Genomic DNA, 57,671 nt, shown 5'->3' on the forward strand with positions numbered 1-57,671 from the left:
ATCATAATTAAAAGACGATTTCTGAAAGCGCTATTTGATTGTCATTTCATTATAGTTTTCTGTATAAAGTTTTATATTTATAATGTGATAAATTGTAATTTATAAAGTAATAAAACCTTTTATATTTAGTTGTATTTTTCTTATATATTTATATGATTGAGTATGTATTCTATGTCTTATGCCTTTTGTTTTGCAATATTTTTTTATCTTTTTTTTTGCTTAATATTTTTAAAATTTGCTTTATTGAGTATAGTGGTAGAATCAAAGTTTTCAGTTGAGATGCATCAATACCTTGGGTTTATATGAAAAAGATGGCCAGTTAAGCTCTGCTATAGCCTTAGCTTCATTGATCATAATCACGAGCAAAATCGGTGTATAAAGGACCCATAAAGGTCTTAAAGCCCGCTGAATAAATGCTGACATGAGTGTAACTGTTTAGAAAGAACAACAATCATAAGAATCAAAAAATAACCCCTCAGAAAACGGGGGGTTATCAGTAACCTGACTTAGTTAGTAGCTCGGCTTTATAGTTTTAATTTTCGAGTTTTTAATGAAGATAGAACATCGAAAATTTTTATCTTCACTTTCAGAATCAACTCAATAATAAATTCTTTATATTACTGCTGGTTAAATTCTGCAAGAATCTCATTATAACGGCCAGATATTTGAATTTCTATCAAGCCTTTGTTAAATGTATCACGCAGTTTTTCAGCTTCTGGAATAGATTTCGATATCAAAAGATATAGATCATTTTCTTCCAGTGGTGGAATCAAAATTTGCAGTTGAGATGCATCAATGCCTTGGGCTTTAGCCGCCTCCTTTGCAACAGCTAGATTGTCTGCATATAGTTGTATTTCACCAGAATTCAAAGCTTCAACCGCATCAGAAACTTCCTGATATTCTTTTAGATTAGAAAAAATAAAGTTATCAAAAGACTCACTTATCACAGAGCCTTTAAGCTTTCCTATGCTGTATTGGTCTATAGATTCAAATGAATTGTAATTTTCTAGAAAAAAGTCAGATTTTTTGATTAGACCCGTTAGTACTTTATAGATTGGAATAGAGTAGTAGTATTCTCTAGCACGATCTTCTGAGTAATAACCACCCATAATAGCATCTTTATCACCGCTTTTAACGGTGGATAGTGCGGTTTGCCATGCCGTAAACTCAATCGTGCTGTCATAGCCAGATTGAATAAAGGCTTCATTAACAATAGCCGTTATGAAGCCGCCTTTTTCTAGACTTTCTCCGTAGAATGGTGGCCAGTTCATTGTTGTAAGTTCAACTGTTTGAGCTTGAATTGTAATAGGAACAGCGATAACTAAAGCTGACAAAAAATGCCTAAATTTTTTCATATGGTTTTCCTTTTATCTTGATATATTTTATTTTTTTGCTTATTTCGGTAGCTTACATTGCAAAATTAATTTAAAAATTTATTAATTATTAGCCACACTCTATGGTTTAAAGAAAGATTATATAGCTAGGATGGAGCCGATTGTTTCAGTGATGTTTCGATTCGATCTAGCCAGTACTGACGTTCATCCCCTAATTCCTCAGATAGAACAAAGCCTTGTAATTGTTGATTATTATCAATGAACAGCGCACGAGTTCCTCTGTTTGACCTTTCAATCTGCCATTGTCCATGTGTGTGTTGAGCTGGTGGATACAAGGTTAATGGGTAGGACGTTGTTTTGATCGTGACAGGCATTAATGGATAATTCACCATCGTTGGACGACCTAATAAACAGTCGGCCAGTGCAGGTAATCCGGCATTGATCGGTGCTAAATAGGGCAATAACTGCCCGTTTATCTCTGCACAATCTCCAATTGCAAATACATCTGGTAGGTTAGTTCTCTGTCCACCGTTTATGATAATGCCACGATTCACATTGGCGCCAGCCGCACTTGCAAGTTCAGTATTAGCCTTGAGTCCTACTGCAGATAAGACTAAATCCGTTTCTATTTTATCCCCGTTTTGCAGTGTTAGTAGGTACCCTTCTTCTTTATGAATCACTGAGGTAACCGTTGTATTGAGATGCCAACGTACATCCTTTTCTTCTAATCGACTTTGCAATTCTTTACCAACCTCTTGTGGTAGAAGTCGATCTATTGGCCAAGCGGATAAACCAATGATGTCTACTTTGATATTGGCGTTAGCTAAGTCGTTGGCGAACTCGCAGCCAATTAATCCATTACCGATAATGCTGATGTGTTTTTTTCCTTCTAGCTTCTCACGAAAAATACGGTAGTCATGAAGGCTATTGATGCTGATAACATCATTACTGGCATCACCTTGAAAGGTTAGGCTGATTGGTGAAGCACCTTGAGCAAGCACAAGTTTGCTGTAGCTTTGTTCGCCAGAAGAAGTAACAAGCGTTTTGTTGTTTACATCGATACTCGTCACTTTACAATGGGTATAAATTCGAATTTTGTATCGTGCTTCTAAGGAAAGAGGTGTGTCGGAGATAAGTTCAGGCGCTTCTTTTTTACGGGTAAGCGCAGTCGACAGCCCAGGTTTTGAATAGTTATGACCATCGTCTGATGTAAAGAGGACGATAGGTGTTTGTATATCGCGTTGTCTTATTGCATCGACGAGATTGTAGCCAGCGTAACCAGCACCAATGATGACGATAGGTGCTTGCTGAGCAATGTTCGAACTGAAAGGTGTGTCAATTTTAGTGCTCTGACGAATCTCCATCATTTCGAAGTCAGCCTTACCTACTAAGCAGTCAGGGCATTTCCAATCATTTGGTACATCTTCCCAGCGAGTGCCGGGAGGAATACCATCTGCTGGCCAGCCTTTGGCTTCGTCATAAATTAGTCCACAAACGACACATAACCACTTTTTCATCATGCAGGCCTACCTTTTTTATTTTAAAGGGTTGCTACCTAGGCTGTAGCAACCTTTTGGTTAATATTATCGAGAAACACGAATAGCTACGTTTTTGGTACGTACGTAGCTGTAAAGGGCTTCCTGTCCTTTTTCACGTCCATATCCTGATAATCGGTTTCCACCAAATGGCGTTTCTACCCCTCCGGCAAACCATTCATTGATGAAAATTTGACCCGCATCCAATGCTTGAGATGCACGCATGGCACGACTTAAATCCTGAGTGAATACCCCCGCGACAAGGCCGTAATCCGTACTGTTTGCTAATTCAAAGGCTTCTTTTTCATTATCAAAAGGCGTAATAGCAATAACAGGACCAAATACTTCTTCATTAAAGAGTCGCATTTGAGGGGTAACATCTGCGAAAACAGTCGCCTCGACAAAGGCACCAGAAAGCCCGTCAACAGCGCGTCCACCACAGACAAGTCGTGCCCCATCTTCAACGGCTTGATGACAGATCGTTAGGATTGCATCTCGCTGTTGCATGGATACAACAGGTGTTAGATCTGGGTTTTCTTGACCAGAACCAATGCGCAGATTGGTGGCGAGTTCGGACACTCGTTTAACAACATCGTTGTAAATATCGCGATGCACTAATAAACGAGACATAGCAGAGCAAACTTGACCAGCATTGAAGAAAATCCCCCAGCGAACGCTGCTGAGTAATTGGTCTATATTTGCGTCTGAAAACGCGATAGCCGCCGATTTTCCGCCCAGTTCCATAATGCAGGGCACTGCATTTTCAGCAGCGTCACGCATAATAGTTCGTCCTGTTGGAACAGAACCTGTAAACACAATTTGGTTCGTTTCTTTATGAGCGACTAACGCCGCACCAATTGTTCGACCAGGGCCAGCTAATAGGCCCAATGCTCCTTTAGGTAAGCCTGCTCGTTCACAGGCTGTGGCTAATAGCGTTATGGCTAGTGGTGATATCTCTGGTGACTTGATGATAACGGTATTGCCTGCCGCTAAAGCAGGCGCGAGTGAGCGTGCGCAAATAGAAACAGGAAAGTTCCAAGGTACTATTTGCACGGATATTCCCTGAGGTTCATAAACAGTAAAGTCAATGTAGTCTTCTCCCAATGGAATAGACTTGCCTTCAATTTTATCTGTTATGCCTGCGTAATATTCGAAGTAACGTGCCGCTTCTTCGAATTCTGCTCGAGAGTCGTTTAAGGATTTGCCATTTTCGCGACATAATAAATCCGCCCCTTCATCAATAAGATTGCGAATTTCTTTACCTATACGGTACATCAATTCGGCTCGTTGAGCTGGACGTTGACGGGTCAAGAGTCCTTCTTGCACGCATTTTCTAGCAGCGTGTATTGCATCTTCTACGTCAGCTAGATTTGCACAAGCAATACTGGCAAAAACAGTATTGGTAGAAGGGTTACTGATCTCAATGCTGTCAGAGCTGTCACGCCATTCACCATCGATGAAGTTGAGCCAGTGATGGGAAGCTTTATTTGTCATAAATTTCTGTCCTTCGTCTGTCAGTGTTCAATTCAGCGTGAAGCTGTGTTGGTTTTTTAGATGGATCATTCTTTATTAATGGCGGCATATTTATCCGCAACCCAACTGTGGAAGTGATGTGTTGGGCCATCCAAAACAGGGGAGAATACACCTCCAGTGAACCCCGGTGACTGTCGACCTGCTTGCATGCCTTCAACAGCAAAAACATCTTCTCCAAATACCACTTTCCAAGCTTCAAGTTGAGAGTGACGACAAGCGGCATATTTGTCTCCGCAGGCTTCTTCTCCGACGTAGAACAAACGTAAGTTTTCAACAGTGAGGTCTTTCTTACGTGGTTCTAGAATGATGGTAAAGAAGTGATCGGCCTGAATACCTAACAATACATTAGGGTACAAAGACACGTACTCAGCATGGCGTAAGCGGTCTTTTGGCCAGCTTTCAAAACAAGGTAAATGAGTGCCAGCGACATCAGATAAATTATAGTTGTAGCTTCCTTGACCGGACATGTCGTCGTTGATAATAAGGTTGTAGTGTTGGTCTAGAGGAGAGTAGGAATTTAAACTTGGGTGAACCCAAGGAAGGTGATAGGCCTCACAGTAATTCTCTATCGCTAACTTGTAATTGCACTTCACTTCCAAAGACATTTGGCTTCCAGTGGGCGCAATGTACAAATTATCCCAGCCATCCTTACCACAAAAATCACTCCATCGATTAATGAGTGGCTCAATGTGTTCTTCAAAAGGTTTGGCATCACCCGATAGGTTGATGAAAATCATCCCCGCCCATACATGAGAGCGTACTTCACGTAGATTGTGTTTTTCACAAGAAAAACCTTCAACCTTATGGACACCAATCCCCCCAATGTGTGGAGTACCTTTGAGGTTTCCATTCAAATCGTACGTCCAAGAATGGTAAGGGCAGCGAACCATTCCTTCTACTTCTGTTTCTTCTGTTATTAGTTTTAAACCACGATGGCTGCAAACGTTGTGGAATACTTTAAAACCACCATCTCGGTTACGCATAATAGCCAAGGGAAGACCCATAAAATCAACGGGTTTAGTAAAGCCATTGCTAGGTAAGTCACTGCTGTAACCGATTGCAGCCCACGTTTTTCCGAGCACTTCATCACGCTCTTGAATGAAAAGCGCGTCATCTGTGTAAACGGCGTTGGGCATACCAACGGCCTCTGCCAAAGGTTTTCGAACATCGTCAAGAGTCGTCGTCGGGATGGTCTGAGATTTTATTATCATGTGTCTCTCTCCATGTTTTGCCCTTCTTTAAAGGCAGTCGGTTTTAAGCGTTAAGGACAGATAAATAAGGGGCTATTTATCTGTCTCGGTTTCAGTCGCTATAGTAGTGATTGGAGCAAAAAGGCAGCAAACGATATTTCGGACCGCATCTCATTACAAAAACTCATGACCTTTACTTGGAATGAATCATTACCAAATCTCATCACCTCATTCGGATAAATGATTTGATGCAGCCTATTTTTATCTAGATGATTTTCCTCCCATGCTTGTAGGCAACACTAGACTCCTGAATCTAGCTTGCGGCGTGTTATCTGTGTTTATGCATAGTTCCTAAAACAAAAATTAAATGGATACCGCACAATGAAAAATAACTCTGGTTTAAAGTGGGGAGTCGACCCTACGGTGACACTTATATCCAAAGTACTGATAATCGGCTTTGTGGTTTTTTGTGCCTTGCTAGCAAAAGAAGCAGGTGCATTTTTTCAGCAGATGTCGGACAGTATTCTTTATAACTTCAAGTGGTTTTATTTTGCGATAACGAGTGGCGTCCTGGGACTATTGATTTGGCTAATGTTGAGCCGATATGGAAATATCCGTCTTGGCCGAAATAATGAACGGCCAGAATTCAGTTATCTCTCTTGGTTATCGATGTTATTCAGCGGGGGAATGGGAATAGGTTTGATTTTCTGGTCAGTCGCTGAACCCATGTTTCACTATGCGAGTAATCCTTTTTCTGAATTAGGATTGAGTAATGAATCCGCGCAAACCGCCATGCGAATCACTTTGTTTCATTGGGGATTACACCCTTGGGCTCTGTTTATAATAGTGGCTTTGGTAATGTCCTACTTTTCATACCGTAAAGGCTTGCCATTAACGATGCGCTCGGTACTTTATCCGTTAATTGGTGACCGTATTTATGGCCCTATTGGACATTGTGTGGATATTCTAGCGGTTGTGATTACAGCTTTTGGCATTTCTACCTCCCTCGGTTTGGGGGCGGTTCAGATGAACACGGGATTGCACAGTGTGTTCGGTATTAATGTTGGAATCGTACCGCAATTATTGATAATTGCTTTGGTCAGTATTTTGGCCATTCTTTCTGTGTTATCTGGCGTTGGGCGCGGTATTCGAATGCTGTCAGAGTGGAACATGCTACTGTCCATTTTTCTGGTTGTAGTTTTGCTAGTTGTCGGTCCGACCCGATATATTTTGAATATTCTGTTGGAAAGTACAGGGGATTACTTAGGAAATATCATCGCTTTGAGCACATGGTCTGATACTCAGAATGATGGTGGTTGGCAAAATTGGTGGACTGCTTTCTATTGGCCGTGGTGGATGACTTGGTCTCCTTTCGTCGGCATGTTTATTGCCCGAATCTCTCGAGGACGCACTATTCGTGAAATGATTTTGGGCGGATTAATCGTACCGACTCTAGTGACCTGTGTTTGGATGTCTGTGTTTAGTGGTTCGGCATTGAAAATGGAACAACAGGATAGAGTAGCGCATCAAGCACAGGTTCAATCTGAACACTTAGTCGGTGATGCAGCTGAATTTAAAGGCGGGGATGTATTGTTGGCAACCAAGGCGTCGCCGGCTTCTGCGGTGTTTACTTTATTTAATAAAATGGATAAAGGTTTTACAGGTCAACTGCTGAGTATGTTAGTGGTGGTACTGCTGGCCACTTATTTTATTACATCTGCGGATTCAGGCACGCTTGTACTCTGTACTCTTACTTCGCAAGGTAGTACCGAACCTCCAATGCCGCTACGAGTTATATGGGGGGTAATGCTAGCGTTTATTGCGGGTGGTCTTCTTTATGCCGGCGGCCTTAAAGCGGTACAGACTGCTTCGATTGTGGCAGGTTTGCCAATTGCCGTTCTGATTTTAGTGATGAGTACTGGTCTTATGAAAACGCTCCGACAGGAAAAGATGTAATAGTTTAAGTGAAGAAAAGAAGGTGACATCCTAAGGTTAGTAGAGTAAAGGATCATTAACACAAAGTAGTTGGCTGATGTCTTTCTTCAGCTACCTACTAAATCCTTGCTAGACTGTCATGCAAGCAGGAGCATAAACTCCAGCTCTATATAATAAAAAGATAAGAGGTTGATGATTGAAAATTAAACCCTTACCCCCTCTCAATAGCTTAGTGGCTTTTGAATCTACTGCTCGCAATCTTAGTTTTACTAAGGCAGGGGGTGAACTCTTTGTCACTCAAGGAGCGATTAGTCGGCAGATTCGACACCTTGAAGAGTATCTTGGCCGTTCATTATTTGTCCGTTCTAAGCATGGGTTGTTGTTAACTGATGTTGGTGAAGACTATTTCTTCATCGTACAACAATCCTTGCAAATGTTGGCAAGCGCCACGGGTGAAGTCCTCCAATGTCAGGACAATAAACAGATTACCGTAGTCACCTCCAATGCTATGGCATCGCTTTGGTTATTACCTCGACTAGCCAGTTTTCAAGAAAAATATCCAGATATTGATGTTCGAATCTTTGCAAGCGACACCTTAAAAGGGCTGAGACCGTCCGAATTTGATTTGGCATTGTTTTATTGTCGTAAGCCACCAGCGGAAATGAACGCAACACCATTGTTCAGTGAACGTGTTTTTCCAGTTTGCAGTCCTCAGTTTCTTGCCAAACAAGCATTAAGTCAGCCGGAAGATATTTTTTCAAGCACGTTACTGTGGCTGGATTCGAGTAAGGACTGGTTGGGTTGGAATGAATGGTTTCAACAGCTAGATATGAAGCCAGCGTCACCGAAAGGGCGACTTAATCTTAATAACTATCCTATGCTGATTCAAGCTGCGCTAAATGGACAAGGCGTCGCGTTGGGCTGGGAACAATTGATCTCTAATTATTTAGACAGTGGTTTGCTTGTTAGACCTGTCTCAAACGAACTGAACACAGAAGCTTGTTTCTATATGTTAGAGCCCGAAATAACCTTTCGCAGAAATGCAGGGGTGGATGAGTTTCGAGTCTGGATACTAGAACTTGTGGCGGCAGAACGAATGATTAGTCACAGCTGACTATTCTTGCAGTCCCAGTGCGCTGGCATTCAACCAAGGTGTACTGGACTGAAGAGTTTGTAATACAATGTCTTGAGCTTGTTCTCGTATAAACGAAGTGAGTTCGGCTGGAATATTTCCCATCTCTCGATCACGAGCGATTAAATACATGTCACGAGCATGGCGATTATCATCCAAAGGGAGTATGTGCATACCGTCTGTGTTTTGAGCCACTTGTGCTAAACATAACGCACTGATGATGCCCCAGCAATGTCCATTCTTCACTAAACGAACAAGAGTGTGTGTGTCATCGGTTTCATAACGAACCTGTGTCAAAATCCCCATTCGTCTTAGTGCTACCTCGGTCATTGCACCAATATGAGTGTTACGTCCATATCGAATGAGAGGATATTGAAGTGCAAGGTTTTTCAGGGCTTCTCTGGGTGTTAGATGATTACTGAACATAAAACTTTCCGGTAATACCAGTAATAACGGGTCACGAAATAAAGAGTGACGCTCAAGCCCTTTCACATCATCCATTGCATCATTCGAAATTAAAATATCCACTTCTCGCTCAAGAAACGATTGCTGTAATGAAGGCGTCAGCCCGCTTCGAAGCGTTAATTGATCGATCCTAGTATTCATAAGTGCGATTAGTGAGCTGCCAAATACTTCAGAACAGGAGGTGACTAGGCCTAAGCGACATAGACTAAGCCCTTGGTGTGTGGCATCACGTACCTGACTACTAAGACGTCGCAAATCTCCTAAAATAGTATCAGCATTTTGTTTCAGCACTTGACCCGCTGCCGTAAGTCGTAAAGGTCGTGTTCGACGAACGATAAGCGTCACACCAAGGGTTGTTTCAAGTTGTTTTAAGGTTTGAGATACAGCCGACTGGGTAACCTCTAAACGTCGAGCCGCGTCCGTAAGAGAGTCCGACTCGGTAATCACCACAAAGCTTATTAGCGCTGAAGTATCTAGCAGTTGAGACGGCTTTATCATAAGTTATTCTAATTTAAATCGTTAAAAAACTTAATATAGCTCATTTAAGTAGAAATATTAATGCTCATTCGAAATAATATCCTTAATGCCGTTTCAAACAGTCACGGCGAATGTAAGCCAATGTAGTGAGTATTTAACGATGATTCTTCCCCTTTATGATAACCGTTGTGGCTGGTATGAGCAGCTTGGGATTGTGTCCGATTATCCTGAACTGAATGCTGATATTGAAGCGGATATCCTTGTCATTGGTGCCGGATTTGTTGGGTGTGCTGCCGCTCGACGAGCGGCGGAAAATAATCCAGACAGTCGGATTTTACTTATTGATGCTCTTAAGGTTGGTCAAGGTGCGTCTGGACGTAATTCTGGTTTTGTTATTGATCAACCGCATAAGCGAGATCTTGAAAGTGGAGATGAAGAGCTTAAGCAGCGAATTATAAGACTTAACCGAGTTGCTGTAGAATATTTACGAACACAAATAGAGAATTTTAACATTGAATGTCAGTGGTCCCATGCGGGTAAATATCAGGCCGCTGTCGGCCCGAGAGGCAATACGCATTTACAACACTATGAATCCTTGTTGCAAAAGGCTGATGAGAAATACCACCGTTTGAGCCAAAGTGAAATGTTAGATGCGTTCGGAACCGATTTCTACTCGTCAGCCATTTACACTCCGGGGGGAGCATTGATGCAGCCAGCCGCCCTCATGCGAGGGTTAGCTGACAATATGCCGGAAAATGTTAAGTTAGCTGAGCATACCGCGGTTAGCACAATTACTCGGGTTAATCAGGGTTTTGAGGTTGCGACACCAAAAGCACGTATACACTGTAAAAAAATCATCTTAGGTACAAATATATTTACCTCGGAACTGGGTTATATGACTGATCGTATTTTGCCAATCATGACCTTTGCCAGTATGACTGAACCATTGAATGATCAGCAAATGCGACAATATGGGGGGCAACTGGATTGGGGGATTACGCCTGCTGATCACGCTGGAACCACTTTACGAATGACCCAAGACCGACGATTAATCGTGCGTAACTCCTATCGTTATGCTTATGATTATAATACTCCACAATCCATGATTCCTATGATCACAACCCGCCATCGTAAAGCTTTTGATGCTCGTTACCCACAACTTAGCGATGTTGCTTTTCAATACACATGGGGAGGCGCCAGTGGCTTATCTGGTAATTTTGAAACCTATTTCGGGGAGCTTGAAAATAATGTGTATGCTTCTTGTTGTGATCAAAGTGTAGGAGCGGCAAGAGGCACCATTTCGGGCATGATGTTGGCGGATATGGCTTGTGGCCGTGACAGTGATTTGCTGCATGATATGAAACAAGCCTCAGGCACCCCATCTCGTTTGCCGCCCAAACTATTACTCAGAGTAGGTGTCCCTTTACGCCTTACTATGGCCCGTTTTGCAAGTCGTTCTGAAGTGTAGACTTCTTTATCAATAGGAAATAAAACATGTCAGCAAAATTGATTAAAGGCAAAAGCCTAACTTATATGCATCGTGGTGGGCCTCCGGGTAACGCGGGTGTAGCACGCGCTATTAGTACGGATTTAAGTAATACAATGGGGGCTGGAGTGGCGCATTTTGATGATTGCTCTATTAGTTGGACTGTCTTGTATGACGAAGTGATTTATGTGATTGATGGTGTTTTTCGACTGGTGACGAATGAATGTGTGCTCGAAGGTGAAGCTGGGGACATTATTTGGATACCAAAGGGTACAGAATTAAAATATGAAGGTAAAGACGCTCGTATTTTTTATGCGGTGTATCCAGGAAATTGGAAAGCAATTCAGGAAGCTGATAGATAAAAAACTTTATACTTGATTAGAAATTACACTTTCCGAACAATTTTCTAATCGTTTGTAATGAAGCCAAAAGCCATTGGTTGACCACTGAAGGATTTTGATTTTATCCCGTGCTCGACTACAAAAGATAAACAGTTGCTCAGTACAAGGTTCTTTTTCAAGGTAGTAAGAGTAAGCGACCCAAATGCTCTCGGAGAAACTAGATCGACCTTTATCAGCCAAAGAAAAAGTGCTGCTTACTCTGCATACTTCAATTTGTTCACCTTGCCGTCAGTTCGGTAAGAAAATGAAAATAATGCGTGAAATTTCAAAGGTGTATACAAAAGAAGATGACTTAGTTAAATAATAAATTTTTTTTGAAAATTAGTGTAATAAATAGATTGGGATCAGCGTCAAACAAAGCGCAACAAAAGACATTCTTGTCTTACTTTAAAAATATTGAGGATCTATCCATGAAAAATGCAAAACTATCTTTATCGCTTGCTCTTGGTACTACTATCGCCCTTTCTGCTGTTGCTGTTGCTGTTCCAGCTGAAGCGGCAAGCAAAGAAAAATGCTACGGCGTAGCGCTTGCTGGACAAAACGACTGTGCTGCAGGCCCAGGCACATCTTGCGCAGGTACATCTAAAACGGATTTTCAATCAAACTCTTGGAAATTAGTTCCTGCTGGCACTTGTTCAGATCTTGAGTCTAAAACGTCTTCCACTGGCCACGGCCAATTGAAAGCCTTCTAAGACAGATAACACATGTTATCTCTGTCTACACAAAGCCAAGGCGCATCTGCGCCTTCGAGCTTTATACAAAAAACGGGCGTTAGTCTAAAACCTTCTTATTATCACGACGTTCTCGACACCCTTCCAGCGCTTGGTTTTTTCGAAATTCACGCCGAAAACTATGTAAACCTAGGTGGCCCAGCACGACATTATTTGCAAAAAATTCGTGAGTTCTATGCGTTTACGGTACATGGCGTTGGTTTATCAATTGGAGGAGAGATGCCACTTGATAAACAACACTTAAACCGTGTGGCTCAACTCGTAAATGACCTGGATCCAGAGGTCTTTTCCGAACATCTGGCATGGTCGACACACGACAACGAGTTTTTGAATGATTTATTACCCGTGGCCTATAATCAAGCGGCATTAGATCGTGTTTGCGGTCACATAGGTCAGCTTCAAGACGTATTAAAACGTCGCGTCTTAATCGAAAATCCATCGACTTATTTTGAATTTAAGAGCAGTGACCGTAGCGAAATAGACTTCATCCGAGAAATGATACAACGCACAGGCTGTGGAATTTTGCTCGACGTAAACAATGTCGAAGTATCCTGCTTTAATCATCAAAGTAACCCATACGATTATATTAATAGCTTCCCTAGTGCCGCCGTTGGGCAAATTCATCTTGCCGGGCACACTTTGGACAACAATTCTATTGTACCATTAAAAATAGACAGTCATGACCAACCTGTTTGCCATGACGTCTGGGATTTATACCGACACACCTTAATTACCATGGGGGATCGCCCGACATTAATTGAGCGTGATGGCAATTTACCCACTTGGGCTGAATTACTGTCTGAAGCACAGCAAGCCGATACGATAAGAGCCGCTATCCGACAGGAAAGCAAACATGAATAAGCCTTTTAAAGCCACCTTACTTAATCAAGACAATGCTTTCTATGAAGAAGTTAAAGGCCATTCAAACGCTGAAAAAGAAGCTCGTTTCAATGTTTACCGTAACAACGTATTTGTGTCTTTGATAGATGCTCTAGCGGATATTTTTCCTATCACGCAAACGCTTGTCGGTGAGGACTTTTTTCGCGCTATGGCACGAGAATACATTCAATTTAATCCCCCTAAAACGCCTGTCATTAGCGACTATGGAGACAATTTCGCTGATTTTGTTCGTCATTTCGAACCCGCGAAAACGGTGCCTTTTTTAGCGGACATTGCCGCACTCGAATTTAATCTCTTGGCGCTTACTAATGCACAAGAGTACAAAACACTTGAATACGCACAAATTTCAGAGGCATTTAATAACGCCTCTGACCCAGAAAAATTGCGTCTGCATTTACCACCAACCACACAAATTCTTGTTTCCCCTTTTGCAATAGGGTCAATTTATCTTGCACACAAAGGCACAGACAACCATTCGTTAGCGGATATAAAGATAGATAAAAGCGAGTACTTGCTGCTATCAAAATCCCATCTTCATGCGGAACTTCATATTATTTGTCACGCCGATGCCATTTTTATTAAACACCTAATGCAAGCGAAACCTCTAGGTGAAGCCATACCAGACGATGAACACTTTGACCCCGGCACCAGTTTGGCAAAGCTCATTGATTGGAAATTATTGACTCAAATCTCTGAAGCCAACGCCTAAGAGTAAACGAATAACAATAAGGGAAAACCATGCTACAAACAGCAGAGAATATATTTAGAAAAATACCCGAGTCATTGCTTTTATTCGTGGCGCGTTTTGCCATTTCTGCGGTATTTTGGAAATCTGGCCAAACCAAAATAGAAGGATTTTCTTTGGATATTATTGCTATGGAAGCTCAATTAGGCTTGCCTCATTTAAAAGACTCCACCTTGTTTTTGTTTGAATATGAGTACAACTTGCCGCTTATATCACCAATGATCGCAGCGACCTTAGCAACCTTGGTGGAACATATTTTACCAACGCTAATCTTAGTTGGTTTATTTACTCGCTTCGCTGCATTTGGTCTAGCAGGTATGACATTAGTTATTCAGCTTTTCGTTTATCCTGATGCTTATCCAACACACGCCACATGGTTAACAATTGCGCTATTAATCATGTGGCGTGGTGCTGGTGGATTCTCTTTAGATCGCTTGTTTTTTAAATGCTAATCAGCCTATCACTTAGTCGGCAAGTTGAAGGTAGACGTTGCTTCATGAGTTTGCTCTGCGGCGCCGGATAATGCGTCGGTGAGCTTACTCAAACGTTTTGATGTCTGCTCATTATTGACCGTCACCTCAACAATACGAGTCACATGTGCTGCAATATCATTTGCTTCTCTTGCCTGCTGTTGAGCTAATTGCGACAAACCATCTAAGCTTTCTAAGGATTTAGCAGAATCTGCCTCTAATTGGCTCAGAGGTGCTACAACATCTTCAATTTGCGCAACGCCGTAACGCATTTTTTCTTGGCCTTGCACCATTTCATTAGATATCTGCAACGATAAACTGCTGATGGTTGTTATCACTTTATCAATGGATGAGGTCACCTGTGCAGTATTCGTTGCCAAATTTCGAACTTCATCGGCCACCACCGCAAAGCCTCGGCCACTTTCCCCCGCTCGTGCGGCCTCGATAGAAGCATTTAACGCCAAGAGGTTGGTTTGTTCTGCCACATTACGAATGCCGTTTACAAACTCAGTTACCGTCATTGCGCTTTTGTTTAGCTCAGCAACAGCTTTAGACGTTTCTTCGATATAAGCCGCTACAGCGGTAATATCCGTTACAGCAGAGGTAATGACTTTCTTACCATGCTTCGCCAAATCATGAGCTGCTTCAGCCTGATTACGCGATACGCTGACATGATCGGCCATCACATTCGCAGCATTAGATAATTCTTTTACCGAGCCTTGAATATCGCTTGCCATCACTGCTTGAATATTAGAACCTTTATTAACATCAGCCACATTGGTGCGAATCTCGCTAGCCGCTTCGACAACGGTTTTTGCGCTCTTATCGATTTTATCAATCACACCTGCCAAGCTAATCTGCATACGTTTCACGCTATCTAATAACTGACCAATTTCGCCTTTCTGCGTTGACGTAATGTCTTGCGATAGGTCTCCATGAGCAAATTTATCCAATAGCGCGATAACATAATTAAGCGGATTAACAATGCTGCGAGAGATCAAAACGGACATGATTAAAACCATTAAAACGGTCAGAACACCAACACCAACCGTCAACCAAATGGCCAATTCTGATTCAGACAAAACTTCCTTCTGACGCTCTTGCATCATATTGCGTTCGTATTCGGACAGCGCAGAGGCTTGCTTTAAAAACGTTTGTAGCTCATTACGAGTCGTGCCAGCCATCAATTTTTTGGCATCATCAAGTTCACCGAACTCTAACGCCTCTACCGTCGCTTGAAGCGCTGCCTGATAGACTTTACGTTGTGTTTTTAATCCTTCGATGCTCGCCTTATCTTTCGGGGTTTGTACCAACTGAGCCATCTTCTCTAGATTGGCGTCTAAGCTTTTGTTGCGCTCATCAATTTCTTTATAAATCGCCACCCGAGCATTTCTCTCTTCCAGTACAAAGAGCAATAACAAACGGCTTGCCAAACTCTCTGCATTCACATTGAGCTCGCCAGTCAACTCTACCAAAGCCGCATTCTCATCTACTATGCTGCGGATATTGCCAGACAGAAGCTGAAAACGACTGACAGATAACACCACTACCAATACTAACAATACCAACAAAACCAAATAACTCGCCCTGAGACGACCACGGATACTAGCAAAACCCAGCATAGAGAAACCTCTTATGAAATATGAAAGAGACGAGAAGTTCGTCTAATCTGATATAAGTATATTAGACGTAACCCTACCCATTTTTATTACAAATAACTAAGGAATATGCGAATAAGTCTCTGCCATGAGATAATCTCTTTTTAAGTCATCGAGCCCAACCATGTCACACCAACTCACTTTTGCCGAAAGCGACCTCAACAACAAACGACGTAAAACACGTAAGAAAATTGTCCTTTCTCACATGAATAAGTTGATGCCTTGGGAACAACTAGAAGCGGTCATTGAGCCTTTTTATCCCAAAGCAGGCAATGGCAGAAGAGCTTATCCACTCTCAACCATGTTCCACTCTCAACCATGTTCCATGTTCCATGTTCCATGTTCATTTCATGCAACATTGGTATAACGTTAGTGATCCTGCGATGGAAGATGCTTAGTATGAGATCGCGTCCATTCGTTTGTTTGCTGACTTATCGTTGGGGATGCTACCAACAAGTCAGATAATTCTGACCTGGCTTGCTCCGCATCCCAACAATTCTTAAAAAGTGCCAATTAGCCGCATTTTTACGTTATGTAGGCTGCTCTAAGCAGCTAAAAAACCGTCATTTGGACGGGCTATCCCCGCGCAGACCGTTTCATCTGATCTGTTCGTAACAGATTTCCAAGCGCAAACAGTACGGCGAGCTTGTTGTCATTTTTAGACAGGCCTTTGTAGACGGCTTTGCGGAACCCAAACTGACATTTCAGAATTCTAAACGGATGCTCGACTTTTGCTCTGATACTCGCCTTTAAGTATTTTCTTTTGATTGTCTGCTTATTTTTACGAGGGTGCTTTTTCCAAGAACGTGTCTTGCTAGGTACCGCAGCCACTAAACAATCGACTTTCTTATCCTTTGTTTCTAAGCGCTTATCTACGCCTCGGTAGTCCTAGTCAGCCGATACAAATGCTCATTACCATGAAGAAGCTCTAGTAGTTAGTTTAGATCGTGTTCATTGGCAGGCGTCGTGGTGAAGCTATGCACCAGACCTCGTTTTGCATCCACACCGATATGAGCCTTTAACCCGAAGATCCATTGCTTCCCCTTTTGAATTTGGTACATTTCGGGATCACGGGAATTTGATTTATTTTTGGTGGAATTCGCTGCCTCAATGATTGTTGCATCCACAATCGTCCCTTCTTTAGAGTAGATACTGGAATCAGATAGCTATTTGTTTACTTCTTTAAAGAGTTTACGACCCAGTTTGTGCTTATCAAGCAAGTGACGGAAGTTCATGATGGTCGTGTGGTCTGGGATTGCGCCTTCTAATTATAAGCCAGCAAACAGTCGCATAGAGGTAATCTCGTAAAGGGCATCTTCCATCGCTGGATCGCTCATATTGTACCAGTTCTGCATAAAGTGAATGCGTAGCATGGTAGCTAGAGGGTATGGACGCCAGCCATTGCCAGCTTTAGGGTAAAACGACTCAATTTGAACTTCAAGCTGCTGCCATGGAATCAGTTCATTCATCCGACCAAGGAAAAGCTCTTTGAGGGTTTTACGGCGTTTACTGGTGAATTCGGTATCTGCAAAGGAAAGTTGGTTCATGGTCGATAGGGGGGAGTCAGATTAAGTCAGCTAGATTGTCTCATGTTGTCGACTTAATCGGATGTTCTCTAAGGGACGAGTTAAAACTAAATTATGTTTTTCATCAAGTAAGATGGATTAAATTATAACAGCTAAGGCAATGATCGCTTGCAAATTTTTTCCACTAACACCGGATCTAACAATAGAAAGGTAATCTGTTGAAGACATGATATTAAACCCTGAAAAAAGGCTATTAATAAAGTCAAGTTGTGATTGAGGTTCTAGCGTTTTCATTTTGAACTCCAAAATCATATTTCTTTTTTGCTAAGTTTAGAGGTCGTTGGCCATGTAACGTCAACTTAAGAACACTAATTTCCGTTGTAATATTCGCCTCCATATTCTAATAACCCTTTCCATGGAGCATCCGATAGCCTTTTTTGTTCATCAGAGTGATCAGGCTGTTTGTGCGGTAAAGATGTGTTGTTTCCATCACTTTAAGAACAGCTAAAACAGCATTCAGCTTTTCTTTTGGGATCAGCATGATGTCGCTATTTAGACCTTGGGCAATCAGTTCAAGTATATCGAGTCTTGGGTTGCTCTTTGTTTCAAGCCGTTTGTACTGCTGCCTAGAAATACCAATACGCATAGGCATGTCATTCTGCTTGAGTTTCAGTGCTAAACGACGATTTTTGATTTGCTGTAGTAGATTTATCATAAGGAAACTAATAAGTTGCTATTTTTGTTTATGGCAACTAAAGAGTTTTTTTTCGGGCTTAATGATTAGTGTAAGTGGCATAGAGGTAGTCGTTGATAATTCCAATAGCCTACTATTCAAATCATGGTGTGGTTTGAATGTTGTGGATAATCTCATCACCACCTTTATAAAGACTAAGTTGGTGAAAGTTGCTATAGAGGAAAATTGAACGTGAAAGCTGGGTGGTCTTGAGCAAATTATTTTATGAATTGGTCTACAAAATAATACGTTATAGGTTATTTTTTGTAGACCTTTTATAGTACTGAGAAGGCTTTAATCCCAGTGAGATTCAATTTTACTACGAATCAAAGTAACAAAAATGTCCAAAAATGTGCTTTGATTCAAAGCAATTAAAGTCATGCATTTATGACTATTTTTGCTTTTAAGGCATGGGCTAATTTGAGATGCTTTGATTCGAAGGGTAGAGGTCATGGGTCAAGATGGGATCAAAATGGGCCAAAATCCCCTGATATAGAGTTTTATTGTCTTATATTGCTTTGATTCAAAGGATGTGTGTTTACTAAGGCATTGAATATATTATATAAAGTAGTTCATTGCCATGTGAGGGAATATTCAGAGTAACCTTGACATGGTAGAGGTCAGCAGTTCGAATCTGCTTAGTCCTACCACTTTTCTTTAAAGTAAAATTATACTTACTACTTTCCTGAATTAGAGAGTGTAAGTTACGAAAGCCGAACCCAGTGTTCGGCTTTTTTGTATCTGATTTTGGCCCATTTGTTTCCCACCTTTGGCCCGTTTGTGTCCCGCTCTACTTAATGTTGGTAGAAATGGTGACCTTTACTCTATTTTTCCTATGATGTGTTGAGCGAGAAACTGTAGTAATCTTTACAATTACTAAGCAGTTGTTTTTATTAGGGATGTATTTGTGGCGGAAAAAGTACTTTTTTCATGGGTTGGTGATACAGATTTAAGGGCTGCTATCTCTGATATGCCATTAGATGCACCTATATCGTCTACGCTGGCAAACTTTTCCTTTGATCGAGTTATTCTTCTTTGCTCATATCCAAAAGCTAGGAGCGCTCCCTACATAGAGTGGCTGAAGCGTCAAACAGCTGATGTAATATATAGTTCTCAAGAAACATTAGTCTCTCCTGTTGATTTTGAATCTATATATCATGCGGCTGACAAACACCTTAGTGCTTTTAAAAAAGCAAATGCTGATATCTCTATTTTATTGAGCCCTGGTACGCCAGCCATGCAAGCCATTTGGATTTTGCTGGGGAAGACGAAGTACTCTGCTCGCTTTTATCAATCCAGTAAAGAACAAGGTGCTCAAGAGGTAAGAATACCTTTTGAGATTTCTGCTGAATACACTCCGTCGGCCACCAAATTAACCTCTACACAACTCACAGAACTTACTAATGATGGTGTCAGTTCCAGTGCGGCGTTTGAAAACATTATTACCCAAAACCCTGTGATGGAGCGCTTAAAGCATCAAGCTGAAATTCTAGCTAAGCGTGAAGTGCCTGTATTGATTCAAGGCGAAACAGGGACGGGGAAAGAGCTTTTTGCAAGAGCCATCCATAATGCTAGCTCACGTTCAGATAAGCCGTTTGTTGCAGTGAACTGTGGTGCGTTTCCAACAGAGCTGGTGGACTCCATGTTGTTTGGTCACAAAAAAGGCGCTTTTACGGGCGCATCAGCTGATCGACAAGGGTATTTCCAGCAGGCAAATGGTGGAACACTGTTTTTAGACGAATTTGGCGAGTTAGAACCCAGTGTGCAAGTTAGATTGCTTCGGGTTCTACAAGAAGGCGTTATCACCCCCGTTGGTGCCATTAAAGAGGAAAGCGTGAATGTTCGTATTATTACGGCCACTCACAGAAACTTGATGCAAGCGATCCATGATGGACATTTTCGAGAAGACCTTTTTTATCGAGTTGCCGTTGGCGTACTTTCATTGCCACCACTTCGAGAACGACAGGGTGATATTGCTTTATTAGCCGATGCGTTATTGATGGATATGGCAAAGCAAGATGTCGCCCTGATAAATAAAAAAATTTCTGCAAATGCAAAAAATATTATCCTCTCACAATTGTGGCCAGGTAATATACGTGAGTTACGATCGACTTTATTGCGGGCTTCTCTATGGAGTAGCGAAGACGCAATATCGGCTGATGACATCAAACAAGCGTTATTTGATAGACCTCAGAATAATACCAGTTTGTTAGATAAGGATATTTCGCAAGGTATTGATATTCAAAATATTATTTCTGATTTGGTAAGGCATTACATTCCTAAAGCATTAGCGCATTCCAATGGAAGCAAGTCCAAAGCGGCTGAGTTATTAGGGCTTAAAAATTACCAAACACTAACCAACTGGATGGATAAATACGACGTGAAGTAGAAGTTGGCACAGCTTTCGCTATTACACGAGTATGAAAACAATATTATTTATGAAATCACAAAACTTTGAGTTTCTTCGTCCTGAAAACGAGGCATTAGCAAACCTTGCAGGTTTGGCTGAAGCCGTGTTGTTTATTGATCCGGGCAGCGCACTGACACGTCTTCGCGCTTTTGCGGAGGAGCTGACCAAGGCCATTTATAAAGAAGAGCGCCTGCCTCGTTTACCCGAATCAACCTTGAACACCATGGTACGTGACACTGTGTTCCAAAACTGTGTGACAAAACCACTTGTTCATCAGTTGAATTATCTACGTACCCAAGGCAATGAAACGGCACATGGTGGGGAAGGAGATTTACGAACCGCACTTATGGCATTGGGGATAGCGCATCAGCTCGCCTGCTACCTTGCCATCAAATACTATATGAAGAAAAAGGCAAGCATCCCTGCGTTTGTAGATATAAAAGACAATCGTGCTGATGCCATTGCCCTGTCTGGATCCATCAATAAATACAAAGAAGAACTGGATAAGCAGAAAAAGCTCAATGACGAGCTGCTTGAACAGATTGAAAAAGAGCGTACTAAGAACCTTAAGTATCTTGATGCACCTGCTTATCCAGATCAACTTAAACGCCAGCAAGAAAGTCAAGCCGTTGCTGACAGTTTGCAATGGAACGAAGCGAAAACTCGCGAGCTTTTAATTGATTCTATGCTGGTGCAAGCTGGCTGGAATGTTTCTGATCCTGAAAATGTGGGTATTGAAGTAGAAGTCGCTTTTCCGAATAACCCTTCCGGTAAAGGCTATGTAGATTATGTGTTGTGGGGCAGCGATGGCAAACCTCTCGCCGTCGTCGAAGCGAAACGTTCTAGCAATAGCTCAGATCAAGCGGGGCGAGAACAAGCTCGGCTCTATGCTGACTCGCTTGAAAAGCAGTTTGGCCAGCGCCCAGTGATTTTCTACACTAATGGCTACGAGACTTTTATTTGGGACGACGCACAATACAATGCACCGCGAATTGTTTATGGTTTTTACAGTAAAGACAGTCTGGATTATCTCATTTACCAACGCCAGTACCGTGATAACCAACTAGAACAAAATAACCCCAATTTAAATATTGCCGATCGTCTGTATCAAATCAACGCCATCAAATCGGTTGCCCATACTTTCCAAGAACAGCGTCGTAAAGCCTTGATTATCCAAGCAACGGGCACAGGTAAAACCCGTGTTTCCATTGCCCTTGCAGATCTCATGCTAAACGCTGGTTGGGCAAAACGCGTGTTGTTTCTTTGTGACCGCAAAGAGCTGCGTACCCAAGCGAGTGAAGCCTTTAAAAACAATTTACCCAGCGAACCCCGTTGTGAAATTGGTGAAACCAATAAGATTGACGAAAATGCACGTATTTACGTGTCCACTTATCCCGGCATGATGAACCGCTTTGCTCAGCTTGATGTGGGCTTCTTTGACCTGATCATTGCCGATGAAAGTCACCGCAGTATCTACAACCGCTATCGTGACATTTTTGATTATTTTGATGCACTACAGGTGGGCTTAACCGCCACACCAGTCAAATTTATCAGTCGTAATACCTTTGACATGTTTGGCTGTGAAACCACAGACCCGACGTATCAATTTGGCTTAAAAGAAGCCATTGAGCATGAGCCACCTTATTTAGTGGATTTCAAAGTCAAAGACGTAACGACAGAGTTTCTTCGCGATGGCATTCATTACAACGACTTAACCGACGATCAAAAACGCCAGTTAGAAGACGATCTTGGCTTTGACGAAGCGCAAAATGCTTCGTACCAAGGCAAAGACATCGGGCGTAAAATTTTTAGTGAAAAAACAGACCAAGAGATTCTTGAAAACTTGATGAATTATGGCATCAAGGATGAAACCAACTCGCTAGTTGGTAAAACGATTGTCTTTGCGAATAACCAAAAACATGCAGAGCATTTAGAAAAACTCTTCTGCAAGCTCTACCCACAATATGGCAACAAAGTTTGTAAAGTCATTCATAACAAAGTGTCCCATGTAGAGAGCTTGATCAAAGAATTTAAAAAAGGCGACAACGAATTCCGTATCGCGATCTCGGTGGATATGTTGGACACAGGCATCGATGTGCCAGAAGTGGTGAACCTCGTCTTTGCGAAAACCGTTAAATCCTCTGTCAAATTCTGGCAGATGATTGGTCGTGGAACGCGCTTATGCAAAAACTTGTTTGGTAAAGGCAAAGATAAAACAGAGTTTTTGATTTTTGATCACTACGGTAATTTTGAGTTCTTCGAGCAAGCATATAAAGAACCTCAAGATGTGGGTGGCAAGCCGTTACTGCAAACCTGCTTTGAAGCCCGTGTCAATCTAGCGATTCAGACCCTTAAACATAACCACCGAGAAGGCTTTGATACTGCGATTGAACTCATTAAAGCGGATATATCGGACTTACCAAGAGACAGTGTGGCTGTTCGAAAAGAGTTGCGACAAGTAGACACGCTTCTGCAAACCGGTAGCTTGCAAAAGCTGAATGCAACAACACAGCATTTGTTATCTGAAACAGTGGCACCACTGATGGCGGTTCGTCCACTGAAAGATAAGCATGCAACACAATTGGATCGTTTAATGGCTGTCGTGGAAACCAGCTTTATTGAACAGTCGTCAAGTTTTGAAGATGGACGAGACACCTTAATCGAGCAAATATCAACCTTAGCGGTTAACATTCAAGCGGTTCGTCAAAAGCAAGCCATCATCGACGAAGTAAACAGTGCTGAGTTCTGGCAAGCCCCTAGTATAACTAAGCTAGAAAACGCTCGAACTCAACTACGCAGTATTATGAAATTCCGTCAGAGCGATACCAGTGGCGGTTATGACCCACTGAAAACTCGTACACAAGATGGCAAAGTAGTCACCAAAGTGCGTGAGCATAAACTTTATAACAGAGATGAAGTGAGCGTTTATCGCCGACGAGCCAAAGAGCTGCTAGACAACTTAGTTGCGACGAACCCGATACTGCAAAAAATCAAAGCCCATGAGGCGGTTTCGGAAGACGATCTAAAAAATCTAACCTCAACCATCTTAACCACGCACCCCACAGTGAGTTTGGATGCTCTGAACGAATTTTATGGCCGGACTGCCGATCAACTGCATATCACCTTGCAAGAATTGGTGGGGCTAGAGCCAGAGAAAGTCAGTGAGCATTTCACCGACTTTGTGCATCGTCACCCGAATCTGACTTCCCAACAAGTGCGATTCATGGACCTACTCAAAACCTATATCACCAACTATGGTTTTATCGACATAGCCAAACTATATGAAGCGCCTTTTACAAGTGTCAGCCCAAATGGTGTCGATGGTGTATTTAAAGAAGCAGATGTTAAAGACCTAGTTTCTGTACTTAAACCCTTTATCAAACAGGATGTTCAATATGGGAGCAAATAATTCGAGACGCAGTGCGTCTCGAATTCGGTACACATTGAGTTCCAAATTCGAGAGACGGTGTCTCTCGAATTTTTAGAGACTATATTAGAACTAAAAAAAGCTGATTAAATGGTTGGACTAAAAGTAGTCCAACACGATTACAACGACATCAAATAGAGACAAATTATGCTAACCGGACCAATCCGTAACGACATCGATAAACTATGGGAAAAGTTCTGGACAGGGGGGATTACTAACCCTTTGACCGTGATTGAACAGATCAGTTACCTGATGTTTGCCCGTATGCTCGACATGCAGGAAGAAGCGGAAGAACGCAAAGCCAATCGCACTGGCAAAGCCTTTGTGCGTCTTTTTCCGGATACCAAGGAAGGTCAATTACTGCGTTGGAAAAACTTCAAAAACTTATCTGGGAAGGATCTGCATAAACACCTGAAAAACGAAGTCTATCCTTACTTTTCCAAACTGGGTCAAGTGGCCGACATAGACCAAGTAGGTGAAGATACTCCAGTCAAAGCCATGGGCCACATTAGTGACTACATGGAAGACGCCGATCTCGAAATTAAAAACGAATCTGTGCTGGTCGCTGCGCTAGAAATGGTGGACTCCTTACCGCTGAACCAAAGCGACGTGAAAGGCGACATCTACGAATACTTACTCAGCAAGCTGACTACCGCCGGCATCAACGGCCAGTTTCGCACACCGCGTCATATTATCGACGCCATGATTGAAATTATCGATCCGCAACCATGGGACACCATTTGTGATCCGTCATGTGGTACAGCGGGCTTTTTAGCGCGCACCATGGAATACCTGAATCGTAAACACACCAGTCCAGGGGCTATTTGGGAAGATGAAGAGGGCAACAAACATTACCCAGGTGATAAACTAGAAAACTACCGTGAGCATATCAGTGATGACATGTTCTGGGGCTTTGACTTCGATACAACCATGTTGCGTGTGTCCAGCATGAACATGATGTTACACGGAGTAAACGGCTCTAATGTGCTATACCAAGACACACTTAACAAATCCATCCGTGAGAACTTTCCGCAGCAGGAAGAAAACTTCTTTGACGTCATCCTAGCGAACCCGCCTTTTAAAGGCAGCTTAGACGAAACCAACACCAACCCAGAATTACTCAGCATGGTGAAAACCAAAAAGACCGAGCTGTTGTTTGTGGCGCATATTTTACGCTCTCTCAAATTGGGTGGCCGTGCAGCCGTGATCGTACCAGATGGCGTGTTATTTGGCTCCTCCAAAGCCCACCAACAGCTACGTAAAGAGTTAATTGAGAACAACCAGCTCGAAGGCATTATCAGCCTACCCAGCGGCGTATTTAAACCCTACGCTGGCGTTAGCACCGCGATCCTATTGTTTACCAAAGGTGGCACAACAGAACGGGTTTGGTTCTACGATCTTCAAGCCGATGGCCTATCCCTAGACGATAAACGCACACCACTAAAAGGCGAAGGCACTAACGACCTACCAGACGCCATCGCCAAATGGAAAGCCTATCGTCAGCTAGTACTGGGCAACGCCACACCAGAGCAAATACAGCAGCAGTTTGGCAACAAAACCCAAAAAGCCTTCGTCGTCGATGCCGCCGACATCGCCAGCAACAAATACGACCTCTCCATCAACCGCTACAAAGAAGTCGTGTACGAAGAAGAACAATACGAAGGCCCAAAAGTTATCCTTGGCAAACTCATGGCGCTGGAAAATGAAATCATGGCAGACCTAAAAGAACTGGAGGGGATGCTATGAAATGGCCGATGGTAAAATTGGGAGATGTCGTTACTTTAATAAATGGGCGAGCCTACAAAAAGCATGAGATGTTAAGAGAAGGCAAGTATCCGTTAATGCGAGTTGGTAATTTTTTTTCAAATCGAGATTGGTATTACTCAGATCTAGAGTTACCAGAAAAGCAATATTGTGATAATGGTGATCTTATCTACGCATGGTCGGCGTCATTTGGTCCACAAATTTGGCAAGGTGGAAAAGTAATTTATCACTACCATATTTGGAAACTAATGGTTGACGAAAGTTTAGCTGACAAAAAATATTTATTTTATGCTCTAAAAAGGGATGTTGATTTTATAAAAGCTGAGCAAGGCTCTGGCTCCACGATGGTACATGTCACTAAAACTGCTATGGAGAACAGGGCAATCCCACTTCCCCCACTGGAAGAACAAAAACGCATCGCCGCCATTCTCGACAAAGCCGACGGCATCCGCCGCAAACGCCAACAGGCTATAAAACTCGCCGACGAATTCCTGCGTTCTGTGTTTTTAGACATGTTTGGTGATCCGGTTACCAATCCCAAGGGGTGGGATATAAGGCCACTAGAAGATTGTCTAGAGTTTTTAACTAGCGGGTCGCGTGGATGGGCACAATACTACTCGGATCAAGGAAGTAAATTTATAAGGATTCAAAATGTATCAAAGAATCGACTTCTTCTAGAGGATATGGCTTATGTAAACGCCCCTGATGGTGCTGAGTCTACACGTACACGTGTTCAGATAGGAGATGTTTTATTATCTATTACCGCTGACTTAGGTCGTTCAGCAGTAGTAAATGATGAAATTGCAGGAGGTCATATTAATCAGCATTTAGCACTCTTACGAGTCAATCAGAGTAAAATAAACTCTAGGTTCTTATCTGCATATTTGTCTTCGGACGGAGGTGTTAAACAGTTTCAAATGAAAAATAAATCAGCTGTAAAAGCTGGACTGAATTTCAATGATATAAGAACTTTAATGATCCCAATACCACCTTTAAATATCCAGAAAAAGTATGAGAATATTTACGATCATATATCAATTATGAATGAACACTGTTTATCTTCATCCAATGAAATAAAAAATCAAATAGCTGTACTCAGCCAAAAAGCCTTCTCTGGGGGGCTTTAATCGGAGCCAGACCCACTCCCTGCTAATTTCTCCCTTGGTCCTGTTTATACAAGGGAGGTAGATAAAAACACTATTTTTTATAAATAAGTAATAGTTCAGAAACAAAAACAAGGAAGCGTATGAATATTACCTCTTTAATAGTCGGTGGATTCAAAGGGATTGATAAGAAAGTAACACTTCCCCTTGCACCAATCACGTTGTTTTTTGGTGCGAACAGCACCGGAAAAAGCACTCTTTTACAGGCGATGCTTTATCTTTATGAGGTATTGGCAAAACGGAACCTAGACGCCGAATACAGTTCCATCGCTGGTGAATCCTTATACTTTGGTGGATTTCATAATTTAGTTCATGGCAAAAAATCATCAGGAACGATAACACTTGGAGCAACGTTAGATTTTACGAATGAAGATGATGTATTTGATGACTACCTTTCTGATTCTGAGCGCTGGTGGCTTGAAAACACGCTAGAAATTTCTCCAGACATGGCTGTTAGCTCTATTACGTTTGAGCTTGATTTAAAATGGGACCGTCTACGTGAAGTTGTTTTTGTAAGTCGATATGAATGTTTTAGCCAAGGTCAAACATACATACGATTTGACTCGCAAGCAGGGCGTCGGCAACCAGTCATTTCATTTTACGAACCATTGCCTCATTGGGAGGTTGATGAGTCTTTCAAAGCCGAGAATTTATTCTCAACGGCAGTTTGGGAGTCGGTCCCTTTAGATCAAAGAGATGCACTTCCAAGGATTAACCAAAGGCTAGATTTATCAAGTGCACCTTTAGATTGGAAAGACCTTTTTCAAGACAACGCAGCGGCAGCTCAGATGTTTTGTGAAGCGGCGTTGTCTCAGTCATCATTGGCTCCTCTAAAAATACTCATCAAGAAACTCGAAAGACTTTTTCATATTGGTCCAATTAGAACCATCCCTAACCGCTCAGCGGTCACAAACAAACGCTTCAGAAAAGAGCGTTGGTTTGATGGATCAGGTGGTTGGGATGCGTTTGCTTATGGGAATGATGCTCTTCAGTCTCGGGTTAATAAGGTATTTCAAGCCCCTGATTTCTTGAACACCAATTATCAATTTTCGGTTGATCAATTTGGCGAATTTCCTCAATTGGAAAAACGCGTTTTTATTACAGAGACTGCTAGTGGGGTTCGCCTATTGCCAACGGATATTGGGGTCGGTATATCGCAGGTGTTTCCGTTTATTGTGGCAACCTCGATGGAAGGCGATTCTATTGTCTCTTGCGAGCAACCTGAGCTTCATATTCATCCCAAATGGCAGTTAGCTTTAGGCGATATGTTACTAAACGCAACGCGAAGTAACCCTAATAAAATGTTTTTAATAGAGAGCCACAGTGAACATTTATTATTGCGGTTATTAAAGCGGCGTAGAGACACGTCTGAAGGTGATAATGAGTCATATGACTGTTTTAAAAGTGATGTTCAAATTATTTTCTGTGAACAGATAGAAGGAAAAACGCGCTTTATTCCAATAAAAACCACGGATGAAGGTGAATTTGATACACGTTGGCCGAATGGCTTCTTCGATGAGAGAGTGGGAGAGCTATTTTAATGTTGCATCTTGAATTTGCTGTATCACCAGAACAGGTTCGTTCAATTCACGATATAAACTTACTAGAGGCAAGATTTGGTTTTCATAAAGGGGCTTTAATTTCACTTTTTCCTAAAAAGTGGATTAAATCTTGTTTGGACTCTTTGACAGGCAATGAGATAGAGCGGAAGCAATTTGTTGAGAAGATTACGGCTAATAAAGACATTTTGTTATCAAATTTTGGACGTAACTATGGTGCTTATCAAGACTGGAGTGAAGCTGCTTGGGTTAGTCACTCTGAACGCTCTTTCCATAAATTAATTGATAGAAATATGCGTGAAAATAACATCTATTTAGATAGTATCCAGTCGATTGCCGACAACGATATGAGCTATTCCACAATGTTTCCTCGCTGTGCGGATTCACTGGCGCTGGCTGCGAGAGCTTTATTACTTAATGCTGAAAAAGTGACTCTCTATGACCCTTACTTTGATATTTCGAATAATGGCTGTAAGAAAACTCTTAAAGCTATGATGGAAATTTGTCAAAAGCCAGATGTGGAGTTTCATATCTACGCAAAAGAAGGCAAGCTCTCTGCATGGAGGATTATGCGACCAGCTTTTGAGTCATTTATGGTTAATATGATTAATGAGAGAAAATTATTCTTTTACAGTGTAGATGATAATGGTTCTGGATTTATGCATGATCGCGGTCTCTTTACTGTAAAAGGAGGGTTAATTTATGACCGTGGCTTTGTAGAACCCCATGATCACACTCAAAGAGAAGAGTTAACAAGCATTATACCTATGCCGCTTAGTACGCTTGAGGCTAAATCAAAAAGTTTTAATGAGGCAGGAGATGACCATGGTGACTTTATGGTTGTTAATAAATGGGCTTCTCATTAAGGCTAAAATGGCAGGCTTTTAAGAAGCTAATGGGGTCTAAATGAAAATTTTGATTGATGATTGAGGCGAGTTTACTGAAGCAGTACTTGTTTTTATCTCACAGCTATTTTGAGTTACTTGCTAAGCAAACCACAGGAAACTACCTAGTTGAGCGTTTCCCAACCGGTTGCTGCGGCAATGTGAGCCATATTCCTGGTTGTTTTCTATATACAAACGTCCGCTATACTGCAGGCGAGAGAACAGTAAACGGCCAGTACCAAACACACGCTTGGCTTGGATGGGACGGCTGGATTATCGACATCACCGCCGATCAGTTTAGCGATGGGCCAAGTGCAGTGTTTTTAGAACGAGACAGCGACTTTCACCGTTCTTTTGCAAGAGACTACGAGTGTGAGCCAGCAATATCGAGCTGTATCGCAGCACAGAACCAGAAGTTTTTAAGTACTATAAAAGTTTGATATCTCGATGCTCCCAACATCGAGTGCTGTATCGCTAAAGGGGATAGATCTTCAAGGAGAGAGTTATGTCTACAACAGGCGAAAAACCAGGCAAGGGTACATACACTTGCACCAACTGTTCAGAAACGGTCACTTTGGATGATACCAGCGATAGATTACCACCGTGTCCGAAATGCCATAAAACAGACTACAAGCCATAAATAGTCTACAACGCCTCGCGCTGGATAGCGCGAGGCGTTAATTTTAAATGAGTTTGCTAGTAGCGTTTGCAGTAAAAGATTTCAATTTGATCAAAATACATTAAAAGAAGCCAATCAACATGCCCATTTTCGATATTTCTGGCGATAAATTATCCGCCGTTGAACAGCGTAATTTTGCGTTGGAGAAGGATTTGCAAATACTGATCGAGCGTAATCTCGATACGGTATTTAATTGTCGTTTTGTGGCGAGTGAGTTTTCGACGGGGGCGCAGCACGCGGGTCGGATTGATACGCTGGCGCTGTCGGAGGAAGATAATCCGGTGATTATTGAATATAAAAAAGTCGAGTCGTCGGAGCTGATTAATCAGAGTTTGTTTTATTTGCATTGGATTCAAGACCACAAGGGCGATTTTGAGATTGCGGTGCAGAAGCGTCTTGGCGGTGAGGTGAAGGTGGATTGGTCCGATGTGCGGGTCATCTGCATCGCGCCGAATTATAAGAAGTACGATCTTCACGCGGTTCAAGTGATGGGGGCGAATATCGAGTTATGGAAATATCGTTTGTTTTCCAATGATTCTTTCTACCTTGAGGAAGTGTTCCACACAACTAAAACGTCAACGAATATGCCATCACTGTCATTGGCGACGAATCATGATGGTAAGAACCCTGTTATGGTCGAGGCGGGTAGAAAGGCGGCGTTGTCGCGTGCCTCGGGCGTGTATACTTTTGATGAACATTTAGATGGGAAAACCGACGACATACATGAGCTAACGGCGACGATTCGTGAGTTTATCCTTGGCTTAGATGAGTCCATTGAAGAGGTGCCGAAGAAGTATTATGTCGCTTACAAGATCTCGCAAAATATCGTCTGTATGGAAGTTAAAGGTCGCAACATTAAGCTATTTTTGAAGCTGAAACCCTTTGATATACCTGCGGATACAGGCCATTATCGTGATGTCACATCAATAGGGCATTACGGTACGGGCGATGTGGAATTTACTCTTGCCTCAGAGGTGGACTTTGAGCCAGTAAAATTCTTTATACAAATGGCCTATAACAAGGTGGGTGGTTAAACGGTGTGCATTGTCGCATCTTGTAGGTTTATATCGTGGCATCTTTACGGCGTTTAGCGCCGAATAAAATAGTATTGGTAAACCATTTTGATTGTGGGAGTTTATTATTTTATAAAATTACGGCGAAAATCGCCGTAATTATCATATATTTTAAACTATTGTGATAGGTTAGTAGGTTTCAAATTCAAAAAACATGACAAGGTAATTGCGCTTGGTGAATAGCACAGCTACTCAAGACGATAGTGTAAAAAAAGCACATAAGCAGGCGCTTAAAGCACTTCTGCCTTATGGCATGTTAGCCACCAAAAAGTGGTTGGCGGAGCAGGGCTTGAGCGTTCATACCATCGATAACGCGGTTAAAACAGGCACTTTGTTGCCATTGGCGAAAGGGGTGTACAGTCAGTATTCTCGTTCTGTGAGCTGGGAAGGGGTAGTTGCTTCTATGCAGCGTATGGACGTGAATAAAGCGGATAGTCTGCCTTCGATCATTGTGGGTGGATTGTCGGCATTATCATTGTCGGGACTGTCGCAGTATCTATCCTTAGGTAATAGACCGCATATCCATTTGTATGTACAAGATACATTACCAAGATGGTTGGGGCGTTTGTCACTCCCCGTTGAATGCGAGGGACATAGAACAAAAACGTTATGGCCCGAATGGCTGTTAAAAGACAAAGCGTTTATCAGGCAGCATGAATGGGCCGTTGATCTTCCACCTGTGTACTTTTCATGCCCTGAAAAAGCGTTATTGGAATTACTGGTCGATTTGCCCGATGCGGTTAGTTTTGAACATGCTGATGAATTGATGCAGGGTTTGATGAATTTATCCCCCAGAAAGCTTGATACACTTTTAAAAGCCTGTAAAAGCGTAAAAGCCAAGCGATTGTTTTTTTGGCTGGCGACGCGCCAAGCCTATCCTTGGCTTCGCAAGCTGAACATAAAAGACTATGACTTAGGCTCAGGTAAGCGTGTGGTGGCTAAAAGCGGCAAATTGGATACAGAGTTTTTAATCACAGTGCCATCGCATATGGTAATGGAAAGTGAAGGATAAGCTCTTATTAAAGGAAGTGCTGATTAAAGAAAGCTCTTGTCAAAGGAATTGGGCCAATGGATAGAAATAGTATTTATTACAAGCAAGTGCAGTTGTTGGTACAGGTCTTACCCTTTGTTGCTAAGCAGGAATGTTTCGCGCTTAAAGGTGGAACAGCTATTAACTTGTTTGTTCGGGAATTTCCGCGTTTATCGGTTGATATTGATCTGGTCTACTTGCCCATGAAAAACCGCGATGAGGCTTTGCGGGAAATTAGTGAAGCACTGGATGTTATTAGCGCAGATTTAAAAGTTGCGTTTAAAGATGTCGAGCTAACAGAAGCCTATAAGTCAAAGCGCGATGCGCTACGGCTGATTGTCGCCCGTAATGGTGTACACATTAAAGTCGAGTTATCGCCAGTATTACGTGGCGCGGTTTACGAACCACAGCTAATGGAAGTCTGCTCTGCTGTAGAAGACGAATTTGGTTATGTTGAAGTGTCTGTGGTCGCATTAGCTGATCTCTATGCCGGTAAAATTTGCGCGGCATTAGACAGGCAGCACCCAAGAGATTTATTTGATGTGAAGTGGCTCTTGGAAAACGAAGGGTTAACGGATGAAATACGCAAAGCTTTGATGGTGTATCTATCGAGTCATAATCGACCAATGGCTGAATTACTCAGACCGCAATTTAAAGATATATCTGCTATTTATGCAGGTGAATTTGCAAACATGGCTGAGACAGACGTACCGCTTGAAGAGCTGTTGGCTGTTAGAGAGCGTTTGGTAGAGCTTATTCACCAAGGGCTGACTGATGCTGAGAAAAACTTTTTATTGTCGTTTAAAAATCGTGAGCCGGATTGGACATTACTAAACCTAGAAAGGATCAATAATCTTCCGGCCATTAAGTGGAAACAGATTAATCTGGCAAAAATGCCAGATGACAAACACAAGCTGGCGCTAGAAAAGCTAAAAGATATATTTGACAGTTAATATACAAATCCAATAGAGCATTAGGGTACGGTCGACGTGGGAGTTAGCATTGCTTTAGAGTCTTACTTTGAGCCTACAAAAGCGTAAAGCGATAGAAGATTCGACAAGTCCAACAACTTTTGCAAAAGATGAAGATGTTTTTTGATGAAAATATAAAGCGAAAGCTACTAAGGGCCTATCACTGATAGGTCTTAGTCATTTATATAAACAACTAAATTTCCAACTTCACATTGAGAATATAGGACTTCCAAGGCTTTGTTATACAGTACTAAACTCGAAAATCCTCATGAAGCCTTTGCCAATGTTGTCTTAGCTGTTGTTTGTGATCTTCATTCATTGGTAGGTCTTTTAGCGCGTTCGGCCAAAGTGTTCTGGCTTTTTCCATTACATCATCCAAATGTGGTTTGATTGCTCGCCATGGAATATCTGATTTAGTAGCCCAATGTTCAAAGTGTTTATATGAGACATCATACCAAGCCTTCGTCTTTGCAAGGTTAAGAGCGAAGTGTTGTTCGTTTTCAATATAAACACTGGTGGTGACTATGTCGTAAGCAGGCGAGAGTCTGGGGGTGACTTGATCTGAATACAGTAAGCTCCAGTTTTTCAAATGGGCGTCGCCGTTTGCTAATAGGATGTTGGCGAGTAAACGACGGGCAAGTTGTTGGGCGTCATTTAGACCATCACCAGAAAACTGATACAGGATTTTTGCTATTTGTTCGTAGTTGCCTGAATTGTATTTTTCATGTGGGTACTTCACAAGAACTTGAGCAAAGTCTTCCATGTGAATACGTTGGTCGTTATGTCGGTCAAATCGCTTTATGGCGAAGGCCAATTTTTCATCAGGAAGATTGATTTGTGGAAGGTTATCTAATTGGTCTATCTCGACCAATTTTATTTCAGGAATATCTACGCCAATGAGGGAAGCGAGAGTCATGGCTGTGAACTCGTTGGCAGGCACTTCTTTGTGTTTAGTAGAGGGTGTTTTCACAATCCAATCGCCAAGCTCATTGCCTTTCGATAGGTTGTATCGACCGTCTTTTTCCTTCATGGAAAACTTCATCTGAACGCCTGCCAAGGAGAATTTGTTTTCTTGGCTGAGTTTGTCGAATTTAACTGCTTTTACTTGGCCATGAGATGAGAATAAATGTAGAGGCACATCTTCAGGCTCCATCGGTTCAGCGACTAATGCACCAGGTAAATCCATACCCAGATAAGACAAAATATGGAACTCATTATCAACATGGGTTTTGAGCCCTTGAGCGATTAGTTCCCGCAATGAACCTTCAGGCAATAGATTAGACAAAATAGGGTGCAGGCGTTGGTTTGTCGCCCATGGCTCAGATAGCATTTTATTGGAACGTGGAAAATTTGGATGTGTAGTTAAGCTAAAAGTGGGGCGCGCTATATTAGATTGAAAGCTTTCAGCAAAATGTAAAACATTACGTCCATTCTTTGCCCCTGCCAAATACCCCACTAGATGGCCATGTAACGTCAACTTAAGGACACTAATTTCCGTTGTCATATTCGTCTCCATCTTCTAGTAATCCTTTCCATGGGTCATCCGATAGTTGTTTTTGTTCATCAGAATGATCAGGCTGTTTGTGCGGTAAAGATGTGTTGTTACCATCACTTTCAAGAACAGCTAAAACAGCATTCAGCTTTTCTTTTGGAATCAGCATGACGTCGCTATTGAGACCCTTGGCAATCAGTTCAAGAGTATCGAGTCTTGGATTGCCTTTTGCTTCAAGCCGTTGGTACTGCTGCCTAGAAATACCAATACGCATAGGCATTTCATTCTGCTTGAGTTTCAGTGCTAAACGGCGATTTTTGATTTGCTGTAGTAGATTCATCATAAGGAAACTAATAAGTTGCTTTTTAATATATAGAAACATATTAGTTTCTATTTTTGTATAAGGCAACTTAAGAGTTTCTTTTTTCGGGCTTAATGATTAGTGTAAATGGCATAGATATAGCTGTTGATAATTCCAATAGAGTGTGCGATCAAATCATAGTTGTTATGAACGAATAAACTCGTGTAAATCTGTATGAGGCAGGATTGAAAACGATAAAAGGTCAGTATTTATTTTGTGGTTTTTGTTATTCTGCTTTTCATGGATGTTTATAGATAGGATGTAAAATGGCTGGTCGAGTGACGTTGTTTGTTTTTCTATTGCTATTCAGTCGAGTCTTGTTCGCTGAGGTGCTGACTTTCCCTGAAATCGATGATTCTCTTTTTCCCCAGCTAAGCCGAGATGAAATGGCGTTAATGGAAAGGGAAGACTTGAAAAAGTTGAGTGCGGATAATTTACATACCGCATCTGGAATCTCTTCCTTTATCCAGTTAGTCACTGGTGAAAAAGTGAAAGCGCCACACATAACAATCGCTTTTACTAAGCAAGATTACATCGATAATATTTTGAGCCTGGATAGGTGGTTGCTAAAGAACATCGATAAATCCAATGACGCGAGGGCGGTGTCTCAGACGAAAAAAGACCCGGTACGAATAATGATATCCGATATTGTGATTTCAGAAGGAGGCGCCTCATGTGAGGCTCGGCCTATTACTGAGACCTTGTACGTTGGCGATGTACATAAATTTGAAGTGGGTTGTGAGTTAGACCGAAAACGAGACAATGCTCTACAGGCCAGTTTTCTATTGAGTTATTCTGTTAATTATTCTTTTCGCACGATAGGTCAGCAATTACAGGCTATTGATATTTTTACTAGCGAGCCTCAGTCTTTCCTACATACATTCGAAGGCAATACTTCCGTTAAAATGAAGGTTACCTACAAACCAATGTGACTTTTGAGTGAGAGGCTTTTTTTATGGCTTTTAGAGAAGGACAAGACATTGTGCGGGGAAAAGGTTCGAAACCTACATTGCTTGATTAAAGGGCACCGAGCCTTACTTTTGTTATCATTCGATATCATGAATGCATGAGTTCAATATTAAGGTCTTGATCAATATCAACTTACTGATAGTTTAGTAATTAATAAAAATAACACACAGCTAGTCAGTGGATGTATCTATGATTGATCGCTTGCACGAGAAAGGCGTTAGTGCCTTGTCAAAATTCAAAGTTCCTCACTTATCTCTTGGTGTCGTTGCTGCTTCGCTATTAAGTGCATCAGCAATGGCCCAAACAGAGACCACTTATAATACGGCTCATTCAAACGACGAGACTCGCCCTAATATTCTATTGATTCTGGCAGATGATTTGGGGTATTCCGATTTAAGTGCCTATGGCAGTGAAATACACACTCCAAATATTGATGTGTTAGCGACTCAGGGGCGTATTTTAACCAATTTCCACACTTCGGCGGTATGTTCGCCTACTCGAGCAAGTCTGATGACAGGCGTTGATCATCATTTAGCGGGTATCGGTAATATGGGAGAAGTAGTTGGCATAAATATCATTAAGGATAATCCGATTACTGCACCTTGGGGTAAATCTAATACTTATGATTTTGATAACATTCCAGAAGGTTATCGTGGTCATTTAAGTGAGAAGACTGTCACAATGCCAGAGTTGTTATCCGATGCTGGCTATCATACTTATATGGTTGGAAAGTGGCATTTGGCTTACGATGTTAAGGCGCCAGATAAAGATCATAAAACTTGGTACAGAATAAATAAAAGCGCTTTGCCATATGCACGTGGGTTTGATAAATCATTTATATTGGTAAATGGAGGTGGATCGCATTTTGCTCCATCTAGTCCACCGACACCGCTAGACATCACTATGTATGCGGAAGATGATCGAGTGTTTCCATCTAAAATGCTGCCTAAAGATTTCTATTCTACAGAGTTTTATACCAATAAATTAATAAGCTACATAGATTCAAACTTGAAAGACGGTAGGCCTTTTTTTGCTTATGCTGCTTATACGGCACCTCATTGGCCATTACAGGCACCTCAAGCAGATATTGACGCACAAAAAGGGCGCTACGATGCAGGTTACGATGTTATCAAGCAGCAGCGTTTGGCTAGAATGAAACGCCTTGGTCTAATTGACAATGTAATGTTACCGGCTAAAGAGTCTCTTGGTGAAAAACATTGGAATGAGTTGAATGCCGAAGAAAAGTTAATAGAAGCTAAATCCATGGAGATTTACGCAGCGATGGTAAGTAATTTAGACCGACATGTTGGTCGGTTGGTTTCGCATTTGAAGGAAATAGGTGAGTATGACAATACTATTATTGCCTTTATGTCAGACAACGGTGCAGAGGGGGCAGCGGCGTTTATGCCTCGAATTCCTGGAACTAAGGTAGATAACTCATTAGAGAATATGGGTAAACCCGGCTCTGTTGTCGCTTATGGCTCTCGTTGGGCTGAGGTAGGTTCTGCACCTTTCCGTTTGTTTAAAGGTTTTACTGGGGCAGAAGGAGGAACGGCCTCGCCACTAATAATTAAGCTGAATGCCCAGAAAGAACAAAGGCCGACATCGTCTGCTCGTGTTCAAGTAACGGATATGCTGCCTACCTTTTTGGAAGCGGCGGGCGTTGAGATGCCTAAATCAACTTATCAAGGTAAAGCTATTTATTCCCCAGAAGGCGTTTCTTTGCTAACAGCTTTACAGCAACCTCAAGCTTTTTCAATAGTTCACCCTGAAGGAACTGTTTTGGCGGATGAGTTGATGGGGGCAAGTTATGTTGTTCGTGATAATTGGAAGTTGAGTCAGCAAGCCACGATGAGTAAAACGCCAGTATTTAGGAAAGATGTACCTTGGGCACTTTATGATTTGTCGAAAGATCGTGGTGAAACTCTGGATTTATCGGCCCAACACCCAGAGCTGGTACGAGAGCTGAAAGGTGAGTTTGAAGAGTATATTCGACAAAATAATGTTATTGAGCATGCAGCGTCCTACAGTGGTCGATAAGTTCTGAAGTGACGACTGATGCAGTATTTAAGCTTTTAGCTGCTTCAGTCGTATGTTTTTATTGAAGGCGGTGTTATGAATCAGATTGTAGATCGAATTAATCACTTTGGGGTGATGGCTAAGCCAAGTGGCTCGGTCTGTAATATTGACTGTACTTATTGCTTCTATCTGGAAAAAGAGAACCTTTATCCAGATAGAAAAAAACAGTGGCGTATGAATGATACGACATTGGAAAATTACATTCGTGATCAGATACAGTCACAAAAAGGCGATGTTATTGAGTTTGTTTGGCAGGGAGGTGAGCCTACTCTTCTGGGCTTAGACTTCTTCCGTCAGGCTGTGACCTTTCAAGAGCAGTATAAAGGACGGAAAACGGTTACTAATGCTTTACAAACTAATGCTACTTTGCTGGATAAGGAATGGGCTTTATTTTTCAACAAGCATCATTTTTTAATTGGAGTTTCTATAGATGGTGATCGCATAAGTAATGACACTTATCGCCTTTCCCGAAAGGGCAAGAGTACCTTCGATGATACGCTAAAAGGGGTTGAGCTGCTGAAAAAGCATAACGTGGATTTTAATACGTTAACCGTGGTCAATGCTGAAAATGTGAGACGTCCCTTAAATGTCTATGCTTTCTTAAAGCGTATAGGCAGTCAATATATGCAATTCATTCCCTTGGTTGAACGTAAAGCCATTGTGCCTGATCGCGACGGTTTGATACTAATACAGCCTACTTTTGAAGGTGAATCAAATCTTGCTGAATGGTCAGTTCAAGCAAAAGCATACGGTAAATTCTTGAATACTATTTTTGATTATTGGATTCAAAACGATTTAGGAAAAGTTTTTGTGATGAATTTTGAGCAAACCATGAGCCAATTAGTTGGTCGGCCTGGTTCGTGTGTTTTTAATGAAACGTGTGGTAGCAGTGTCGCAATGGAATCTAATGGGGATGTTTATTCCTGTGATCATTACGTATACCCAGAGCATAAGCTGGGCAACATTAATGAAACCTCTTTGATTGATTTAGTTAATTTGCCGCAAAATCGTAAGTTTGGTCAAGATAAACGAGATAACATTAGTGTTGATTGTTTGCAGTGTGAGGTGCGTTCTGTATGTCATGGTGGGTGTCCAAAACATCGGTTTGAACCATCCAGTGACGGTTTGTTAAATCGCAATTATCTATGTGATGGGTTTAAATCGCATTTTTCTCATGCTGTACCAAAAATGTTGGAAACCATGAGATTATTGAATCATCAGTTGCCCATGAAAAAAGTTAAGCAAGAGATAAAGGGAAGATTTTATTCATAGCATAAAACGGTCCGAAAGGTCTTTTTTCTTTCTACTTAGTAGTGTATCGAGTAGAAAGAAAAAATCCAAAAAAAACAAGCATATAGATGTCATTCTATACTAGTTAATTTGAATTGCTTGGGCCAGTCGCGATAGTTAAATACTTGGCCTTCTTCACGAATACGGGCGATTTCGGTGAGGTCGACAGTGGCGTAAACCCAGCCAGCTTCATTTTCTTTGCCTTCTACTAATATGCCATTATCAGGAAAACCATAATCCACTGGTGTATAGACGCTGGCACGGCCGGTATTTATGTCTACCGCTTCAGACCAGGGCGCGTTGCCAATGGTCGGGGATTGCACTACGTAACATTGGTTTTCCAAAGCGCGCGCTTGGCAGCCAATGCGAACCCGGTGAAAACCCGCTTGAGTGTCGGTGCAGCTTGGTACCAATAGAATATCTGCTCCCGCTGCTACTTGTTGGTTGGCGATCATGGGAAATTCGGAGTCATAACAGATATGAATGCCGATACGGCCAAGGTCAGTATCAATGACCTTAATTTGCTCGCCGCCACTGATGTGCCATTGCTCGTTTTCAAAGCGCGTCATCATCAATTTATCTTGATAATCAATTAGGCCATCGGGGCCAAATAGATTGGCGCGATTTAGAAAGCGGCCATCGCTTTGCTCCGTTGGAAAGCTGCTAGCAAGTATCAAGATGTTATAGCGTTTTGCCAATTCTTCATGCAGATCATGCCACTTTGGTAATAGGGTTTGCATGGCATGAAGCTGTTTGTTTAAGTCGCTGTAAATAGCTTCACCAAATAGTGAGGCCAGTTCCATGCTGCCATACTCAGGAAACACCAATAGTTGAGCGTCTTGTTGTGTGGCATTGGATACCCAGCTCTCTAGTTTGTCGACAAATTCTTCCCATTGTGTGAAAAAGCCAATGTTATATTGTGCCGTCGCCAGTTTAAATACGCTCATATTCTGCCATCTTTCTCATACCAAGGACTTCATCCAAAAGGTCATGGGTTTAAGAGATTCTTCTTGCTCACCTATTTCTTTCCAGCTGAAATGAGTCGCGAGCTCTGGGCGCTTTTCATAACCACGGTTACGCCAGAATTGATCCAGTGGTTGGTAATCGTCTGGACGAGCTGGGTGATCGTCTGGACGTTGCACGCCACAAAAGCAAGTGTATTTTATGCCTTCTAAGCTTTTTGCATGGGCTTCGCGATGGTCGAAGAAGGCCACACCTGCGCCTTGGCCACGATACTCAGATAAGAGCACTGATTCGCCACAATAGAAAATCTTATCAAGATTGTAACCAGCTGTTATAAATGGCTGTGTTACTTCGTCGGTCTCATAACCTAGTGGTAAACCGGTTGAAGCACCAACGATTTTATCGCCATCAAAGGCCAATACGATCACGCTGTTGGGAGCTTCAATATAGGTTTTAAGGTAGCGGGCTTCGTATTGCGTATCGCCATCATAAAGATAAGGAAAGTCACGAAAGACACGCATACGAAGCTGAGCCAGTTCATCAATATATTGAATTAAGGCGGAGCCGGATAAACGTTGAAATGTCAGCATAAGGTGCTCGCTCTACGGTTTATCAGTTGTTAATCAGTAACTGTATTTACGCCGATACTTGCGCTATCCAGTCTTCTAGATTGTAGTAATTCGTGACACGTGCAACTTTACCATCGCGAATGTCGAAGAAAGCGCCAGCTGGCAGTTTATAGGTTTGGCCATTGGCTTCTGGTAAGCCTTCGTCGGTGGCGATGTATTCGCCTAATACAGTGAATTCAACGGCTGCACGGTCGCCTGCAGGATTGGACATGACGACGATATCAACAATGGTTTCTTTGTAGTTGTTGTTCATGCGTTCCATGAAGCTTGCAAAGGTATCTTTGCCTATTTCACGGTCGCCTTGATTTATGTCGTGAATAACGTCGTCGGTTAGTAAAGACAAAAAGGTATCCATGTCTTGAGCATTGAAGGCATCGTAATAGGTTTGCAGTAGTTCAATCGTTGTCTGGCTCATGGCAAAGGTTCCTAAGTGGTAAAAAGTCAAAGGCAGAATGTTAATTATTTACGGCGTGTCGAGAAAGGTTTTTTTATCAAACTGGCAAAAACAAGCAAGTGCCTGTCGTCTATATAAGGCGTTGCTTGCATTGAAAGCGGAGCTTATAAAATTTGCAGCCTTTATTTACAGTTCAGACATTATTTTGGCTGTTAGCTCTGTTCTGGATTGAACGGCAGTCTTTTTAAAAATATGGTTCAAATGGGTTTTCAAGGTCGCTAACCCCATTTCTATGTGTTTGGCTATCTCTTTATTGCTGGCACCTGATATAAGCATTTCTAATACATCTAATTCTCTGTCAGTTAGGCTATATCGAGTTTGTAAATCAGTACGCTCTTGATCTCGTTTAGGAAGGTAAACCGAGTTTAAGCTGTACTCCATGAAAGAATGAACGGAATGCATTAGCTTAATTTCTTGTTGGGTAAAGTCGTTTTGAAACAGGGTCCTTAATAAGCTAATAACGGCAATAATTTCATTTCGCGAATTACGGAAAAACATGTCTAAGACGTATCTGTGTTGGTACTTCTGCATAAATTCAAGATAGTAGCGATGATTCATTAAACGTTCAGTCGAGATTTGAGCGCTGAGCGTGACAATTCGTTCGCTGGAGTGCTTGAAGAGGCTTGGGTGAAGCGGGTCAATCGCAAAATAAGTTGAGTTATAGGCTTTTTCAATATCAGAAGGGGCATTTGAAAGGTAGGTGCCTTGGTGTTTCATGTCCGGCTGAACCAAGAAAAACACAGATCCGCTTACCGGAATAAGGTCGTTGATCAGTTCAAGGCTCTTGGCCTGAAATAAACTAGGAAATTGGTTGCCCTGCAAACTGTTACCACCAAATTATTTAATTATAGTTCATTGGTTTGATTCTACTCCTGTTCGTGTCAACCATCTGGTTGATACTCGAGTTGATTGAGTAGTACTAGAATGTTGTTTCTATTTTACGGTTTTTTGTAGGTGCTACAATGGAAAGTCAAACAGAGTTGTTACTACAGCGACGCTACAACACGATTGGTAAATACTCGCCATTATTTTATGAGCAGCCGATTCATCTTGCCCGTGGCGAAGGTGTTTGGTTGTACGATACAGACGATAACAAATTCTTAGACTGCTACAACAATGTGCCTCATGTAGGACATTGTAACTCAAGAGTGGTTAATGCCATCACTCAACAAGCCAGTACGTTAAATATTCATACTCGGTATTTGCATGAAAATATTGTTAATTACCTTGAACGATTGACCTCTACGTTTGCAGAGCCTCTAAACGCTGCGATGCTGACCTGTACAGGCAGTGAGGCAAATGAGCTTGCACTGCGCATGGCGCGATTCATGTCGGGTTCTCAAGGCATTATTGTGACCGATGCGGCTTATCATGGGAATACCGAAGCGGTTGGTGAGTTGGGTACAGGCTTTATGCCTGAAGCCAAAGCGACAAAGCGCGTGCGCTCTTTTCCTATTCCAGATACCTATCGTGGTCTTCCAGATGTACCACCAGAAGCACTCAAAGACGCTTACCTTAAGCATATCGAAAAAGCGATTCAAGCCTTCCAAGAAGAGGGACTTGGTGTGGCTGGCATGTTGGTGTGTCCCGATTTCGCCAATGAAGGTTTGTTAAATATTCCAGAAGGGTTTCTCGAAGACGCTGCAGAAATGGTACGTGCTGCGGGCGGCTATGTCATTTTTGATGAAGTTCAAGCCGGCTTTGGTCGCACTGGCAAGCATATGTGGGCACATCAGTGGTATGACGTTGTGCCAGACATTGTCACCATGGGCAAACCAATGGGTAATGGTTTTCCATTAGCTGGCGTTGTTTCTAACTTAGACAATGTGAATGCTTTCACCAAACACGCTATGTATTTTAACACGTTTGGTGGAACACCAGTTGCCTGTGCTGTTGGCAACGCTGTTTTGGATGCACTGGAAGAAGATAATTTATTAGAAAATGCTGTCAAGACAGGGCAATACGTCACTGAAGGTCTACTTAAGTTACAACAAGAGTTTGACTTAATCGGCGATGTGAGAAGTCGAGGCATGTTCTTTGGTGTCGAGTTGGTTCTAGACAAAACATTAAAAACGCCGGCAAAAAAACAAGCTAAGCAGATTGTCAATTTCATGCGTCATCATGGCGTCTTGATTAGTACGATCGGGCCTGATGACTCCGTTTTAAAAATCCGTCCCCCTATGCCATTTAAACCTGAGCACGCAGACATTCTGCTAGCCGCTCTGGCTAAGGCGTTCACTGCCGTTTCTGAAGAGGTATAAATATGACGAATCAAATCGATCCCCGTTTAGTACAGTTAACGGCGGCTGCCGAAGCGTCAATGTCACATTGGGGGCTAGAAGGCTCTACTTTAGACCTGATTAAGTTTCGTGAAAATGCGGTATACAAACTAACAACTAAAGAAGGTGAGCGCTTCGCATTGCGAATTCATCGCCCTGGTTATCATGATTATGCGGCACTGTATTCTGAACTTCAGTGGATGAGTGCACTGTCTGATTTTGGTATTGAGACGCCTGATGTTATTAAGACGAACGCAGGAGAATTGATGACCAAGGTGATCATTCCAGAAACCGGGGAAGATGTGTATGTAGACCTGTTTGGTTGGGTAGATGGTACCTCTCTTGGTGCAGAAGAAGGTGTTGTACCAACGGCTGAGGAAAGCCGAGTCATGTACCACACAATCGGAGAGATTGCCGCTCAGTTGCATAATCAATCTTCTACTTGGACTTTACCAGAGGGCTTCAAACGTCACTCTTGGGACTTAGAGGGTTTGGTAGGCGAAGAACCATTTTGGGGACGTTTTTGGGAGTTGGAATTACTGACTTCTGAGCAAAAAGCCAAAATAGAAGAAGCACGAGCAAAAGCCACTGAGATGTTACAAGGCATTGAAAAAACGCCAGACAACTATGGTTTGATACATGCGGACTTTGATCCTCATAACATAATGATAGAGGGTGGGAAAATACGCCCAATTGATTTTGATGATGCTGGATTTAGTTGGCATATGTTCGAGTTAGCAACGGCATTATATTTTATGCAAACAGAGCCTCATTATGAGGTTATAAAGGCCGCGACGATTGAAGGTTATCGTTCTAAGCGTGCTTTGCCGGATGATGAACTCGCGTTACTTGATTTGTTCTTGGTATTACGTGGTTTCACCTATCTTGGATGGATTCGTAGTCGTCAAGAAACGGATACAGCAAAAGAGCTGGCAGGTGATTTGATTGAGCGTGCGATGAATCAATCTAATCAGTTTTTAGCATGGGCCGATAAATATCAAGCCACCCAGACTAACTGAGATAAAAGAGTGTAGGCTGTGATAATGAAAAAATGGGTTGTTATATAAACAACCCATTTTTTTATATTATGCGAAAAAATTAGAGCTTAGGTCGACATTGCCTCCGGTTAAAATGATGCCAATAGATCGGCCATTTGCTTGAATTTCCCCCTCTAAAAAAGCAGCTAACGGCACGGCACTGCTGGGTTCAATAATGATTTTCATCCGTTCCCACACCAGTCTCATTGCTTGTATTATTGATTCTTCACTGACTGTCAGAATGTCATCCACATTATTTTGTATTAATGCAAAGTTGCGCTCTCCAAGAGAGGTTAGTAAGCCATCGGCGATGGTTATTGGGTTTATTGAAGGGATGATATGCCCCGCTTTGAAAGAGCGATAAGCGTCATCGGCTTCTTGAGGTTCAACTGCAATCACCTTGATATCGGGTTTTATTGATTTAGCCGCTAACGCAGTCCCTGATAAAAGTCCACCGCCACCAACAGGAGCCATTATGATGTCTAAATCAGTGTGGCTTTCTAGTAGTTCTTTGGCTGCTGTTCCTTGCCCTGCAATAACGTGAAAGTTGTCATAAGGGTGAATGACAGTGACACCAATTTCATCGACAATCGATTGTAATGTCGTTTCACGCGCTTCTAAGGTTGGTTCGCAGTAGGTTATGTTGCCGCCATATTCTGCGACGGCTAGCTTTTTCACATTAGGGGCATTATTTGGCATAACTATGTGGGCGTGTGTGCCTGCAAATTTGGCCGCGAGCGCCAATGCTGCCGCATGATTGCCTGATGAGTGAGTGCCAACGCCTTTGGCTAGCTCTTCTTTAGAGAGAGAAAAAACAGCATTACAAGCACCTCGAAATTTGAATGCACCCACCTTCTGAAAATTCTCACATTTAAAGTAAAAGTGGCCATTAAGTTGTTTATTAATAGCCTCACAGGTTAGCACTGGGGTAACCTTTGCGAATGGAGAAATTCTTTCTGCCGCTTTATAAATATCTTGAATTGTCGGTAAATTCATCATTAATTCCCCTCGTGAATGTTGAGCAGTTTTTCAGCAATGAAAAGGTCTTGAAGCGCGATGCCTGAACTATCAAAAATCGTGATGTCATTCGCTGACGTTCGTCCAGAGGATGCAGCGTTAATCACTTGCCCAATGTTGGTTATATTGCTGTTGCTAGTATGTTGAAGTTCGCCAATCTCGACCGATTGTTTGGCGAAGTCGCAAAACAATAAGGCGTTTGAATACAGTTCGACAGGAAGTTCCTGTTTGCCTTTCTTATCCGCTCCCATGGCTGAGATATGGGTGCCAGGTTTTACCCACTCAGCTCGAAATAAGGGTTCGCTTGAGGTGGTTGCAGTGACAATAATGTCAGCGCTCATGCAGGCGAACTGGGCGTCGACGGCTTTGGCATTTAGTCCTTTTGCTTTTAACCTTTCGACAAAAATATTGGTTTTCTCAGTAGAGCGACCAACGACGAACACAGAGTCAATTGATCTCACATTACAAACCGCCATGGCTTCATATTCCGCTTGGTGACCCGTTCCAAAAATGGCTAAGGTGGTTGAGTCTTTTCGAGCTAAATAATCAACGGCGACGGCATCTGCGGCGGCTGTGCGATAAGCGTTTACCGCACTGGCTTCAATGATGGCTTTTAATGCGCCTGTTTCTGGGTCAAGCAAGAAAATTGTTGTGCCATGGCAAGGCCGGCCTAGTGACGCATTGTTCGGCCAATAGCTTCCGGTTTTCCAACCGACAACCTTATCGGTACAAGCGGCTTTCAGGGAAAACACGGTATTTGGGGCGGCACCACCTGCATTGACGACAGGAAAGAGTGTCGCATTGTCTGAAATAACGGCCGTTAACGCATTTTTAATAGCGTCGTAGGCCAATTCGTGTGTGATGAGTTTGGATGTGTGTGCTTCATTAAGATGGATCATATTACCAGCCTTGTATGCGGTTCCAAGTTTCGTAAGTGTTTTCTAGATGATCAAAAACATGATAAGACGTGTGCATGGACGTCGTTGCACAAGCGTGATTCGGTAGAATGTGTAACCGTGTTCCTATTGGGAAGTCATCGTGATTGATGGCTTGCGCTGTCGCACTGGCAACAATGCCATGCTCCTGATTAGCGCTGATGACCTGCATGTGACTTAGTAATTGGCCATCAGCGTTTGCAACAAGGCCATAGCCGCAATCTTTAGATTGTTCAGCAGTACCTTTGTCTGCAGATAGTGCCATCCATCCAGCATCAATAAATAGCCAGCCTTTTTCTTTGTTGTGCCCTATAACCGTTGCGACAACCGTAGCGGCAATATCATTTATATTGCATACCCCGATTCCTGTCATGACCAAATCAAAAAAAGTATAAACACCTGCTCTTACTTCGGTGATGCCTTCTAATTCCGTGTAATTATGTGCGGTTGGTGTTGAGCCAATGGACACAACTTGGCAGTTAATGTCGTGTTCTAATAGCTTTTTAGCGGCTAAGCGGGCTTGATCGACTTCATTTTGTGCGGCTTGTTGCAGGCTGGTTTTATCGACGCAATGATAGGACTCGCCAGCATGGGTGAGAATGCCAAAAAACCTTCCTTGCCCTTGGTTTAAGGTATCTGCAATGGTGATCAGTTGTGGGTCATTTGGTGCTATACCTCCTCGATGTCCATCACAATCAATTTCAATTAAAACATTGATAGAGCAATTGTTATTTTCACAGTAGCGATTAATGCTTAGAGCTTGATTTAGGCTATCAAGAATGACCATCACGCTAGCGCCTTGTTTATTAAGGGCGTGAATTCTATCCAGTTTGTCTTCCACTATACCGACTGCGTAAAGCACATTTGTGTATCCTGTTTCGACTAAGGACTGGGCTTCTTTTATCGTTGAAACGGTAATAGGGCTCTGTTTATCGGTTAGTAAATACGGCAATGCCTCTATAGAGCGGATGGTTTTAAAGTGGGGGCGTAGATGTGTATTGAAGCCGCTTAGGATCCTATTAAGTCGCTTAATGTTATGTAGAAATTTTATTTTATCGACAGCTAAAAAGGGGGTGTCCAACGCTCGCTTTTTTTTATCGAGGTCGTGTTTTGTTTTTACTTTCATGTCAGTTTCAACCCTATGTGATGATTAGGCTGTAGTATTTGGTGAAAGTGGTTTAAAGTAAATTAACCTAGAATTACTGATTAGTTAAGTTGAAACTTAATGATAACAACGGAAGATTTGTCTTTTTTACTGGTACTTAGTCGTTGTAAAACTATGGCTGAAGCGGCTCGTGTGCTGAATGTAAGTGCTCCCTCAGTGACGTTAAGGGTTCAGCATATTGAGAAAAAATTAGCTGTGCCTTTGGTGCAGAGACCGTCTCGAGTAGTTAGCTTGACCGATGAGGCTAAGTTGCTAGTGGAGAAGGGAGAGCTAATTTTAGAGCAGATTGATGATTTACAAACACAGCTTAATGATGTGAGAGCGCATGTAGTAGGTAAATTAAGAGTACTCGCGCCACTGGGTTTTGGTAATGATTACGTAGCTAAATTATTAGCTAAATACAAAATAAACCACCCTGGATTGGAAATTGAGTTAGAGCTATCAGATAACCCGAATTGGTCTGCTCACCATAAATGGGATGTGATTATCTATATTGGAGAGCTGAAAAACTCATCTTTGAAAATGATTCCATTAGCGCGGAATAAGCGTTTTATTTGCGCTTCTCCTGATTATCTGAAGAAAAATGGAGTCCCCCAAACGCCTAAAGACTTATTAAGTCATACCTGTATTGCTCTGCGAGAAAACAATGAAGACGTTACACTTTGGGACTTCAAAAACCTTGATGGTGAACATTCCTCGATTCGTATTCATCCAAGCTTGGCAAGTAATGAAGGGCGTGTGGTTAAAGACTGGGCTCTTTTAGGATTGGGTATTATTATGCGATCGGAGTGGGATGTAACGCCAGAAATAAAGCGGGGAGAATTAGTACAATTACTTTCTAGTTATCAGTTGCCTGATGCTGATATTGTTGCTCTGGTGAGCAGTGGGAAAAATGAACGCTCAGCACGAGTATCAGGCTTTATCGATATGTTAAAGACATCATTAAGTCTATCCCCATGGAAAAAGGCCTAGATAAAAAAAGACCCCGAACGAATCTTTCGGGGTTAAAGGGAGGTGAATCAGAATAGAAAAGGGCAGTTATAAACAAGCGCTTAATTTTGGTCGGTTATTAAACCAAGGTTGTGCGGCTTCGAGTTGGGCGGCAAGAGAGAAAAGGGTTTCTTCATCGCCAAACCGTCCTGCGAAATGAGCGCCAATTGGTAAGCCATGTTCCGTCCAATAAAGCGGAACTGACATAGCAGGTTGTCCTGTGGCATTGAAAAGACATGTGTAGGGCGAATAGCTGTGATAATTCTGAATCATATCATCAGCAGACTTGCTCTCATCCATCACGTCCAGCGTGCCAATGAGTACCGGTGGTTTAGCAAGTGTCGGTGTCAAAATGACATCATAATCACTCATATAATTAGCGAAATTACGGCCTAATGCATGCATGGATTCAATGGCTCTTACGTATTGAATCGCACCTATGTCACCCTTTTCACGAATCATTATGCGTGTATGAACTTGCAACTCTTCTAGAGACACTGGCTTGCCACGCATCTCTCCCAAAAGTTCGACATAGTTTTTGGTGTTAGTACCGATGATATCGAAACACTGATCAAAGAACTGATACAAATCGACAGGTAAGACAGTTTGAGTCACCTTATGTCCTAGGCTTTCACACAGTTTTGCGGCATGCCTAACAGCGGCCAAAGACTCAGGGGAACTTGGCCATGGATCCATGCTTTCCACTAATGCGATACGCAGTGGGCGAACGGGCGTCTTTGTTGCCTCGAGAAATGACATGGATTGACCAGGTGATGCATAGGGCGCACCGAGATCCATGCCAGCCGTAAGATCCATTAAGGCAGCGCTGTCTCTCACCGAAAGAGAGATGGCGTGAGCCGTACCGAATCCTCCCCAACCTTCACCTACTAAAGGACCATTTGGCATACGGCCACGGCTTGGTTTCATTCCAAAAAGGCCACAGCAAGAAGAGGGGACTCGAATAGAACCACCGCCGTCATTAGCGTGAGTAAAGGGTACGACGCGAGCGGCAACCAGAGCGGCTGAACCACCACTTGATCCGCCACAGCTGTGGTCGGTATTCCATGGGTTACGGGTTGGGCCAAAACGGGTGGACTCGGTCGTGTAAGAGGCTCCAAACTCAGGTGCTGTGCTGGTACCAATAAAAGTACAGCCTGTTTTGCGCAGACGACTAACAAGATTATCGTCCATGCCTGGACGTGCTTCACCAAGAGCGTTTGAGCCATTTGTCATACGGGCTTCTGCTACAGGTGCAAACAAGTCTTTGACAAACGTTGGTACACCTGAAAATAGGCCATCACTTGGCGTTGCTTTTCGAGCAGAGTCGTAGAGTTTTTCTGCAATAGCATTAATCTCAGGATTCACTTTCTCAGCACGTTCAATACAACACTCTAATAGTTCAGTGGACTTGATCTCGCCTTTTTTAACGAGTTCAGCGAGACCGATTCCATCATGGGTGTCGACTAAGTTGTGTATGTCTTTCATAAAAATATCCACTTAGAAAAGGGGCAACATAGTGTTGCCCGGTTAAGATTTTTAGCTAAGGTAAAGAGCTTTCTGACTCTGGACTTGAGCCTTTATTGCTTAGGAAAATACTTGAAATGACCCACAAAGCAGCAACAACAAAGCCAGCAATAGCGAGGCTGTAAATAGTGCCTCGAAGATCAGAGCCAGTTGATAAAATAATGCTGACAATGATCGGGCTTACAAATTGGCCAAGATACAAACTGGATGTGAAAATCCCCAAACCACGACCGCGTACTTTTGCAGGAAGGATGTTCATTGTTGCGGCCATGATATTAGGTACCATTAGACCAGCACCAATACCTTGAATCGTTACTGCAAAAAGTACTTGTTGGTACGTCGTTGCATTGGAAAGTAGCCATAGTCCTGTACCAACCAAAGCAAACAGTATGGCGTTGCAAAGATTAAGTCCGAATAGGCGACGCAATACAGGCCAAAGGATTGAACCTATTAGGGTTGCAAGTAAGCTTAATCCCGCAGACATACCTATTTCGGTTGTGGATGTCACTCCCATTTGAACCAGTAAAGTAGGCGTTTGAATTGGAATCACAAAGTTCAATACCATACCGCCTAGTATCATTAAGTAGCTGATGATAAGTGGAAACATAGCGATTTTTTCTGCTGATGCTGGTACTCCCGCAAAGGCTTCCGATTCATCCGTCCTTGATTCTTTGCTCGGCTCCCAAAGTACTTTGAGCATAAATGGAATGAGTAATAACGGCAGAAGGTAGAGATAAAACGGTGTTCTCCACGATTCTTCACCCAGTACTCCACCAATAACAAAAAACAAGGAGCCAATTAATCCGATGGCTATCACTTGGAAATTGACAAACTTCATCCTCTCTTCACCAAGCCAATAATCGGCAATTAACGTAGTACAACACGTCATAATGGCGGCCTCAGCACAACCGAAGAGGAGGCGAGAGATTACAATGCTATTTAAGTCGCCTAAAATAGCGGGTACAAAACCGAAGAGTGCGTATAGGAACGTGGCTATAACAAGTAATTTCTTACGACCAGCTCTATCTGCTAACCAGCCCGCTAAGGGCGCACAAATGGCAATTGCTAATGCAGGACCTGCAATGGCTAAGGGTACTAGGGTGGCTGCATCAGGCGTGGTTGGCCCGAATTCTGCCCCGATTTTGGGTATCATGGGAGCAACCATGACAGAACCCATAATAGTAAGACTGCTACCCAGTACAAGGATAAGACCTTCCTTACTTCCTGATGCTTTTCTCGGTAATGATTGATCAATAGACATAACAATTACCTCTTAGAATGATTGAGAAACACGTAAAGCTAGGTTGTAACCTTGCGCTCGGTTAGACGTTTTAAATTCTTTGTAGGCATGGAAAGAAACCATAGGTGATCCAGGTTTAAAGTAGGTTATCGCCGGTCCAGCAGCTAAGGTTTCTGCACGATTGCCATCTACGATTGCTTGACCAGTATAGCCAGAGTAAGTTTTGTCATCCGTTAACTGACGGTAGTAGTAACCGCCCAACCCCAAAGTCCACTCATTGACGTGTTGTCCAACAGCAAATTCGTGACGATATTCGATACCGTTTTTATAGTCTGTGTCTGAGTTTTTCGTATTGATGTCGAGCTCAAAGCTGGAAGACACTTCAAAACCGGTGTCAGAAATGTAGCTGACATTATAAATAGGCGAGAAAGCCCAATGATTTAAGCCAGGAGAAACCAGACGATCTTTATCATAATCACCTGTTGGGGCCTGAATCTGGAATTGTGCGTTCATAGCTAAGTTTGGAGACAAGTTCCACTGTAGGATCAATGGTGTGACCTGTATGTCTGCTTGTTTTGTAACATCTGCACTTCGGTCGATCGAAGCGACGGGTACTTTTAGAGATGCGTCCATACTGAAGAAAGGTACAACTGTACTAAAGCCATACTTAGCACCGAAAATTTCGTGATTGGTCATTTTTATATAAGCTAAACCAAGGCTGAGTACGTCTAGCGAAAAGTCAGTGCCGTTGTCATTACCAGCGGCATTTCTGCTCGAATCAGAGCTATAGTAGGCAGTACGTAAACCAAAGGCGCCAACATCGGTTGCTGGTGGCATAAAGCCCGCGCCAAAATCATAAACACCCATTGCTGTTGTGGGCGCACCGTTTTCAGTTGCTAATGCCAAGTTTGGTACTGCGAATAAGGTGGCGCCACCCATGGTTGCTAATAGTAGTTTGTTTTTAAGAGTTTTCATTTTTTGTTCCCTATATGTAATTATTTTGTCTCTTCAGACTACATAGCGGTGCAAAAAATGTGTTAGCCGAAATTGGCAAACTTACTATTGATTTCGTTTAAGGGTGTCCGACGGAAGCTCTCCAAATAGTTGTTTGTAGTCATTTGCAAAGCGGCTTAAGTGCAAAAAACCCCATTTTGCCGCAATATTTTGCACTTGTTTGGTGCCATCTTGCATTAATAATTCACGATGCACGGAATTGAGTCGAATGGTTCTTAGGTAGGTGACGGGATTGATTCCTAGCGTTTCCTGAAAACAATATTGCAGCTTTCTGCGGCTGGCTCCCACGTTATTGCACAAGTCAACAATCGAAGGGGCGTCGTTGATATTGGCTAGAACATAGTCTCTTGCTTTATCGACAATACGCTTTCGTGCTAAAGAGGTTAAATATTGGACTTCCTCTTCATTAACTAGCTCGAGCAAGTTCTGCAGTAAGGTGTCTCTTATTCCTTTTCGAATTGCTTCGTGTTCTAACAGCGCCTGAGTGTTATTTGGTGTCATCACTGTTTTCAGTAGGTTCAGTAATTCATCCTGATTGCTTATTTTGTCTAGCCCATAACAATGCGCTGTATCCGATATATCAAGGATAATATTTTGTCGATCAAGTGCGTTTTGTAAAAGATCTTTTTCGGCATTAATGCAAATTACATCTAGGTTTGCTGGCGTCTTAATTTCTGGAAGGTTTTGCCAGTTAGATACCAGTAAATTCGATGGATTGAAGATATGTCCCTCGCAGTATAGATTTTCAACGACGGGGGTCAAAGGTAGGGTAAACATGATGGTGTCAGGTACTGACTCACCACTTTTAATTATCGCCTGGTTAGACTTGTCTCTGATTAGCTGCATGCCAGCTAAGTTGAGCTCTGTAATGCTTCCTGCAAATTGTCCTGCGGATATTTGGTCATAGCGGACCTTCCATCCCGACATGTTTCCTGCATGTTCTTCAATATCAATGGTCTCTTTAAATGAAAGAGGAGATTGAGATTGAATTTCAAAAGCACTATTTTGGAGCATAATTTTCACCCTGAATAATTTTTATTTGAATTTTTTAATGGGGTAATGCAAAGCATGTACCTTTTAAAAATCGGGTTAAAGCATTTTTGCTAAAAACGGATACTCAGTTTCTAAGATCTTTTGATAAAAGACTATTTGGGTCTTTTAATCAGTATAATTGTTTTATTTAATCCATCCTGTTGATTAACAAATATCATCATAAAATAACGCTATAGATACCTCAGGCACTTCGATGAGAAGGCCTGAGGTCTAATGCTGCTATGTTTTAACAACTAAGCAATGGAACTACAGATATATTTCATTTCTAAATAATCTTCGATTCCGTACTTAGAGCCTTCACGGCCAAGTCCTGATTGCTTCACACCGCCGAAAGGGGCTACTTCATTTGAAATTAAGCCGGTGTTATGACCAACCATGCCGTATTCTAGCGATTCTGATACGCGAATCATGCGAGCATGGTCACGGGTAAAGAAGTACGCGGCTAGGCCAAAAATAGTGTCATTCGCCATCGCAATAGCTTCCTCTTCCGTATCGAATGGGAAAAGTGGTGCCAGAGGGCCAAAAGTCTCTTCTTGAGCAACGTTCATTTCAGGTGTTACGCCCGTTAGAATGGCTGGTGTGATAAATAGTCCACCTAAACGATCACCACCATGCACTAAGGTCGCGCCTTTGCTAACGGCATCCTTAATGTGTTCTTCCACTTTCAAAATGGCTTTTTCTTCGATCATAGGGCCAATGTCTGTGCCTGCCTCTGCACCATTACCCACTTTTAATGCTTTAACTTTCTCTGTGAGTTTGGCAGCAAACTCGTCGTAAACGCCACGTTGAACCAAAATACGATTGGCACAAACGCAGGTTTGTCCCGCATTACGGTATTTAGAGGCCATTGCGCCTTCAACCGCTTTATCAAGATCTGCGTCGTCAAAGACGATGAAAGGGGCATTGCCGCCAAGTTCCAAAGATACTTTTTTGATGGTGTCAGCGCATTGCGCCATTAATAAACGGCCTACTTCTGTGGAGCCTGTGAAAGACAGCTTGCTCACTACATGACTATCAGTCAGAACTTTGCCAATCTTACTAGCCGAACCGGTTACAACTTGAAAAACTCCCGCTGGGATACCGGCACGTTGGGCTAATTCCGCCAATGCTAACGCCGTAAGAGGGGTTAGATCTGCAGGACGAACAATCATCGAGCAACCCGCTGCCAAAGCCGGAGCGGCTTTTCGCGTGATCATGGCAGCAGGGAAGTTCCAAGGCGTAATTGCTGCGGTAACACCGATAGGTTGACGAATAACGGTTAACCTTTGGTCTGCTCGTGGCGCTGGAATCGTATCGCCATAAATGCGTTTGGCTTCTTCAGCGAACCATTCAATAAACGAGGCGGCATAAGCAATTTCGCCTTTTGCTTCTGCAAGCGGTTTGCCTTGTTCCGATGTCATTAGTAAGGCCAAATCATCTGTATTCTCAATCATTAGCTCAAACCAACGACGCAAAACAGCAGAGCGTTCTTTAGCAGGTAAAGCGGCCCATTTCTTTTGGGCAACTTTGGAAGCTTCAATCACTGCAGGGATTTCTTCAGGAGAAAGGTGAGGAATCTCAACAATGGTTTCGCCCGTTGCTGGATTGGTGACTGGGTGTGTGGTTTTCGCTTCAGCTTCAACCCACTCACCATTAACTAAGCAGCGAGATTTAAGAAGGGACATATCCTTTAACATGAGTATCACCTATGTGTTGGTCAATAAATAAAGTGAGACCTTCGCTCGCGACGTCGTGTAAAGGTCTCAAAGTGAGTTATTTTTTATTAATCTCGTCTCTATTATTAAATCTTAAAGGATTAAAGTAAATAGCTTAACATGTTAACTATTTTGTTTTGATTAAATAGAACGTTTTGTATGGCCACAGAAGCCATGATCTTGACCTTTCTTACTAACTCATAAAGCCACTGGCTGCTTATGAGTTTTATGCATATGCCCAGTGAGTACGACTCATTTCTCAGCTGGTTAGCAGAGTTTTACTCTTAAGATTCTTCCTTATATTTCATTATAAAAATAATACCTTGGAGGTTCTAAGTGAATAAAGAAACCGTAACGAGTTCCAATGTAAGTTTCCCTAATAGTGGCAACACAAGACAGCTTTTCATGAGTGGCTACGAGTACTCAAAATTGTCTGAAGATCTTTTTGAGGAGTGACTGTTACATGTTAAGCAAAACCACTCAAACCTTGTTTCTCTCACGTTAAAACCTAAAGAGGTCAGAAAAATGAAACTCACTCATATTTTGAAAGTAGCTACGTGCGCTGCGGTAATGACAATACCAGGAATTGCTTTAGCCGATTGGACGCCGAATGGTCCTGTGACATTAGAAGTTGGCTTTGGTGCTGGCGGTAGTACTGACACGCTAGCTCGCGCAATCGCTACTCAAATGGAAGAAAATACTGGCTGGAATGTCATAGTAAAAAATAAGCCAGGCGGTGGCGGTATTGCCATGTTTTCATCTCTGGTTTATCAAAAAGCGGATGGCCGCACAATCGGTATGGGGGTCACAATTCCGACACTGATTAATCTGGCGGAGCGTGGCGATACGCTTCCTTTCTCGACAGACAGTTTTGACTACTTAGCGACTGTTGTGGTTGCGCCACTTGCCGTCGTGGCACCAGCCGATGCCCCGTATAATACGATTGGCGAACTTATTAAGTTTTCGAAAACACATGATGGCGCACTGGTTGGCTTTGATGGTGGAGAGATGCGTTTGATGATGCAGGCCATCAATAATACCGAAGATGCCGGTTTTGAACTGGTTAGTTATAAGAGTGGCGCAGAAATTATTCAAGGTTTGTTGGGCGGTCAATTGCAGGCAGGTTGGGGCGCAGGTGCGCATATCCAATACGTTGAATCGGGTGATCTAAAAATGCTTGCTGTTGGGACGAAGACTCATCAGGGCTACTCACCTGAAACCAAGTCATTCATCGAACAGGGCTATCCTTATTCCGCTGAACCTTACTTCTACTTGGCCGCGCCTAAAGGGCTAGAGCCAGAGGCTAAGGATGCCTTAGCCAAAGCGCTTGATGAAGCAATCAACTCAGATGCTTTAACCAAGCTCATTAGCAACGTTATGCAGACAACGCCAACTAATCTAGGGCCACAGGGCACAGAAGACAAGCTGGTAAATGGCCTTACTGATATTACAGCATTGCTCAAAGCGTCGGTGTTTAAGTCAGAAAACTAAGAAATATGACCGCTGGTGCTTGATAAAGTCCGGCGGCTTTTTAAGGGGGGAACATGTCTTTAGAACGTATCGTGACAGGGGGGATTTTGGTCTTTGGCCTCACTTTTCTGTTTCAAGTGATGCCTCAACAGGTGGAAACGGTATCTTACGGTCGTATTGTTCCTGCCACTCTTCCTACAATATTGTTGTGGATTATCGTCGGAGCATCGTCGATACAATTGATAACGCTGAAAGATAATGTTGGCTTTAATGGTCGTGTTGTTTTACGCACAGTCGTTCTTTTAGCGTTGATGGTAGCGACTGCTTGGTTGATGAAACTCTTTGCATTTGAATATGTAGCTCCTATTTTTGCGCTTCTGATTATGCTTTTCATCGGTGAGAGGCGTTGGTACTGGTTGTTGCTCGGCGGTATTTTGATTCCATTGGGGGTCTGGTTGCTTGTAGAACAGGTCCTCGGTAGAGCTTTGTCATAAAGGAACCATTATGGTTGATTTCAATACAATACTTGCCGGTTTGGGTGATGCGTTTACTCTGACCACTATCCTTTTCGTTTTGTCCGGTGTGGTTCTCGGACAGTTCGTCGGCGCAATGCCCGGGAGCAGTCAAGAAATGACTATCGCGATCGCTATTCCTTTTACCTTGGTATTTGCGCCTTTATCCGCCATTGGTTTCCTGATTGGAGTTAATAAAGGTGGGCTGGTGGGGGGAGCTATTCCGGCAATTTTGATCAATATGCCTGGCACACCAGACGCCAGTGCGACGGCGTTTGACGGCTATCCGATGA

At 42.5% G+C, this 57,671-nt stretch carries 52 protein-coding genes and 2 pseudogenes (1 of these 54 only partly in view); 30 read left to right on the top strand and 24 right to left on the bottom strand.

Annotated elements, in window-relative coordinates:
• Nucleotides 1-617 precede the first annotated feature (617 nt).
• The 4 genes from AC2A4J_RS08585 to AC2A4J_RS08600 form a co-directional block, all read right to left on the bottom strand.
• Nucleotides 618-1,355 (bottom strand): substrate-binding periplasmic protein, encoded by a 738-nt coding sequence (locus AC2A4J_RS08585; RefSeq protein ID WP_484175670.1) that lies wholly within the window; start codon nt 1,353-1,355, stop codon nt 618-620.
• Nucleotides 1,356-1,480: 125 nt separating this feature from the next.
• Entirely contained in the window at nt 1,481-2,854 is a 1,374-nt protein-coding gene (locus AC2A4J_RS08590; RefSeq protein WP_484175671.1) for an FAD-dependent oxidoreductase, read from the bottom strand.
• A gap of 63 nt (nt 2,855-2,917) precedes the next feature.
• On the bottom strand, nt 2,918-4,363 hold the full coding sequence (locus AC2A4J_RS08595) for an aldehyde dehydrogenase family protein (protein ID WP_484175672.1): 1,446 nt from the start codon (nt 4,361-4,363) through the stop codon (nt 2,918-2,920).
• 65 nt (nt 4,364-4,428) lie between these two features.
• Nucleotides 4,429-5,613 carry an aromatic ring-hydroxylating oxygenase subunit alpha gene (locus AC2A4J_RS08600; RefSeq protein ID WP_484175673.1) on the bottom strand — a complete coding sequence of 395 codons (1,185 nt, stop codon included), beginning with the start codon at nt 5,611-5,613 and terminating at the stop codon, nt 4,429-4,431.
• A 360-nt stretch (nt 5,614-5,973) separates the two neighbouring features.
• Here AC2A4J_RS08600 and AC2A4J_RS08605 point away from each other — a divergent pair, with 360 nt between their 5' ends.
• Both AC2A4J_RS08605 and AC2A4J_RS08610 read left to right on the top strand, forming a co-directional pair.
• The gene (locus AC2A4J_RS08605) at nt 5,974-7,548 is read left to right on the top strand and encodes a BCCT family transporter (protein WP_484175674.1); all 1,575 of its coding nucleotides are present in this window, start codon (nt 5,974-5,976) and stop codon (nt 7,546-7,548) included.
• A 175-nt stretch (nt 7,549-7,723) separates the two neighbouring features.
• A complete protein-coding gene (locus AC2A4J_RS08610; protein WP_484175675.1) occupies nt 7,724-8,641 on the top strand; it encodes a LysR substrate-binding domain-containing protein in 918 nt (305 codons plus the stop codon).
• On the opposite strand, the gene AC2A4J_RS08615 is transcribed toward AC2A4J_RS08610, so the two are convergent.
• The gene (locus tag AC2A4J_RS08615) at nt 8,642-9,622 is read right to left on the bottom strand and encodes a LysR family transcriptional regulator (protein WP_484175676.1); all 981 of its coding nucleotides are present in this window, start codon (nt 9,620-9,622) and stop codon (nt 8,642-8,644) included.
• Between the two features lie 85 nt (nt 9,623-9,707).
• On the opposite strand from AC2A4J_RS08615, the gene AC2A4J_RS08620 reads away from it, so the two are divergent.
• Both AC2A4J_RS08620 and AC2A4J_RS08625 read left to right on the top strand, forming a co-directional pair.
• Nucleotides 9,708-11,069 carry an NAD(P)/FAD-dependent oxidoreductase gene (locus AC2A4J_RS08620; protein ID WP_484175677.1) on the top strand — a complete coding sequence of 454 codons (1,362 nt, stop codon included), beginning with the start codon at nt 9,708-9,710 and terminating at the stop codon, nt 11,067-11,069.
• Between the two features lie 26 nt (nt 11,070-11,095).
• The gene (locus tag AC2A4J_RS08625; protein WP_484175678.1) at nt 11,096-11,449 is read left to right on the top strand and encodes an ethanolamine utilization protein EutQ; all 354 of its coding nucleotides are present in this window, start codon (nt 11,096-11,098) and stop codon (nt 11,447-11,449) included.
• Nucleotides 11,450-11,455: 6 nt separating this feature from the next.
• Here AC2A4J_RS08625 and tnpB read toward each other — a convergent pair whose 3' ends face one another.
• The gene (gene tnpB, locus AC2A4J_RS08630) at nt 11,456-11,668 is read right to left on the bottom strand and encodes an IS66 family insertion sequence element accessory protein TnpB (RefSeq protein WP_484175679.1); all 213 of its coding nucleotides are present in this window, start codon (nt 11,666-11,668) and stop codon (nt 11,456-11,458) included.
• Here tnpB and AC2A4J_RS08635 point away from each other — a divergent pair.
• From AC2A4J_RS08635 to AC2A4J_RS08655, 5 genes are all read left to right on the top strand, one after another.
• Nucleotides 11,631-11,792 (top strand): zf-HC2 domain-containing protein, encoded by a 162-nt coding sequence (locus AC2A4J_RS08635; RefSeq protein WP_484175680.1) that lies wholly within the window; start codon nt 11,631-11,633, stop codon nt 11,790-11,792. The two genes, tnpB and AC2A4J_RS08635, sit on opposite strands and share 38 nt — an antisense overlap.
• A 106-nt stretch (nt 11,793-11,898) precedes the next feature.
• Complete coding sequence (locus AC2A4J_RS08640) at nt 11,899-12,180, top strand: BufA1 family periplasmic bufferin-type metallophore (protein WP_484175681.1); 282 nt, start codon at nt 11,899-11,901, stop codon at nt 12,178-12,180.
• Between the two features lie 12 nt (nt 12,181-12,192).
• Complete coding sequence (bufB, locus tag AC2A4J_RS08645) at nt 12,193-13,080, top strand: MNIO family bufferin maturase (protein WP_484175682.1); 888 nt, start codon at nt 12,193-12,195, stop codon at nt 13,078-13,080.
• On the top strand, nt 13,073-13,828 hold the full coding sequence (locus AC2A4J_RS08650; RefSeq protein ID WP_484175683.1) for an HvfC/BufC family peptide modification chaperone: 756 nt from the start codon (nt 13,073-13,075) through the stop codon (nt 13,826-13,828). Before bufB ends, AC2A4J_RS08650 begins: the two co-directional genes overlap by 8 nt.
• A 29-nt stretch (nt 13,829-13,857) precedes the next feature.
• Nucleotides 13,858-14,316: a DoxX family protein gene (locus AC2A4J_RS08655; protein WP_484175684.1), complete on the top strand. Its 459-nt coding sequence runs from the start codon at nt 13,858-13,860 to the stop codon at nt 14,314-14,316.
• Between the two features lie 8 nt (nt 14,317-14,324).
• On the opposite strand, the gene AC2A4J_RS08660 is transcribed toward AC2A4J_RS08655, so the two are convergent.
• Complete coding sequence (locus AC2A4J_RS08660) at nt 14,325-15,956, bottom strand: methyl-accepting chemotaxis protein (RefSeq protein WP_484175685.1); 1,632 nt, start codon at nt 15,954-15,956, stop codon at nt 14,325-14,327.
• A 160-nt stretch (nt 15,957-16,116) separates the two neighbouring features.
• On the opposite strand from AC2A4J_RS08660, the pseudogene AC2A4J_RS08665 reads away from it, so the two are divergent.
• Nucleotides 16,117-16,387, top strand: a pseudogene (locus AC2A4J_RS08665) (transposase); the annotation flags it as partial.
• A 181-nt stretch (nt 16,388-16,568) separates the two neighbouring features.
• On the opposite strand, the pseudogene AC2A4J_RS08670 reads toward AC2A4J_RS08665, so the two are convergent.
• The 3 genes and pseudogenes from AC2A4J_RS08670 to AC2A4J_RS08680 all read right to left on the bottom strand — a co-directional run bounded on the left by AC2A4J_RS08670 (nt 16,569) and on the right by AC2A4J_RS08680 (nt 18,233).
• A pseudogene (locus AC2A4J_RS08670) lies at nt 16,569-17,539 on the bottom strand (IS5 family transposase).
• Nucleotides 17,540-17,656: 117 nt separating this feature from the next.
• The gene (locus tag AC2A4J_RS08675; protein WP_484175686.1) at nt 17,657-17,812 is read right to left on the bottom strand and encodes a hypothetical protein; all 156 of its coding nucleotides are present in this window, start codon (nt 17,810-17,812) and stop codon (nt 17,657-17,659) included.
• Between the two features lie 106 nt (nt 17,813-17,918).
• The gene (locus AC2A4J_RS08680; RefSeq protein WP_484175687.1) at nt 17,919-18,233 is read right to left on the bottom strand and encodes a helix-turn-helix transcriptional regulator; all 315 of its coding nucleotides are present in this window, start codon (nt 18,231-18,233) and stop codon (nt 17,919-17,921) included.
• Nucleotides 18,234-19,158: 925 nt separating this feature from the next.
• On the opposite strand from AC2A4J_RS08680, the gene AC2A4J_RS08685 reads away from it, so the two are divergent.
• The 11 genes from AC2A4J_RS08685 to AC2A4J_RS08735 all read left to right on the top strand — a co-directional run bounded on the left by AC2A4J_RS08685 (nt 19,159) and on the right by AC2A4J_RS08735 (nt 33,193).
• Entirely contained in the window at nt 19,159-20,640 is a 1,482-nt protein-coding gene (locus AC2A4J_RS08685) for a sigma-54 interaction domain-containing protein (protein ID WP_484175688.1), read from the top strand.
• 49 nt (nt 20,641-20,689) lie between these two features.
• Nucleotides 20,690-24,070, top strand: coding sequence for a DEAD/DEAH box helicase family protein (locus tag AC2A4J_RS08690; protein WP_484175689.1), 3,381 nt, complete (start codon nt 20,690-20,692; stop codon nt 24,068-24,070).
• Nucleotides 24,071-24,235: 165 nt separating this feature from the next.
• Complete coding sequence (locus tag AC2A4J_RS08695; protein WP_484175690.1) at nt 24,236-25,834, top strand: type I restriction-modification system subunit M; 1,599 nt, start codon at nt 24,236-24,238, stop codon at nt 25,832-25,834.
• Nucleotides 25,831-26,979, top strand: a complete 1,149-nt coding sequence (locus tag AC2A4J_RS08700) for a restriction endonuclease subunit S (RefSeq protein ID WP_484175691.1) — start codon at nt 25,831-25,833, stop codon at nt 26,977-26,979. The genes AC2A4J_RS08695 and AC2A4J_RS08700 overlap by 4 nt, the downstream gene beginning before the upstream one ends.
• Before the next feature lie 119 nt (nt 26,980-27,098).
• A complete protein-coding gene (locus AC2A4J_RS08705) occupies nt 27,099-28,556 on the top strand; it encodes a DUF3696 domain-containing protein (RefSeq protein ID WP_484175692.1) in 1,458 nt (485 codons plus the stop codon).
• Nucleotides 28,556-29,440, top strand: coding sequence for a hypothetical protein (locus AC2A4J_RS08710; RefSeq protein ID WP_484175693.1), 885 nt, complete (start codon nt 28,556-28,558; stop codon nt 29,438-29,440). Before AC2A4J_RS08705 ends, AC2A4J_RS08710 begins: the two co-directional genes overlap by 1 nt.
• Nucleotides 29,441-29,496: 56 nt before the next feature.
• Complete coding sequence (locus AC2A4J_RS08715; protein WP_484175694.1) at nt 29,497-29,898, top strand: hypothetical protein; 402 nt, start codon at nt 29,497-29,499, stop codon at nt 29,896-29,898.
• 65 nt (nt 29,899-29,963) lie between these two features.
• The gene (locus AC2A4J_RS08720; protein WP_484175695.1) at nt 29,964-30,098 is read left to right on the top strand and encodes a zinc ribbon-containing protein; all 135 of its coding nucleotides are present in this window, start codon (nt 29,964-29,966) and stop codon (nt 30,096-30,098) included.
• Between the two features lie 119 nt (nt 30,099-30,217).
• Entirely contained in the window at nt 30,218-31,171 is a 954-nt protein-coding gene (locus AC2A4J_RS08725) for a DUF5655 domain-containing protein (protein WP_484175696.1), read from the top strand.
• Nucleotides 31,172-31,385: 214 nt separating this feature from the next.
• A complete protein-coding gene (locus AC2A4J_RS08730) occupies nt 31,386-32,222 on the top strand; it encodes a type IV toxin-antitoxin system AbiEi family antitoxin domain-containing protein (protein ID WP_484175697.1) in 837 nt (278 codons plus the stop codon).
• 56 nt (nt 32,223-32,278) lie between these two features.
• Nucleotides 32,279-33,193 (top strand): nucleotidyl transferase AbiEii/AbiGii toxin family protein, encoded by a 915-nt coding sequence (locus AC2A4J_RS08735; protein WP_484175698.1) that lies wholly within the window; start codon nt 32,279-32,281, stop codon nt 33,191-33,193.
• A gap of 268 nt (nt 33,194-33,461) precedes the next feature.
• On the opposite strand, the gene AC2A4J_RS08740 is transcribed toward AC2A4J_RS08735, so the two are convergent.
• Both AC2A4J_RS08740 and AC2A4J_RS08745 read right to left on the bottom strand, forming a co-directional pair.
• Nucleotides 33,462-34,715 carry a type II toxin-antitoxin system HipA family toxin gene (locus tag AC2A4J_RS08740; RefSeq protein ID WP_484175699.1) on the bottom strand — a complete coding sequence of 418 codons (1,254 nt, stop codon included), beginning with the start codon at nt 34,713-34,715 and terminating at the stop codon, nt 33,462-33,464.
• Nucleotides 34,699-35,085: a helix-turn-helix domain-containing protein gene (locus tag AC2A4J_RS08745; RefSeq protein WP_484175700.1), complete on the bottom strand. Its 387-nt coding sequence runs from the start codon at nt 35,083-35,085 to the stop codon at nt 34,699-34,701. Before AC2A4J_RS08745 ends, AC2A4J_RS08740 begins: the two co-directional genes overlap by 17 nt.
• Before the next feature lie 245 nt (nt 35,086-35,330).
• Here AC2A4J_RS08745 and AC2A4J_RS08750 point away from each other — a divergent pair, with 245 nt between their 5' ends.
• The 3 genes from AC2A4J_RS08750 to AC2A4J_RS08760 all read left to right on the top strand — a co-directional run bounded on the left by AC2A4J_RS08750 (nt 35,331) and on the right by AC2A4J_RS08760 (nt 39,384).
• Nucleotides 35,331-35,996: a hypothetical protein gene (locus AC2A4J_RS08750; RefSeq protein WP_484175701.1), complete on the top strand. Its 666-nt coding sequence runs from the start codon at nt 35,331-35,333 to the stop codon at nt 35,994-35,996.
• Between the two features lie 226 nt (nt 35,997-36,222).
• Complete coding sequence (locus AC2A4J_RS08755; protein WP_484175702.1) at nt 36,223-38,073, top strand: arylsulfatase; 1,851 nt, start codon at nt 36,223-36,225, stop codon at nt 38,071-38,073.
• 75 nt (nt 38,074-38,148) lie between these two features.
• Nucleotides 38,149-39,384 (top strand): anaerobic sulfatase maturase, encoded by a 1,236-nt coding sequence (locus tag AC2A4J_RS08760; protein WP_217494998.1) that lies wholly within the window; start codon nt 38,149-38,151, stop codon nt 39,382-39,384.
• A gap of 89 nt (nt 39,385-39,473) precedes the next feature.
• Here AC2A4J_RS08760 and AC2A4J_RS08765 read toward each other — a convergent pair whose 3' ends face one another.
• From AC2A4J_RS08765 to AC2A4J_RS08780, 4 genes are all read right to left on the bottom strand, one after another.
• Nucleotides 39,474-40,349: a carbon-nitrogen hydrolase family protein gene (locus tag AC2A4J_RS08765; protein WP_484175703.1), complete on the bottom strand. Its 876-nt coding sequence runs from the start codon at nt 40,347-40,349 to the stop codon at nt 39,474-39,476.
• 15 nt (nt 40,350-40,364) lie between these two features.
• Nucleotides 40,365-40,955: a GNAT family N-acetyltransferase gene (locus tag AC2A4J_RS08770; RefSeq protein WP_484175704.1), complete on the bottom strand. Its 591-nt coding sequence runs from the start codon at nt 40,953-40,955 to the stop codon at nt 40,365-40,367.
• Nucleotides 40,956-41,001: 46 nt separating this feature from the next.
• Nucleotides 41,002-41,409 carry a ketosteroid isomerase-related protein gene (locus tag AC2A4J_RS08775; RefSeq protein WP_255825728.1) on the bottom strand — a complete coding sequence of 136 codons (408 nt, stop codon included), beginning with the start codon at nt 41,407-41,409 and terminating at the stop codon, nt 41,002-41,004.
• A gap of 165 nt (nt 41,410-41,574) precedes the next feature.
• Entirely contained in the window at nt 41,575-42,270 is a 696-nt protein-coding gene (locus AC2A4J_RS08780) for a helix-turn-helix transcriptional regulator (RefSeq protein ID WP_484175705.1), read from the bottom strand.
• A 140-nt stretch (nt 42,271-42,410) separates the two neighbouring features.
• Here AC2A4J_RS08780 and AC2A4J_RS08785 point away from each other — a divergent pair, with 140 nt between their 5' ends.
• Nucleotides 42,411-43,709 (top strand): aspartate aminotransferase family protein, encoded by a 1,299-nt coding sequence (locus AC2A4J_RS08785; RefSeq protein WP_484175706.1) that lies wholly within the window; start codon nt 42,411-42,413, stop codon nt 43,707-43,709.
• 2 nt (nt 43,710-43,711) lie between these two features.
• A complete protein-coding gene (locus AC2A4J_RS08790; protein WP_484175707.1) occupies nt 43,712-44,746 on the top strand; it encodes a phosphotransferase enzyme family protein in 1,035 nt (344 codons plus the stop codon).
• A 66-nt stretch (nt 44,747-44,812) separates the two neighbouring features.
• Here AC2A4J_RS08790 and AC2A4J_RS08795 read toward each other — a convergent pair whose 3' ends face one another.
• Genes AC2A4J_RS08795 through AC2A4J_RS08805 form a run of 3 tightly spaced genes read right to left on the bottom strand, consistent with a single transcriptional unit; the run spans nt 44,813 to nt 47,842 of the window.
• Nucleotides 44,813-45,763, bottom strand: coding sequence for a pyridoxal-phosphate dependent enzyme (locus AC2A4J_RS08795; RefSeq protein WP_484175708.1), 951 nt, complete (start codon nt 45,761-45,763; stop codon nt 44,813-44,815).
• The gene (locus tag AC2A4J_RS08800; RefSeq protein ID WP_484175709.1) at nt 45,763-46,680 is read right to left on the bottom strand and encodes an ornithine cyclodeaminase family protein; all 918 of its coding nucleotides are present in this window, start codon (nt 46,678-46,680) and stop codon (nt 45,763-45,765) included. The genes AC2A4J_RS08795 and AC2A4J_RS08800 overlap by 1 nt, the downstream gene beginning before the upstream one ends.
• Before the next feature lies 1 nt (nt 46,681).
• The gene (locus AC2A4J_RS08805) at nt 46,682-47,842 is read right to left on the bottom strand and encodes an alanine racemase (RefSeq protein ID WP_484175710.1); all 1,161 of its coding nucleotides are present in this window, start codon (nt 47,840-47,842) and stop codon (nt 46,682-46,684) included.
• A 99-nt stretch (nt 47,843-47,941) separates the two neighbouring features.
• On the opposite strand from AC2A4J_RS08805, the gene AC2A4J_RS08810 reads away from it, so the two are divergent.
• Complete coding sequence (locus tag AC2A4J_RS08810) at nt 47,942-48,853, top strand: LysR family transcriptional regulator (RefSeq protein WP_255825722.1); 912 nt, start codon at nt 47,942-47,944, stop codon at nt 48,851-48,853.
• A 66-nt stretch (nt 48,854-48,919) separates the two neighbouring features.
• On the opposite strand, the gene AC2A4J_RS08815 is transcribed toward AC2A4J_RS08810, so the two are convergent.
• From AC2A4J_RS08815 to AC2A4J_RS08835, 5 genes are all read right to left on the bottom strand, one after another.
• The gene (locus AC2A4J_RS08815) at nt 48,920-50,356 is read right to left on the bottom strand and encodes an amidase (RefSeq protein ID WP_484175711.1); all 1,437 of its coding nucleotides are present in this window, start codon (nt 50,354-50,356) and stop codon (nt 48,920-48,922) included.
• A 55-nt stretch (nt 50,357-50,411) separates the two neighbouring features.
• Nucleotides 50,412-51,656 (bottom strand): MFS transporter, encoded by a 1,245-nt coding sequence (locus AC2A4J_RS08820; RefSeq protein ID WP_484175712.1) that lies wholly within the window; start codon nt 51,654-51,656, stop codon nt 50,412-50,414.
• A 12-nt stretch (nt 51,657-51,668) separates the two neighbouring features.
• Entirely contained in the window at nt 51,669-52,610 is a 942-nt protein-coding gene (locus tag AC2A4J_RS08825) for a SphA family protein (protein ID WP_484175713.1), read from the bottom strand.
• Nucleotides 52,611-52,694: 84 nt separating this feature from the next.
• Nucleotides 52,695-53,663 (bottom strand): helix-turn-helix domain-containing protein, encoded by a 969-nt coding sequence (locus AC2A4J_RS08830; protein ID WP_255825716.1) that lies wholly within the window; start codon nt 53,661-53,663, stop codon nt 52,695-52,697.
• A 272-nt stretch (nt 53,664-53,935) separates the two neighbouring features.
• Complete coding sequence (locus tag AC2A4J_RS08835; protein WP_255825715.1) at nt 53,936-55,378, bottom strand: NAD-dependent succinate-semialdehyde dehydrogenase; 1,443 nt, start codon at nt 55,376-55,378, stop codon at nt 53,936-53,938.
• A gap of 543 nt (nt 55,379-55,921) precedes the next feature.
• Here AC2A4J_RS08835 and AC2A4J_RS08840 point away from each other — a divergent pair.
• The 3 genes in view from AC2A4J_RS08840 to AC2A4J_RS08850 are tightly spaced (at most 53 nt apart) and all read left to right on the top strand, a layout consistent with a single transcriptional unit that may run on beyond the window.
• Nucleotides 55,922-56,887, top strand: a complete 966-nt coding sequence (locus AC2A4J_RS08840) for a tripartite tricarboxylate transporter substrate binding protein (protein ID WP_484175714.1) — start codon at nt 55,922-55,924, stop codon at nt 56,885-56,887.
• A 53-nt stretch (nt 56,888-56,940) separates the two neighbouring features.
• Nucleotides 56,941-57,360 carry a tripartite tricarboxylate transporter TctB family protein gene (locus AC2A4J_RS08845; RefSeq protein WP_255825713.1) on the top strand — a complete coding sequence of 140 codons (420 nt, stop codon included), beginning with the start codon at nt 56,941-56,943 and terminating at the stop codon, nt 57,358-57,360.
• Nucleotides 57,361-57,370: 10 nt separating this feature from the next.
• Nucleotides 57,371-57,671, top strand: partial view of a tripartite tricarboxylate transporter permease gene (locus tag AC2A4J_RS08850; RefSeq protein ID WP_484175715.1) — the beginning only. The gene runs 1,205 nt beyond the window's last position; 301 of the gene's 1,506 nt are visible here — the first part of the coding sequence; the start codon lies at nt 57,371-57,373; its stop codon lies off the right edge, out of view.

The organism is Marinomonas sp. ATLA20, assembly GCF_057180105.1.

Coding starts and splice junctions, on each gene's coding strand:
- AC2A4J_RS08585 (WP_484175670.1), bottom strand. CDS start 1,355: ATGAAAAAATTTAGGCATTTTTTGTCAGCTTTAGTTATCGCTGTTCCT.
- AC2A4J_RS08590 (WP_484175671.1), bottom strand. CDS start 2,854: ATGATGAAAAAGTGGTTATGTGTCGTTTGTGGACTAATTTATGACGAA.
- AC2A4J_RS08595 (WP_484175672.1), bottom strand. CDS start 4,363: ATGACAAATAAAGCTTCCCATCACTGGCTCAACTTCATCGATGGTGAA.
- AC2A4J_RS08600 (WP_484175673.1), bottom strand. CDS start 5,613: ATGATAATAAAATCTCAGACCATCCCGACGACGACTCTTGACGATGTT.
- AC2A4J_RS08605 (WP_484175674.1), top strand. CDS start 5,974: ATGAAAAATAACTCTGGTTTAAAGTGGGGAGTCGACCCTACGGTGACA.
- AC2A4J_RS08615 (WP_484175676.1), bottom strand. CDS start 9,622: ATGATAAAGCCGTCTCAACTGCTAGATACTTCAGCGCTAATAAGCTTT.
- AC2A4J_RS08620 (WP_484175677.1), top strand. CDS start 9,708: ATGCCGTTTCAAACAGTCACGGCGAATGTAAGCCAATGTAGTGAGTAT.
- AC2A4J_RS08625 (WP_484175678.1), top strand. CDS start 11,096: ATGTCAGCAAAATTGATTAAAGGCAAAAGCCTAACTTATATGCATCGT.
- AC2A4J_RS08635 (WP_484175680.1), top strand. CDS start 11,631: ATGCTCTCGGAGAAACTAGATCGACCTTTATCAGCCAAAGAAAAAGTG.
- AC2A4J_RS08640 (WP_484175681.1), top strand. CDS start 11,899: ATGAAAAATGCAAAACTATCTTTATCGCTTGCTCTTGGTACTACTATC.
- bufB (WP_484175682.1), top strand. CDS start 12,193: ATGTTATCTCTGTCTACACAAAGCCAAGGCGCATCTGCGCCTTCGAGC.
- AC2A4J_RS08650 (WP_484175683.1), top strand. CDS start 13,073: ATGAATAAGCCTTTTAAAGCCACCTTACTTAATCAAGACAATGCTTTC.
- AC2A4J_RS08655 (WP_484175684.1), top strand. CDS start 13,858: ATGCTACAAACAGCAGAGAATATATTTAGAAAAATACCCGAGTCATTG.
- AC2A4J_RS08660 (WP_484175685.1), bottom strand. CDS start 15,956: ATGCTGGGTTTTGCTAGTATCCGTGGTCGTCTCAGGGCGAGTTATTTG.
- AC2A4J_RS08675 (WP_484175686.1), bottom strand. CDS start 17,812: ATGAAAACGCTAGAACCTCAATCACAACTTGACTTTATTAATAGCCTT.
- AC2A4J_RS08680 (WP_484175687.1), bottom strand. CDS start 18,233: ATGATAAATCTACTACAGCAAATCAAAAATCGTCGTTTAGCACTGAAA.
- AC2A4J_RS08690 (WP_484175689.1), top strand. CDS start 20,690: ATGAAATCACAAAACTTTGAGTTTCTTCGTCCTGAAAACGAGGCATTA.
- AC2A4J_RS08695 (WP_484175690.1), top strand. CDS start 24,236: ATGCTAACCGGACCAATCCGTAACGACATCGATAAACTATGGGAAAAG.
- AC2A4J_RS08700 (WP_484175691.1), top strand. CDS start 25,831: ATGAAATGGCCGATGGTAAAATTGGGAGATGTCGTTACTTTAATAAAT.
- AC2A4J_RS08705 (WP_484175692.1), top strand. CDS start 27,099: ATGAATATTACCTCTTTAATAGTCGGTGGATTCAAAGGGATTGATAAG.
- AC2A4J_RS08710 (WP_484175693.1), top strand. CDS start 28,556: ATGTTGCATCTTGAATTTGCTGTATCACCAGAACAGGTTCGTTCAATT.
- AC2A4J_RS08715 (WP_484175694.1), top strand. CDS start 29,497: ATGATTGAGGCGAGTTTACTGAAGCAGTACTTGTTTTTATCTCACAGC.
- AC2A4J_RS08720 (WP_484175695.1), top strand. CDS start 29,964: ATGTCTACAACAGGCGAAAAACCAGGCAAGGGTACATACACTTGCACC.
- AC2A4J_RS08725 (WP_484175696.1), top strand. CDS start 30,218: ATGCCCATTTTCGATATTTCTGGCGATAAATTATCCGCCGTTGAACAG.
- AC2A4J_RS08735 (WP_484175698.1), top strand. CDS start 32,279: ATGGATAGAAATAGTATTTATTACAAGCAAGTGCAGTTGTTGGTACAG.
- AC2A4J_RS08740 (WP_484175699.1), bottom strand. CDS start 34,715: ATGACAACGGAAATTAGTGTCCTTAAGTTGACGTTACATGGCCATCTA.
- AC2A4J_RS08745 (WP_484175700.1), bottom strand. CDS start 35,085: ATGTTTCTATATATTAAAAAGCAACTTATTAGTTTCCTTATGATGAAT.
- AC2A4J_RS08750 (WP_484175701.1), top strand. CDS start 35,331: ATGGCTGGTCGAGTGACGTTGTTTGTTTTTCTATTGCTATTCAGTCGA.
- AC2A4J_RS08755 (WP_484175702.1), top strand. CDS start 36,223: ATGATTGATCGCTTGCACGAGAAAGGCGTTAGTGCCTTGTCAAAATTC.
- AC2A4J_RS08760 (WP_217494998.1), top strand. CDS start 38,149: ATGAATCAGATTGTAGATCGAATTAATCACTTTGGGGTGATGGCTAAG.
- AC2A4J_RS08765 (WP_484175703.1), bottom strand. CDS start 40,349: ATGAGCGTATTTAAACTGGCGACGGCACAATATAACATTGGCTTTTTC.
- AC2A4J_RS08770 (WP_484175704.1), bottom strand. CDS start 40,955: ATGCTGACATTTCAACGTTTATCCGGCTCCGCCTTAATTCAATATATT.
- AC2A4J_RS08775 (WP_255825728.1), bottom strand. CDS start 41,409: ATGAGCCAGACAACGATTGAACTACTGCAAACCTATTACGATGCCTTC.
- AC2A4J_RS08785 (WP_484175706.1), top strand. CDS start 42,411: ATGGAAAGTCAAACAGAGTTGTTACTACAGCGACGCTACAACACGATT.
- AC2A4J_RS08790 (WP_484175707.1), top strand. CDS start 43,712: ATGACGAATCAAATCGATCCCCGTTTAGTACAGTTAACGGCGGCTGCC.
- AC2A4J_RS08795 (WP_484175708.1), bottom strand. CDS start 45,763: ATGATGAATTTACCGACAATTCAAGATATTTATAAAGCGGCAGAAAGA.
- AC2A4J_RS08800 (WP_484175709.1), bottom strand. CDS start 46,680: ATGATCCATCTTAATGAAGCACACACATCCAAACTCATCACACACGAA.
- AC2A4J_RS08805 (WP_484175710.1), bottom strand. CDS start 47,842: ATGAAAGTAAAAACAAAACACGACCTCGATAAAAAAAAGCGAGCGTTG.
- AC2A4J_RS08810 (WP_255825722.1), top strand. CDS start 47,942: ATGATAACAACGGAAGATTTGTCTTTTTTACTGGTACTTAGTCGTTGT.
- AC2A4J_RS08815 (WP_484175711.1), bottom strand. CDS start 50,356: ATGAAAGACATACACAACTTAGTCGACACCCATGATGGAATCGGTCTC.
- AC2A4J_RS08820 (WP_484175712.1), bottom strand. CDS start 51,656: ATGTCTATTGATCAATCATTACCGAGAAAAGCATCAGGAAGTAAGGAA.
- AC2A4J_RS08825 (WP_484175713.1), bottom strand. CDS start 52,610: ATGAAAACTCTTAAAAACAAACTACTATTAGCAACCATGGGTGGCGCC.
- AC2A4J_RS08830 (WP_255825716.1), bottom strand. CDS start 53,663: ATGCTCCAAAATAGTGCTTTTGAAATTCAATCTCAATCTCCTCTTTCA.
- AC2A4J_RS08835 (WP_255825715.1), bottom strand. CDS start 55,378: ATGTTAAAGGATATGTCCCTTCTTAAATCTCGCTGCTTAGTTAATGGT.
- AC2A4J_RS08840 (WP_484175714.1), top strand. CDS start 55,922: ATGAAACTCACTCATATTTTGAAAGTAGCTACGTGCGCTGCGGTAATG.
- AC2A4J_RS08845 (WP_255825713.1), top strand. CDS start 56,941: ATGTCTTTAGAACGTATCGTGACAGGGGGGATTTTGGTCTTTGGCCTC.